This is a genomic window from Paenibacillus sp. FSL K6-1330, assembly GCF_037976825.1.
GTDB lineage: Bacteria > Bacillota > Bacilli > Paenibacillales > Paenibacillaceae > Paenibacillus_AQ.
Window position 1 is genome coordinate 3,669,975 of record NZ_CP150269.1, and the last position, 57,671, is coordinate 3,727,645.

Sequence of the window (57,671 nt, forward strand, 5' to 3'; positions counted from 1 at the left end):
CTTGGCGTAAATGTTGCTGGAGAAACCAGCAATGGCAATCCGCTCATAGATCCAAAAACAGACATCGAAGACAACGAAAAGCGTTTTGAGGAAATAAACAAGCGGAATTATAGTGATCTGTGGTTTTATTCTAATCCGATCTTTGTCAGCGTTGACGACAAGCTGGTTAAAAACTCTAACAAACAGGGGAAGCATCAGTAGGATGCGACTCGCGCTCTATTCAGAAGACTGCCGATTATTCGGCAGTCTTTTTGTTTTTTTCACACGTAGTATAATGATGCATGCATGTCATATAGCTGATCACGTGGATTGTATTTTGCTGCATATCCTATCATTTTATTGTACAAATTGAACGAGGGGTATAGTCTGTTAAGGAGAGGAGAGATGATATGTTTACGATCGGTGAGATATCCAAGCTGTTTCAGATCGATATCCGCACCCTCCGGTATTACGATGATATTGATTTATTTAAACCGGCATCCGTGGATCATCTGACAAATTACCGTTATTATTCGGTCGATCAATTCGAGCAGCTGAACACCATTCTGTATCTCAAGGCGCTTGGCATCCCTTTAAAAGACATTAAGCTTTTTCTGGATGATCGGGAGATTGAACATATACTAACCCTGCTCAAGGAGCAGCAGCGCAGAACGGAGGAGAAAATTGAGGAATATCAAAGAATCCAGGCGAAGATCAAAAGTCGAATTGATCAGATCGAAGATGCCTCAAATAAGGAAGAACTCTATAAAATTCGGGAAGTGGAGCTTCCCGAGAGAGTGATGGTTTTGCTGAAACAGAAAATACATAAAAGCGACAATCTGGATATGCCGATCCGTTTATTGGAGAATAGTACGAAGATGAAGTCCACCATTTTTCTGGGTAAAGTAGGATTATCGATCTCGATCGATCGTTTAATACAACGCAAATTTGATGAATACGACTCCATTTTTGTTATTGTGGAGCAGGAGAGTGAGCATAGCAGCTCCGAAGTCGAAGAGAAGATCTGGCGGAAAGGTACCTATACTTCGATTCGGTTTGCCGGGACACACGAAGATGCAGCGCCTTATTACAGAAAGCTCCTGGATTATATCGAGGAAAAAGGTTACACCCTGATCGAAGATGCGTTAGAGATTACGTACATTGACTATGGGCTTACCGGTGATCCTTCTCAATTCGTAACCGAAATTCAAATGCTTGCTAAATAAACGATTGACCCTCCAGCTGCTGGAGGGTTTATTCTTTGTATCAAAACATATTAGTAGGAGAGAACGACTGTGATAGGAACAATTGTAAACGTAACAACCATTGTTGTAGGCAGCACGATTGGAAATGTATTTAAGAAGGGGATGAGCGAAACCTATCAGGACATCCTGATGCAGGCGATGGGTTTGGCCGTCATGGCACTCGGTGTGAATTCGATTGTGAAGTATATGCCGGATAGCCAATATCCCGTCTTATTCATTATAAGTCTTGCCATAGGCGGTCTGATCGGGGAGAAGCTGAATCTGGAGCAGGGATTTAAAAAGGCGGTGTCGAGGTTTACCAAGGGAAATTTGGCTGAAGGACTAACTACGGCGATTCTGTTGTTCTGTATTGGAACACTTTCTATTATCGGACCGATCGAGAGTGCTTTGAACAATAATCATACCTATCTGTTCACCAATGCCATCCTGGATGGCGTGACGTCGATCGTACTGGCTTCAACCTTTGGCATTGGGATCGTTCTATCAGCCGTGGCCACATTTTGTTGGCAAGGGTTATTGTACGTTATGGCCGGTGCAGCCTCTAGCTTTATCACGACGGAGCTGTTAACCGAAATATCCATTATTGGCGCCATTTTAATTTTTGCTTCAGGCTTAAACATTTTGGGCATTCGGAACTTCAAAACCATGAATCTTACGCCAGCGCTGTTAGTCCCAGTCGTATTCATTACGGTTAAAAATCTGCTCGGTTTTTAACATGAAGCAGGGATTCATACTTATCTCGATTTCAAGGATAACCCGCCTACGGAAGGCGGGTTTTTTGCTGTTATTCTATACCTTGCACGTTGAATAATCCATTGTTTACCTTGGTGCATAAGTTTTGTGACAATTTCAATAATATAGGAGACCGACAGCATCAAGGAATTGGACTAGGTGGATAGAGAGAAGGAGGCTTCATCATTATGAATATAGCTGAACATAAACTGCTAGTCGCAGCGCTAGGCGGCGTTAATGAAATTGGAAAAAACATGTACTTCATTCAGTACGATCAAGATATCGTGGTCATTGATTGCGGCTCCAAATTTCCTGACGAAAACCTGCCCGGCATCGATTTGATTGTTCCTGACTTCACCTATTTGCTGGACAATGCGGATAAAGTCAGAGCTCTTATCGTCACCCATGGACATGAGGACCATATCGGAGGGATACCTTATTTACTGAAGCAGCTCCCGATCCCTGTGTATGGGACGAAGCTCACGATTGAGCTCATTAAAATCAAGCTGAAAGAGCATCGCATTCTGCGTGAATCCGAGCTTCACACGATCGATGCGAATTCTACCATTCAAGCGGGTGCCATCCACGCCTCTTTTTTTTCGACCAGCCACAGCATCCCGGACTGCGTGGGCATCGTTTTTCAGACCCCGGAAGGCAATGTTGTCCACACGGGGGACTTTAAATTTGACATGTCTCCTGTGAAGGGGCCTTATCCGGATCTGCATCGAATGGCTGATATCGGCAAGCAGGGGGTTAAGGTGTTATTGTCCGAAAGCACAAACGCCGAGAGACCGGGATTTACGCCTTCGGAACGTCTGGTTGGCGGACATATCCTGGAAGCATTCGCGCAGGCCAAACAGCAGGTATTCATCTCTACGTTTGCTTCCAACGTGAACCGCGTTCAGCAGATCATCGATGCCGCCGCGGAAACAGGGCGAAAACTAATTCTGCTCGGCCGCAGCATGGTCAATGTCGTTACCGTTTCCAAGGAGCATGGCTATTTAAACATCCCCGATGACTTACTGATTGATGCAGGCGACAGCGAGCGGTATCCACCGGACAAAATCGCCGTGTTATGCACGGGGAGTCAAGGCGAGCCTATGGCAGCATTATCACGCTTAGCCAACTCCAAGCATCCCCATATCGAGATTTTGCCTGGCGATACCGTCATCATTGCTGCAGGAGCCATACCGGGAAATGAACGGAACCTTGCTCATGTGATCGATAATTTGTATGTGTTGGGTGCCCAGGTTATCTATGGGTCCGGTTCAGCTTCAGGGATGCACGTATCTGGGCATGGCAGCCAAGAAGAATTGAAATTAATGCTCACCTTGATGAAACCGGACTATTTGATTCCGGTTCATGGTGAATTCCGAATGCTGTATCAGCATCGTCAGCTGGCGGATTCCGTGGGGATCCCCAATGAAAATGTGTTCATCATCCAGAATGGCGACACGATACAAATCCAGCAGGGAATGGCATCCTTGGGTCCGAAAATCCCTTCAGGTAACAGCCTGGTGGATGGATTGATGATCGGGAACGTAGGCAATATCGTTTTGCGGGACCGCAGGCAACTGTCCTCTGACGGGATGCTCATTATCGTAACCACCCTCAGTAAAACGGAGAAGCAGATGGTGGCCAAACCCGAGCTTATATCCAGAGGTTTCATCTTCGTGAAAGATTCGGAGGAATTCATGAATCAAATCCACGATATCGTTACGTCTTCCATGAAGGATTTAACGGAAACCGGGTCCACCCAATGGAATCTGATCAAGCAGACCTTGAAAGATCATGTCGGCAAATTCATATACAGCGAGACAAAGAGAAGGCCGATGATTCTGCCAATCATTATTGAAGTATAAGCCTTTCAAAATACAAAAAAAAGCACAGCCTAAAATAGGTTGTGCTTTTTTCGGTACAGTTTCAAGTCCAGGATCTTCGAAGCAAGGTTCGATCTAGGCATACACCCGGATGCGGGCAACTGCATACACTGCCGATAAGCAATCGCAGAAGATGTTGTTCTTCTATTCACGTCTGTGAAAAAAAGAATAACACATAATCCGGATTCGTCCACATAACCATTTACAGAATGGACATGAACGTCTTGTCCGATTACCGGAATGGGTCCGGTTATTAACGAAAGGAGGAGGATCGGTTTGTCATCCACCCCAGAAGGGAAATGGACTGCGGAGCATGGGAAATGGGCTAAACGAAAGTTCAGATTTACGCGTAATGACTGGATGGGTTATCTATTCAGCGCCCCTCTGATTATCGGTGTCATCGTATTCGCCATCTATCCCATGTTCGCCGCACTGTTTATGAGTTTTCATCAGACATCCGGGCTCAATTTATCCGGCACTTGGGTGGGCCTGAGCAACTACCGTTACGCATTAGAAGATTCCTTATTTTGGCAAGCGCTTACAAATACGTTTGTCATGGGGATTTGGTCTGTACTGCTTGGTATTGCACTGTCGTTTATTCTGGCGAGCCTGATTAATAATCTGAAATGGCATCTGGGACGCAATTTTTTCAAAGCGGTATATTTTCTGCCCAATGTCGTGTCCGGCGTTGCTACAAGCCTGTTGTTCTCCTTCTTGTTTTTTCCGTCCAAGGAAGGGCTGATCAACTTTGTAATTGGTTTGTTTGGTATCGATCCTGTCGGCTGGTTCACGAACCCGGAAGTCGCGCGTTACAGTATTGTGCTCATGAGCTTGTGGGGTGCGCTTGGGTATAACACGATTATTTTTCTGGCTGGTTTGCAAAGCGTCCCTCGGGATCTCTATGAAGCTGCAGAGGTGGATGGGGCTGGCACCTACCGGAAATGGTGGTACATTACAATCCCATACTTGCGTCCGATCTTTGTGTTCATGCTCATCATGGGTACCATCGGCGGAATGAAACGGTTTACGGATGTATGGTTAATCGGGGGAACCGCAGGCAATCCTGGGGGAAGCTTGATGACCGTAGTGCTGTATATTTACCGAAATGCGTTTCTCTCTTCGCAGATGGGGCTGGCTACGGCTGTATCCTATCTGTTATTCGTCATCATACTCATCCTAACCGTGTTCCTCATGCTGCTCAACCGCCGCAAAGACAGTTTGGACTAATGCCATTATCCATTTTTCGGGTCCGTAGGGGAACCTTATTCCAGAAGACAGGAGGGTAACTATGAGCAGTTCAGCCTTGCCCAAGGAGCTTGTGCGCCGTAAACGAATCACACTTCAACAGCTGATACTAACGCTGGTTCTGTTGGTAGGTTCATTCATCATGATTGTGCCATTCTTATGGATGCTGGTAACGAGCTTCGATTGGGCTGCACGATTAAATATTTCATTCCCGCCGAAAATATGGCCGGAAGAGCCTTCGATCCGAACATATGAAGCCGCCTTCACCAACATTAATATGTTTCGATACATCGGCAACTCCACGCTTGTAAGTGCAGGGGTCATTATCATCAGCTCATTGTCCGCACTATTATCCGGTTATGCCTTATCCAAGCTCCGCTTCAAAGGAGCAAACTTCGTCCTGCTGCTAGCGCTAAGCACGATGATGATTCCGTTCGAAATGACGATGATTCCGCAGTATCTTTTGTTCAGTAAACTCGGACTGGTCGATAACTACTTGGCTTTTTATTTGCCAGCCATGAACTATGCGTTCGGTACGTTTTTAGCCAAAGCCTTCTTTGATCAATTACCCAGCAGTTTAAGGGAAGCTGCCGTTCTGGATGGCGCCAAGGAAATCACCGTATTCAGCCGGGTATATCTGCCGCTGTGTACGCCCATTATCGCCACCATGGTCATTCTGCTGTTCTTAGGCGTATGGAATGATATGCTGTGGCCGCTGCTGATCTTAAAATCGGCTGCCAAGTACACGATCCAGATTGGATTGGCCATGTTTACGTATAACAACGGAATCAATCAGCAGCCATCGATCATTATGGCAGCAACGACTACGAGCCTCATTCCGGTTATCGTCGTTTATATGTTCCTGCAGCGTTATATCATCGAGAGCATTGCGCTATCCGGCATCAAGCAGTAATTCAGAATGGAAGCTAAATTTATGTGGGGGTGTTTGCGTATGAAAAAAGCTGTGCTGCTTATCCTGTCATTCGTGCTGGTATTTACATTGGCCGCTTGTTCAGGCAGTTCGGGAAAAGATGTGACAGGCGGCGTGAAGATTGAAAAAGTATCGGACATGGAAGGTACGGTTCGCGTTGCACTGGCAGGCTGGCAGCTGGATAACGGGATCGATGCACTGACAGGCAACCCGACCATCGGACTCAACGAGTATTTAAATAAAACGTTCAAAAAAATGTATCCGAACATCAAACTGGAGGTTTATCAAATCCCCTGGGAGAACGTAAAAGCCAAACAAACGGCCATGCTGCTCTCTGGCGATGCGGATATCTTGTATACCGGTGGAGCCTTTGCATCACAATGGTACCAGGAAGGGCTGCTGCGTGACCTGGACGACTTGATCGAAAAGGACACTACGTTTGACAAGGGCATCTATCTGGAAGGCATTATGAATAACTCCTATAGCACCAAGTCGCCCGACGGAAGCAAGCAATTTGGCATTCCTGCCGTTCTTGGCCGCCGGATGACGATTTATGATAAGAAGCTGTTTGAAGACTGGGGCGTTGAAACCCTCTCGGCACAGCCGGGACCGGATGAAATTCTGGAGAAAGCCAAGCAAATGACCGGCAAAAACCCGAAAACCGGTGAAGACAATTTCGGACTGTATTGGAGCGGCAACTCATTAAACGGATCTACCTTTGTTGCGTTAACTCTTGCTTATGGCGCCAAAGGAGCGGAAGGATCGTTGAAGGATATCAAAAGCATTAAATGGCACCTGAATTCACCGGAGATGGTCAAAGTGCTGGAATGGCTGAAAGAAGCCGCACAGCTGCCGCCAGCTGGTTTTGTGAATGCCCAGGGAGCCGAGAATTTCGGACTGGAGAAGAACAATATCGCTATTGCCCTCGATTCCACCGGCGGCTCAACGATGAGTGAATACCGGTCGAAGCAAAACAAAGAGCTGCTGGACCGTTATGAGCCTGTGCTGAACATGGGGCCTAAAGGCGAAGGCTGGGTTGCGGTTGACCCGTTCATCATGGCGAAGAATGCTAAAGATGTGGATGCATCATGGGAAGTATTAAAATTCTTGACCAGCTACATGACGCAAAAATATATGTATGAGAACTTCTCCAGTACCCCGACACTTAAAAACGCTGATTTTGTAACACCGGAAGATAAGTTTGTGAAAAAAGCACTCGAAATCGCAGATGTTGGCCACTCGGAGCTCATGGATGAAGCTAATCCGTTTTATATGAGCGATATCGCTCCAGCTATTAACGGATTCATTAGCCAGGCTGCATCCGGAAATGCTCCGGATATTCAGAAGTTTCTGGATGATCTGCAGGCACGTGCTGAGAAATGGTCGGCAAATCTGAAGTAAATCAGGAGGGGACTGCACTAGAGACGGGCTTAATCATGATGATTATATGAGTCAAACAACTCAATATATTCCAATATTATGTAAAACGTGCATTGTCCCGATGATACCTGGATAAAAAACAGCTTTTATGGTGGCATTATCCCCTCAAAGTAGACACTCGAAAAAACTCATGTTTTCATGAGAAGCGAGCGAACTTGGAGGGGGTATTTTTATGGCTAAAAAAGGGACAGGTTTTTCAATCGTATAAAAATCTCATTATCATTAGATAATAGCAAGGATATTGAAATCCATTGGAGCGTGATATTTTGGGAAAATATGTGAAATCAATTACATCGCCAAAGAGATTTATCGTGGGGCACTATTTACTAAAAGAATTAGCTTCCTATACCGCTACTTATGGTGATCATGCGTATGTTATTTGCGATGAATTTATTTTGGATCGTGCGCGTAGGGAAGCCGGTAAATCTTTTGAAGAGGCCGGAAATCAAAGCGAATTTGTAAAATTCAACTATCAAATCACTCAAGATGAAATCGACAGACACCGCCAAGCGGTACAAAAATCAGGTGCCAATATCATAGTCGGTATTGGCGGCGGGAAAACATTGGATACAGCTAAGGCTACCGCATATTACACACATCTGCCTGTTGCGATTTTCCCGACAATTGCTTCAACAGATGCGCCGTGTACTGCACTTTCCGTCATTTACAATGCAGACGGTTCATTTGACCGTTACCTGTTTCTGCCGACAAATCCTGACATCGTGCTGGCAGATCCCAATATTCTGGTAAGCGCACCGACACGGTTTTTTGTGGCGGGGATAGGGGATGCTCTTGCGACTTATTTTGAAGCGCGAGCATGTTATCAGAAAAATGGAGATAATTTAGTGAATTTAAAGCCATCCCTAGCCGGCTTAGGTATTGCAAAAATGTGCTATGACACCATTCTAGAATATGGCCTGCAGGCTAAAATCGCCGTGGATCAGAACGTCTCGACCCCTGCCGTTGAAAAAACAATTGAAGCCACGATTTATTTAAGCGGTGTTGGCGCTGAATCCGGCGGCTTGGCCGCTGCCCACGCAATCCATAATGGAATGACGGCCGTTCCATCGCTGCATCATGCGCAGCATGGCGAAAAAGTGGTCTTTGGTTTATTAACGCAGCTTGTTCTCGAAAGTGCTCCACGAGAGGAAATCGAAACGGTTATCCGTTTTATCAAGGAAGTAGGGCTGCCGCTAACCTTAAAAGACCTGGGTCTGGATGAATTCATAGAGGAGGAATGGCGAAAAGTAGCAGAAGATGCGTGTGCAGAAGGAGACACGATGGGCAATATGCCGCACCCGGTAACGCCTGAAGATGTGTACCAGGCCATCATTGCTGCAAATGCATTGGCAGAACATTATTATTACTAACAAGGCAGGAAATCAGAGACAGTAAGCTAAAATCATAACAGCCAGTCAGCCGGAAAGAATCGGATGACTGGCTGTTTTATATTTACAATGTAAACTATGAGTATTAGGAAATGAACCTTTTTTTTCTCTGAGTTGTTAACTTAATATAGTAGAGTACAAGAAAGGTGGAGAGCCTGCTTGACGGACAGGGAGTTTTTTGAACGGTATAACAAAGACGTATATAGAACCTGTTACTATATGCTGCGCAATGCGTCAGATGCCGAGGATGTATGTCAAGAAGTATTTATAAAGGCGTTAGCCTCCGGCTGGGAGCGGGTGGAATATCTCAAAACATGGCTGATGCGCATTACCGTCAATCATTGTTTAAACCATCTGCGGGCAAGCAAGACAAGACGCATGAAAGAGAATTTGCTTCTTATATTCCAGCGGGAAAAGGCGGCGCCGTCCTCGCTAGCTCTTGTAGAGCAACAGGAGACGAAGGATGAATGGAAACGCCGTATGGACTTGCTGCCGAATAAAATCAAAGTTGTTGTCATGCTCCGCTTCACCAATGATCTGCCCTTGGCGGATATCGCAGAGGTACTCCGTATTCCGCTCGGCACGGTGAAATCCCGCCTAAATAAAGGGCTGAAGCTGATGAAGACCATGATGGACGAGCTCGATGAGGAAGATCTTCCGCTAGGGCAGATCGCCAAAAAACAAACGATCAGAGGAAAGGATGGTGCGGAATATGAGCAAGCAGGCACCCGAGGAGAAAGTTCTTGCACAGCAACTGGGCGGTGAAGGCAACCACACCTACCCGGACTTTGACGCGATGTGGCTTAAAATTGAGGCTGACAGGCAACAGGAACAAGCGCCTGCAGTGGTTAAACGGACAAAGCGTACTGGATTTTTGCATGGGCGCCGTCTTGCTTTTTTGTCATCAATTGCTTTTGTTATTGTTGCAACCCCAGTGCTGGCATCCATGTCGGGGAAATGGGATTTTACATCGCGTCCGGGATTGAAGTCGGCGCTTAATCAAGGATTCGGACAAACGCTTAACAAAAGTGTTACCGCAAGCGGCATCACCTTTACGATTGATTCGGCGATGTCCGATGACAATGGGACCACGCTGCTGTACAGTTTTGATCCGGAAGACGAACAGGCGCGGGAGTGGGGATTTTCCGAAGTAGAACTCCGTAGGGCGGACGGAGAGACAATCGCGCAAGTTAAGGGCGGACGGGCGATGGAGATGAATTGGAAAACAGGATATTACTCGCATAGATGGGACACGGAGAATAAGCAATATAACGGTTTCTTCGAAACGGCTTGGACATTTCCCGGCGTAGAGACGGATGTGCAATTTATTGTGCGGGGGCTGCAGGAGTATCGTGACAAGCGGGTTCCGCTTAACCTGGACCCTTCACAAAATGGCATCCAGACCTTCCCGATTAAAAAGGAAGGGATCGACGCTTTGAACATCGAGGTGGTGAATCAAGGGGCGGAGGGGGTGCTGATCAAGTCATCCCTTAGATACATGAATAAGCAGGCGGCAGATACGGCCTCGCCGAGAATCCAGGTAATGAAAGACGGTAAACTGGTGAAATCGAAGAGGCTGAGTGCGGCTTGGCCGGATGCGGATGGCGTTTATGGATCGATCGATTATTATCGTTGGAAAGATATCAACCAGAAAGGCATCACATTCGATTTGGTTTACTTGGCGGAGGGGCAAAAAATAGACGGCGTGTGGGATGTCGGCACTTTAAACCTGAACAAAGAGAAATCTTTAAATGCCTCGGCTACGCGAGAACTGAATATTCCTTTTGAAACGTCGTTTGGAACTTCCACGATTCGCAAGCTGATTATTAGGCCGACAGGTATCCGGATTGAGGTCGAGACCCCAAAGGCGCATCAATACCCAATCTACCAAAATGCCTTTTTGTCCATCAACGGCCGGAAGCTCGAAGGATACATGACATTGGGGAACGGGGGCGACGAAGAAATTGAAGCTCACATGAAGACGCTCCTGTTTGATGTTCCGCCGGATCTTCACATTACGCCTGATACGCCGATGGAACTAATGCTGCAAAATGAAAATGAGTCGAAGCTAGATTACGCGCAGCCGGTTATGCTTCAGAATATATCTGGTGAAAAACAAACGATTACCACTGACGTTGAAGGTTATCCCGTGAAGTGGACGTATTACAAAGCAAACGGAAAACTCTATGTGGAAACCGGCAGTACGAATGAACGATTCGGAGGTGTTGATCAAACTTATTATCAACAGGAGGGTGAACAAATTCTCTCCAGAATTGTTTATATAGAGGGAAGCACTCCATGGGTCTCCAACGAGCGTGTTAATGTCTTCCCGGGGTTTGAAGGAACTGATCTTGAACTTTACATCAAGGTATATCATATATGGCATCCTGACCTAAATACTAAACTGAAGCTGCAATAACATGACAAGCTGGCGTCGATTCTAATTGGCGTCAGCTTGTTTGCAGTTTTAACCACATTCAAACGAAGATATAGAAGGAAGAGCTGAGGAAAAAAATGCAGGATTGCGGTTTTTTTTAAATAAATGAACCAAATTTTTCTGAGCTGTGTCTATATCATAGAAGCTGGCACGGCAGAGGTTCCTAATGATGGCGGCCAGATGTTCTTACGACCTTTTTAATAGAATACGCTCAAGGTGCAAAGGAGAGGGGAAATACATATGAAAAAAGCAATGAAAGCGGCGGTTGTCGCAGCAGGGATCACGATGTTGATGGGATCAGTGAATATGACGGAAGCTGTTGCTAGCAAGGCTACCAATAAATCGGCACAGGCGGCAAAGTTGTCGGCTGCTGATAATAAGGCTGTTGAGGCCGTCAAAGCGGAACTTTCCAAGAAATTCGCCCTGAAGAACCCAGGAGATTTATATATCCTGTACGTACGGGATAAAGCGCTGAATGGCGGCTCTGAATTTATGTATTATATGAACATGTTCCAGTTCAAATCATATGAGGATTATCTAAACCAAGCAGGTAAGCTGAAGGGTCCAACGATAAAGAAGCCGGATGACCTGCCTGAAGGATATCAATTTGTTAAAGGCAATATCCAGCCTCCTATTGTGGCAAATAAGGATAAATACGAGAAGGAAGTCAAATCGGAGGCAAAAGGAAAAGCCGCTTACTTCAAGAAGATTGAGTGGAAGGAAATAGGCGAGATCAATCTGGAATTTGCCAACGGAAAAGACAATATACAAATGCAAGTATCCCACAAGATTGACAAAGATGCAGCCAGCAATGGATACCGATACATTAAATCAGAAAAAGTGGATGCCAAGACAGCCAAGAAAATCCCTGACATGGTCAGAAACACGCTGACATGGTCGGACCAGGATTATGTTTACAACATCACAACCAATCCGGGGAATCCGCTTACGAAAGAAGAAATGATTAAACTCGCAAAAACGGCGGTAAAGAAATAAAATGGCTTAGTTATGGCTTACCGCATAGAGCAGGAAAGAAGCTTTGGAAACTAAGCGGTTATATATAGCAAGGGCACGAAGGAAAGCCAGTCGGATCCTATAAGGGTCTGGCTGGCTTTTGTATTGTTTTGTTCTCCTTATCTATCAGCCTGCTTCCTTTCTCGGATGGCAACGTCTCAGGTCCCATAGTTATCGCCGGCCGATCCGTACGCTGCAGCTCACTTATTGGAATTTCATAACCTATTGATATTTCTCCTGGAATTGTCCAAAAAGAATGAACCAAATTTTCCTGGGGTGTGTTTATATCATAGAAGCTGGCACAAAGGGGCCCCAAAAAAGATAGAGTCCAGTCTTCACACTTTATTAAACAAGATATGCAAAAAAGAGAGGAGAAATTTTCACATGAAATACGCAATGAAGGCAGCTGTAGTAGCAACAGGTATCGCGATGCTGTTTGGCACCGCAAATATGACGGAGGCAGCAACAGTCAAAAATTCCGCACAGGCGGCTACAGCGAAAGCTCCAGCTGCTGATCAGAAGGCAGTTGAAGCGGCGAAGAAAGAACTCAGCCAAAAACTGCAGCAAAAAAATACAGGAGATATGTATCTCTTGTACGTAAGCGATAAAAATCTCAATGGCGGTTCTGAATTCTTGTATTACCTGGATATGTTCCATTTCACAAACTATGAGGATTACCTGAACCAGGCAACCAAACTGCAAGGTCCTGTGCTTCAAGAGCCGGAAGGTCTGCCTGAAGGATATAATTTTGTGAAAGGAAACATCCAGCCTCCGATTGCCAAGAATCGCGCGGAGTACCAAAAAGAAGTGAAAGCTGAAGCTGAGGCCCAAGGAAAAGGCGTTTATTACAAAAAGTTCGACTGGAAGGAAATGGGCGAAATCAATCTAAATTTTGCAAACGGAAAAGACAATTTGCAAATGCAAGTATCCCACAAGATCAACAAGGATAAGTCGAGCGGCGAATACCGGTACTACACATCGGACAATTATGACGCCGAGACAGCCAAGAAGCATCCTGAATGGGTTAGAAATGTCCTGAGTTGGTCAGATGAGGATCATGTATACAACATCTCAACCAATCCGGGCAACCCGCTCACCAAAGAAGACTTGATCAAGTTTGCAGAGACGGCTGTTAAGAAGTAAGGCGGATTACGCTTTATCTGCAATGATTCAGATGTAGAAAGCTAGCGATGCAAGGATAATGCAGGCATACTTAGCAAGGGTTCTAAGGAAGCCGGTCAGATCAAATTATGGATCTGACCGGCTTTTTCGTATGGACAGATCACGAGACCGCTGGCAGTGTTTCAAATAGAAACAGAATAAAAAAGACAGTATATGCTGCTGCCGTTTCCCTGAATTCCATCTGGGAACGGTCGTTTAGTTTTTTAGTCAATGATTCTTTATTAGGATCCTGGAATACCACACAAAATAATTACGTAAAATAATAATTTGACGAATAATTATAAATAAGTTACTCTGGAAACAAGGGAGGTTGGCAATAAGTGGATAAAATTGCGAAGCTGCATTATATGAAACGCGTGGAAGCCAAGAGTGCTGAGCTCCCGTGGTATGTGACCGAATACATCGATGGCCGAAAACGCAAACTGTCGCATACGACGCTGCTGAACTACTGTCACGATTACCTCATCTTTTTTGATTGGCTTGTATCAGTTAAATCGAACATCCATGATCGCAAAAACATTGAAATGTCCGTACTCGAATCCCTGACCGTCCGTGAAGTCGAAAATTTTCTGTATTATTTGGAATATCAATTGGATAACAACAAATATACGATCAACCGGAAGTTGTCTGCATTAAAATCGCTGTTTGATTATCTTCAAAACAAGGCCGAAACTCCGGATCTCAAGCCATATATTCAGCGAAATGTCATGGCCAAAATCGACTTTAATCCAATTAAGGAAAGCCAGGAAACGATCGCTTACCGGATTGAAGGCAAAATTTTGCGGGAAGACGATCTCGAGAAGTTCCGTCAGTTTGTGGCTCATGATTTTGGGGAACTCCATAAAACCAATAAACGTTTACAGCGCTTTCATGAATTTAACCGGGAACGGGATACGGCGATCGTTTCGCTAATTCTCGGCTCCGGACTGCGTTTATCCGAAGTAGCGGGAATTAACATCGAGGATATGGATATGAACAAAGGCCAAGTGCGTGTGCTGCGTAAAGGCAATAAAGAGCAATATGTATACTTTAGCCTGCAAGCATTGTTGGACCTGGAGAGCTATTTGAAGATCCGCGAAGCTAGGTATAAACCGGAAAAATCGGAAAATTACCTGTTTATAGCAGCGCCGATCGGACGCAAAGGCCAAAGCCGGCGGTTGACGCCAAGGTCGATCGAAAAGCTGATTGAAAAATACGCTGCAGCGTTTGGTAAGCCGGCATTGACGGTGCATTCCTTGAGACACTCATTTGCAACACGTTATCATCGTGAGAACAACGACGTGCCGAAGCTGAAGAATCAGCTGGGACATTCGTCGATTCAGACAACGATGATTTACACGCATTTAACAGATGAAGAGATGAGAAAAGCCGTCAATAATATGGATAAGATGAAATTATACGATTGATGCAAAAATGGCCGTTGCACGGTCGTTTCTTTAATGCTTTTACACAAAACTCGTATTTTGTACATATGTAGATAAAGTTATTTAACTACACTCAATCGATTTATCACTACCTACCCGACAGCATTACCCCAGATACTCCCCTTTAGCTTAATGAAAACGGAAGCCGATTATCTGGTCGGCTCCTATTCAACTCTATTATTTAACTAATCTCTGGAAAACGAATCATAACGGTCGTACCACACCCTACCCCGCTGCTAATGTGGACAGAACCTTGATGTTGATCAACGATCCAACGCGCAATCGATAGCCCTAGACCCGCTCCATGATCCCCTCTATTTCTAGAGGAATCTCCTTTGTAAAAGCGATTAAAGATGAGTGGCAATTCGTGTTCCGAAATACCCACTCCGTTATCCTTGATGGTTACGAGAACTGATTTCCCCTGCCTAATACACTCAAGATCGATTTGCCCATCCGACTGTGTAAATTTAATAGCATTGTCCAACAAAATCATGAACAATTGTATGAGACGATCCTCATCTCCATTTATGAGAAATTCCGGGCCTTCGACATGAAGCTGTAACCGCAACTGCTTGTAATCCATTATCGGTTCCATATTTTTTGCAATCTCTTTAATAATCCCGTCAACTCGCACAGGGTTGTATAAGATGACTTCCTCATGAGAATCGCCTCTTGTCAGAAGAAGCAGCCCGTCTACCATGTTGCTCATTCTTTTGGTTTCTTTCAGAATGGCTGAAATTGGAGCGCTTTCTTCCTCAATCGTATGATCGGGATGGCGTAACAAGATTTGCGTTTGCCCTCGGACGACCGAAAGCGGACTCCTCAACTCGTGAGAGGCATCTGCAACGAATTGCTGCTGCTTGTCCCAAGCCTTCTGAATCGGAATGAGCGCCCGTCTAGCCAATGCGTAACCTGAGATGATAGATAATAACGCGCCGATGCCGATTCCGATACTAATACTCCATAATAACCGATTCAAATAATACATCTCGGCAGAAATTTCCGTAAATATCTGAACTGTTTTTAAAGGTGTGTTAGACAGCTCCTCGACTACTGGCAAATTGCCTTGATAGGGTCTGCTCACGAATCGATAGGTTTTCTTACCCACGCGTATCGACTCGGGTCCCATGTGGTTTTGTTTTTCCCGAAGCATTGAACTCAATAGAATATATGGCCATTTATAATATACGCTTTGAATCAAGGTACCGTTGGAATCCCAATAAAATGCCATCATAAAACGTTCCGGATCCTTCGAATCAATGCTAGTGACTTTCTCCCCGTTATTTAGAGAAGTTTGATACATGTTGTCAATATTAAACACCAGCTGACGGTCAATGTCGGAATAGATCCGATAGCGAGCCAGCCCGTATAACGCTCCCCCCAGCATGATGAGCAAGCAAAATACGACCGTGCTGTTCCATATCGTCATTCGTACTAGCGTGCGTTTAATCATACCGGGGTCTGCTCTCCTTTTATTTGGCGGATTTGATGTATTGATTCACTTGCTGCTCCAATATCGGAAATGGCATATTACCGTTTCGAAGAAGAACGGAATGAAATGCCTTGATATCGAAGCGATCCCCGAGTTCGCTTTCCGCCTTCTCTCGAAGGGATTGAAATTGCTCCGATCCGATTGCATAGTTTCCTTTTTGTCCCGGATAGGCAATGACACTGTCGATAAAAGCATCGTCCCCCATTCCGATGACACTCACCAGATACTCATTAGCTTGTTCTCTTGTCCACTTCAGCCCATGGATACCCGTATCTATCACGGTACCTATGGAAAGATTTGCCAAACGGATTAGTACCTTGTTCCGATCAAGCAAGCCCTTCTCCGCGCATAAGCTTTCCATATAGACCGCCCATCCCTCTACGTATCCATGCGTCATCGTTATTTTGCGGATTAATGGAATGGTTGGTTGATCATATTGAATCGAAAATTGAAAGTGATGTCCTGGAATACCCTCATGCAACGCAAGCATTTTAACCATTTCTTCGGAGGTCGGGTTTTCGAGCGGAATGACAAATCTCCCGCTCCTATCACCATCTATAGATAAGGGGATATACATTCCACCTGCCGACGCGAAAAGAGCCGAATACGGTCGCACATCTACTGGATGGTTCGGGATAAGCTCCTCTTCAAACCAATCGGACAAGTAGGGCGTGGCATCCGACAGACTGCTATTTAACGCTTGCAGTAATTCATCTCCGGTTAGGAATCTGGCTGCAGATGTGGTCTGTGCTTGACCCGAAGCCCCACTTCTTAGCTCCTTCACGATCTCTTCTACCTTGCGTTTAGCGATCTCGTGCATTTCCTGAGGACTGAGGTCCGTACCCGTAGTAAGTTTGAGCCTTGCAGAATAATACTCGCTGCCGCCCGGCTGACTCCAGATTCCTTGGCTCACGGGTGCTTGTTTCATAAGATCGTTCTCGATCATATCGGCAAGTTTGCCGTAAGAAGCCAGTACATGATCGGTTAGGGTTTGCGCTAACGCTTTTTTTAGCTTCTCCTCTTCGGAGAGATCGAGTTTTAACTCGGTTAATTTCTCTGCATATAAACTGTACAGAATCGTTTCTTCCGGTTCCGTATCTCGCAAATTGCTGTAACTCGTAAGCATTTCCTTAAGAAATTCAGAAGCAGGGACAATACCTTTCGCCCGTCTGTCTTGGATTCTATCTATGACATGCGCGACTTTATCCGAAAATCCGTTTAGCGCAACGATATAATTTTTTGCATCTGCTTGATTGCGAATCGGATAGTTGTTCGCGAAAAACGGCGGAAAAGTGGATAGGGAAAGGTAGTCATTCGTGTCCAAATCCCAATATTTATATACTTGCAGCTCCGCGCTCAGGTTCCATTTGAGGATATCGTAGGTGAGTTTGTCTTCCGGGGAAAGCTTGGTAGAATCATAGTCATTCAATTTTTTAAGAAAACCATTTCTCTCTTCGTTTAATTGTTCGTAATCGGCATCCGACAGGTCCGTAAGCTTAGTGGGATCCCATCGGATTCCCTCCACATTTTTCACGTCAAAATAAAGCTGTTTCTCAGGGTCATGCTTAAGCGTATCAATCGCCATCTTCTGAATCATGGTGCCGAAGTCCTCTGATTTATGTTGATCCGGCCATAACAAACCACCTACAGTCAGCAAGACAAGTAGTCCTGCTATCAATAAAATAGTCAATCTGGTGTTCTTAAACATCTGTCTTACAAGGTTCATGCATTAATCTCCCCTCTATAGAGTATAAGAAGAATATATAAGATGAACCTTTGATTTCCATTTGAAAAACTACTCGTTTATTCTAAGTATGTAGCCCAAACCTCTTACGGTTTGAATATATTGATCGGCATGCCATGAAGACAGCTTCTTCCGAAGATAATGGACATAGAGCTCAACGATGCCAATTCCCGCTTCCGAATCGAGTCCCCAAATTCGGTTATAGATTTGCTCCTTCGTCACGATCTGCTCTTTATTCATGAGCAGGTACTCAAGCAGCTCATATTCCTTTTCTGTTAAAGTCAGCTCTTCTCCTGTGACCGTTATTGCTCGATTTCTAACTTGAATAGCAATCGGCCCGTAGCTAATCTGCTCTTCTTGATTAACCTTGCCATAACGGCGCATCAGCACTTTAGCTCTGACGATCAGCTCTGGAATCTCGAATGGCTTCACCACATAATCGTCCGCTCCGATCGTTAACCCCTTTACCCTGTCGTTTAATCCGTCTTTTGCCGTCAGACAAAGAATCGGGGTATCAACTCTTTGCTGCCTCAGCTCTTGGATGAACGTAAATCCATCAACCTTAGGCAGCATAATATCCAAAATAATTAAATCGAACTCGCCGTACAATGCGTGATGCAGGCCCTCTTCTCCGTTATGACACTCCGTAACTTTATGCCCTTCATCCTGCATAACTCTTGCAACTGTATACGATATTCCAATATCATCCTCTACGATCAACAGCTTCATAAGTTCCTCCATGGATGAACAAATATGGGATAGTGTAACATATTTTAATAGGTCTGTGAGTCTGTTACTAATAATATTTCCACTTACTCTTACCGGTCTAGCAATTCCTTGCCAGTATTTTTTTAAATACAACTAGATAATACCAATAATTATTTCGAATACACCATTAAAAGCAAACAAAACATCACAAGCCCTTCAAATTATCCTACCGGTTAGCTGATTGCATTAGCTGTAAACTTCAGTTAGATACTTATCTAATCGGGAATCGGCACATGTTCTTGTCCTTGGCTCGGGACAAGAACATGTACCGATAAAATAAAAAAGCCGCTAAATTAGCGACTTTCAATGGGAGCATGTTCTTGTCCCTCGACAATAACGTTCTTTAATCAGAGGACAAGTCCCCCGACAATTCTGTTAGCTGAACAATGGCAGCCGATCACGTTGGTTAGCTGCCTCCATTGTTTTATTGAGCTATCGTTTCCCGTTAGTCCAGTTCAGTAACCAACAATCTCTTCGCTTCGAAATGTATCCTGATAAGTGTGTCCAAAGTGATTTTTTTGCCATGAATTAAGAATTCTTCGAATCAATTACCCGTCATCTTATATTTCTCCTGCTGGTCAAACCATTTGAAAAATGCTTCTCCTGTCGGCTCCAACATACGATGAAGTGTGGGAGTGACGACAAACAATCCGCCTTCAAAATCTATCAGGCTGACAAGTGAATCCTCTGTTATCGAGACATCTATCCCTGTAACGTCCACATAAACCTCGTAATAGAAATCTTCCTCCGGAGCACCTCCGTTGTTATGCGCTCGAATTCGCAGATTAGATTGATCAATACCTTGCGATAATGTCCAAGCGATCATGACGTCAAATGCTTCTTTCTTTACTTGGTGCCAGTTCCATCCCTTCGTGCCGACAGCCTTGTAATATGCTGCTCGGTAAGGTTGAAGTTCAATAATTTCTTTTGTTTCTGTTTTGACGGGTTCGATTGGGATGTAAATATCCATTTCATGCTTTTCAGGTGGTATACCGAGATGGGTAGCACAACGCATATCATAGTGTTCCATGATTGGACCGGGAGCTGTTTGAAACGACGAGCTTGGAAACCATTCCTTGAAAATATGGTCATACGTTCGTCCTATCGACTCCCCAACTGGTCCAATCGCTGTGAACCTGGCATATTTCGTTTTAGGGATGAGACGTGCTATGGTCCCTGACGGTACATGGTCTACGCTTGTCACTTCGATCCCGATAAAATAAGTGTACCCGCTTTCGTCTCGATCTACAGTCAGTGCATAATCAATTTCTTTTTCTGGCTCAACCCGCAAATGTGCGATATTGCCGAAAGTTTGTTGCCATTCATAGAAATACTGTTTCCACAGATCGGGCGAAGATACACCATCTTCAAATCGGCATTCTATCCCAATTAGTTTCATCGCTGGTTTTGTTACGATCATCGTATGTGGCTTGGTTTTTATCAAGGCTTCAGCTCCCTGTTGCTGCAGTGCGAGATTAACAGCGTGGAATGTAGGCAAAAGAAACCGTCCCCTCCGATAGTTTTCTGGTGTTATTCCATACACGCGTTTGAAAGCTCTTCCGAATACATCATGGGATTCGAAGCCGTAGTCATATGCGATCTCCGTTATTTTATCATTGCTATTCCTTAATCGTTCGGCAGCAAGATCTAATTTGCGACCGCGTACATATGACATGACGGTGAAGCCGGTGTACGCCTCAAACACACGCAAAAAATGTGACTTAGAGAAGCCGGCTAACGCTACAAGCGACTCACTCGGAATGTCTTCCTGCACATGCGATTCGATATAATTAAGTACGGATTGAATTCTTTGCTTATAGTCCATGGATGTGCACCTCCATGGCGTTCATTGTAGCATGGAGAACAATTGGTTTCTCGATGTTTTTTCTCATATCGGCGGAGAAACACGGTTAGTACGTAATCCTGCCCGTTAACTTAATGAAATTGCATGGAAACCCAGTTAGATACATATCTAATCGGTAATCGGCTCATGTCCTTGTCCATTTCGGCAATCGGTACAAGTTCTTGTCCTCGACTCGGGACAAGAACTTGTACCGATAAAACAAAAAAGCCGCTAAATTAGCGACTTTCTATGGGACTAGTTCTTGTCCCCCGACAGGATGACAAGAACTTGATACATTAATGACAAGAACTTGATAACATTCCCCACCCACCTCCGTATTACTCCAGGCGTACATAGTTCGTATTACTGTGTAGCGATGCAAGAATATGATTGTAGTTAAGTTATTCGTTATAAAAAGAAACGGCCATCCGGGGAAGGATGGCCTTAAAACTTGCCGTTGATATCGCGGTGACTCTTATCATAAATATAATGCATTGTTACACTATCCTACCTGTTCGTATAATGAGGTCACCAGAACTTACTGGTCGACCTCCTTTTTGTGTGGTCATAAGATTGAGATGGCCGGAGATCGAACGTTTCTGCCCATGGGATTTGATCCCGAGAGCGATACCCAGGTGCAGTTCACTGTTGGGTGGCTGCCTTCGGCTATCGTGTCCAGTTAGCGTAATAAGTCCCTGCAGAGACATGGTCAATACGTAGCTGTTAAGACTAATGGTATCATTACGAATCAGTGACTAATCAATTCACCCAGATCTGGCGGACGACGAAAAAGTGTTGCCTGCTCGAAACTATAGGCGATGCTTATTAACGTGGGCTCACTGAAAGCCCTCCCGGAAAAGACAACACCAAATGGACCCTGCGTCGAATCTCCATCCGCATCAATTGTTCCTTTGGCTGAATAACCGGCGGGCACCGTTATAAGGGGATACCCTAATCTGGCAGCAATGTACATACCATCAATATCACCGGGTAGCATTAATGCATCTAAGCCGTGTTGATCGAGTGCATAGTCAATTCCTTGCGATACTGTCGGATGGTTATATTCTTGACGTTTAAGTTGATAGGTTGTCTCGTTTAGTGCATTTTGTTCCGAGCGAATCAGATTATCTTGGCCAAACTTCAATGAGGAAGCAGCGTGCTTCTGATTATAAGAAATCAATTCTTGAAGAGAATGCACGGGCATATCCGAGCTCAACTTCGATAAATAGTGATTCAGGCCTGTTTTGAATTCGTAGCAGATAACATCATTGTTCCATGGATGCTGTTCCAAATAGAGGTCCACAGGATCGATAACTGTAGCACCTTGCTCACGTAGAACATTAATGGCGGATTCCATGATTGAAAGTCTTTCTTCATCCAATGAATCATAGTAATGTCGGGGAATCCCAATGCGAGCTTTACGCAGAAAGTCTCGGTCGAGATAAGTTGTATAGTCTTGAGAAGTACGTTGCGGGCTAGTCCATGTTGCCTCATCGTTTTCGTCAAAACCGACGATTGCTCCAAGTAGAATCGCTGCATCAGTGACTGTCTTGGAAATTGGTCCTGGTGTATCCTGACTTATGGAGATTGGGATTATGCCGCTGCGGCTCGTAAGCCCTATAGTAGGCTTTATTCCAACGAGAAGATGTTGGCTGGCCGGCCCAATAATCGAACCTGCGGTTTCTGTTCCTATCGCTGCTGCTGCCAGGTCCGCAGCTAGTGCTGCAGCAGATCCTGAACTTGACCCGCTGACGAAGAGCTTGCCAGGTCCATATGGATTCAACACATATCCACCCCTAGAACTGAATCCAGCAGGCATACGGCTGGACATAAAATTCGACCACTCGGTCATATTTGCCTTACCTAGAAGAACTGCGCCAGCAGCGCGGAGTTTTGCGGCAATAAACGAATCTTCAGGAGCAAACGACTCAGCCAATGCGATTGAACCAGCGCTCGTATGCATTCGGTCGTGTGTATCGATGTTATCCTTGAGCAGGATTGGTATTCCGTGAAGAGGCCCCCGACTACCTGTTGTTTTTAGCTCAAAATCGAGACTCCTTGCGATTTCAACCGCATCTGGATTAATCTCTAATACAGCATTGATCAAAGGATTATACCTATGAATTCTTTCGATATATGCTAGAACGAGGGCTTCGGAGGTACATTCACCCGTAGCCATTGCCTTTTGAATGCTGACCAAATCAGCGTCCTGAATCCAATCTTGCAAGTTGATGCTCATATATTAAGATACCCCCCAGTGATGGTAAATTATAGGACAATAATAATACGGTAACATTCTGTCTTACTACGTGTATAGGTAAAGTTTCGATATAATAAAAAAGTATCTTTGGGCATTGCAGGAGAGCTTATACATATCCGAACATCAATATTGTATCTAAAGAAAACTGCCCGTAAGCACAACGAGGCTACCGATCATGACGGCAGCCTCGTTTAAGTTAATTATTAAGTTATAGTTTCCCGTTAGCGTAATGATATTAATCTCAGTTATTCTTTGCGTTAAGGAAATCATCAATTAGTTCAATTAGATGGGGATTCTTTGTATGTCGACGATAAAAAAGAATTGATTTGGACCATATGGTCCTGTTTTCCTTTTGGATCGCTGTACGTTCTCTATCTTTTTCAAGACAAGTTATTTGTTCTGAAGACATAATATGTACTTCCATTCCGTCAACAAAGAAGTTGAATTGCCAAAACCCGCCTTTATTTATTGGACTAGGATTATATTTTTGAAATAACTTGTGGGCAATCTCAAAGTAATCCCACTGAATCATAATATCTAGATCATCCATTTCAAAATCTTCAATACCATGTACAAAAAGTGAAGTTGAAGCATCGAAGCTATACGGAACATTTCCATCATCAAGGTCTTTAACGACTCTAAAAACTAATTCCCACCACTTATTTGACAATGCATGATCCATTTCAACTCCCCTATTCGTTAAATTAAGCCAATCAATGAAGGCCTCCTCAGTTACCTGTATTCTCGAACTTTGTTGCGTAATCCTGCCCGTTAGCTGAACAAAAGCAGCCAATCCACGTTGAACGGCTGCCTTCTAGGTTTTTATTGAGCTATCGTTTCCCGTTAGTTCAATGAATGATTAACAACATGAAAACCAGTCACTTTGTATCCGTCAAAATTAGCTTTAAAAGTAATTTGAACTATACCCGAGTAAGAATTTGTAATAACTCGTCCCACTAGTATGAACTCATGTTGAGGATAAGAGTTCGATTTCCTCAAAGGTAAGATATGCTGTCTATCGATGAGAAAGTTACTAGCATACTCTTTCCTAAGTACGTCCATGATCTTTGGACGAAGTTCAAAAATAAGAACTTCTTCCAAGCTCTTATGTTGAAAGTCGACATTATTCATAGTTGGCGACTCATCGCTGTATGCATCAACACCATCCAATATTGTAAAGTTGATTACCCCTATGGCCCAAATCAAAATAATACATCTCCACCACATGAGAAATATCCTCCATTATTTTTGGCTATTTTGCCCATACAGTTTCAAACTATACTGCCCGTTAGTTGAACAAAAGCAGCCGATCCACGTTGATCGGCTGCCTTCTTATTTTTATTGAGCTATCGTTTCCCGTTAGTTTACACTAATGCGATTTTGTTTTCACTATTCGTATTACCATCTACATTGCTTTAGGCTTTCCCTTTCTGGTACATTGCTTTTTTTTCTAACTTTAATGATTTTTATTCCGTTCTCAGGTGTATCGATTAATGTGAAAGTGATTCTTTCATATGAAGGAGCGTGATGTCCTGAATAGTTTAATGCACTTGCAATAACTAAATGTCTTCGTGTATTGCGGTTAATTCGCTCAACGCTATCTATCCTTGGACACATTATAAAATCCGGAAAGTCCTTCTCGATTACAGAAAAGTATCTTGTATACAATGTTTCCTCCAGAAGTTCTTCTTTAGTTGGTCCAACAGGTTCATACTTCCAGCCTACAATGATCCAATCATAAAGCTCTTGCGAAGTTAATCGGATTTTATTTTTGTTCTTTGTAAGTACAATTTCACCATCAACGGCAGTGCATCTCTTGATAAGATGACCCTTACATTTATACGCTGGCTCTAAAGTTATTAGATCACCGTTGAATCATGTTTATTTTTAAAAGTAATGGAACTTTATCAGCTTCTAACTCAGTTGCCTGTTCGCTTGGACTTGAAGTATTGATCCAATTAATAACCCTTCGAATAATCCTTTCGTCATATCCATCTGTCATTCTGAAAATCCTTGAATTAACTGTTCCCTTTAAACGAATTACTTGTATTGACGAAACTTCACTATCAGTTAGTTTTATTAAATTTGTTCCGTCACTAGCTTCTGCTAATAAATGTGTTGAGGAAATTATTCCAATAAGCAAAAGGAACACAGTTAGTTTCGTTTTCTTCAATTTTCATCACCTATGGATAACCTCACCATTTTTTTGGAAAAGTATGTACCCATAATTCAAACGTTTCATTGAACTATCCTGCCCGTTAGCTTAATGAAATTGCATGGGAACATAGTAAGTACTTATCTAATCGGGAATCGGCTCATGTTCTTGTCCATTACGGCAATCGGTACAAGTTCTTGTCCTCGACTCGGGACAAGAACTTGTACCGATAAAACAAAAAAGCCGCTAAAATAGCGACTCTCAATGGGAACAAGATCTTGTCCCGCGACATTTTTAGAGTCTTCCCTATTGCGGATCTGCCATAATCTATTAAATTCTTCTATAACAGCTTGAGCTGAGATTCCAGATCAATAATGCAGTTGAACTATCTTTCGCATTAGTCATATCGATCCGGCACATATATCGGTGAATACCAACCGCCTGTTCAATCAACCGCAGGGTATTCCGCAGCTCGTCTATAATGACGTCGGCATCGAAAAACATTTATAAAAATTCTCTTCCTTAAAAATATTGGGCAACTATAAGACCAACAATAATAACAATGATTAATACTAAAGTGCCTTTCCAACCTAAACTACCTACTAAATCGACTAAACTACCATACTGAGCCCTATCAATTCCGTCTTTCATATGACCAAATGGATTATTTTTCAATTCTTCTTGTCTTAGTCTTTCTCTTGTTCTTTCAGGAGTTTCATTATCTTTGCTCATTATTTACCCCCTAGGTAAATAATTTTAATTAGATATCCAATACTACTATATTGATGAAGTAATATAATTATAACATTATTATGTTATTTAATAGGAATTAATTGTGAAATTGCATGGAAACATGATTAGATATTCATCTAATCGGTAATCGGCTCATGTTCTTGTCCTTTCAGCGACTTTCTATGGGACCAAAATCTACTTCGAAATAAATGTTTGGTGTTTGATTATGAACTCAGGTTTCGTTAAATACGCCATGTAATTTATCGCTCCATTAAAGTCCAAATATGCCTGATAGTGGGTGCGAATAGCGGGGTGTTCAATGAAATCAAGAACTTTATCCTTCGCCACCCAGCGACTATCGGTTGTTTCCTCAGTAACAGCTAATAACTCCCCACCAACAGGTTTACATACGAAATCAAACCCAACTTGCGTAGGAACATCAGTCACACCATCATACCATTTAAAAATCCCTGTATTTGAATAGACACCAATTAAGTAGCTAACCGTAGTGTCAATTCCACTTTCCTCTTTGATTTCGCGAATCAAACCATCTATCAGATTTTCTCCAACTTCCACTTGTCCACCAGGGTATACCCAACCACCGTCACGAGTTTTTACTAAAAGTATATTTCCTTGCCCATCTTCTACAAATCCACCTGTGGCAACGATATGCGTTGGAAATGGCATATTACGACCTCCTTATGCAGTAATGTTTGTATATTTATTCCACAGCCTTCTCGCACTACCCTGCCCGTTAGCTTAATGAAATTGCATGGAAACATAGTTAGATACTTATCTAATCGGTAATCGGCTCATGTTCTTGTCCATTACGGCAATCGGTACAAGTTCTTGTCCTTGGCTCGGGACAAGAACTTGTACCGATAAAATAAAAAAGCCGCTATTATAGCGACTTTCAATGGGACCATGTTTTTGTCCCTCGACATTTTTTGTTTTGACAAGAACTTGATAACATAAATATAAAAAGCCGTAATCAGCTGCTTCTATTGTACTATGTTTTTGTCACCTGACACTAGCTTAATGAATTAGAGGAGAGATAAGTAGTTAGATACTTATCTTATCGGTAATCGGCTCATGTTCTTGTCCTTTTGGCAATCGGTACAAGTTCTTGTCCTCGGTCTAGGAAAAGAACTTGTACCGATAAAACTAAAAAGCCGATAAATTAGCGTCTTTCAATGGGACCATGATACTTGTTCCCCGACATTGATTCAATTACCAGAACCGTTACCAGGTAAAAATCCCATGGCAAGTAACGCAATATATTCTGCCTCTTTTGAAACCTGATAGTCATTTAATAACTGTGCTCTAGCCCAAGATGAAATGCCTGCATTATTAGTGTATGGGCTTGTTCCCGTTAACAAGTCGAATAAGTAATTATAACGGTTTTCTCCCATGATGGATACAAAGTCGTACCGATCCCGTATAAAATTCTTGTATAACTGATAATTTTTATTATTTCTGTTGGACTCCGATTTTTCAATGGCTTCATCCAATAAATCTTTCAATTCTTTTTGATCCTTGGTTTCAAATGCAAAATGTCCACTTGGATCAATATACCTCAACGGATTATTATGCACATACGTATACAAATTTTGGCTCAGGGGATTCGTCAATGTCCCTTCATACGTATCCTCGCCCATAAACCGTGCCATCCCCGGATCGTACCAGCGGGCACGCAGGTACTGCAGGCCCGTCGTTTCATCCCAATACTCACCAGCGTAGCGCATCACGTTCGGGACGGTTTCTTCGGTTTCAACCGGACCACCCCAAATATCATAAGAGTAACTGTTTAGCTGCTTACCCTGCTCATCCACCAGACCAACGACATCACCGTGGCAATTTAGCTGTCGCTGTGATACGCTTCTACGCCTGTCTCTAACGTAAGTAAAAACCACCGCCATGCAATCTGGATCGGTGGTCTCTGCTTCAATTATTTAACGGCAAGCCAGATTTCATTCGTGGAATTCGGACTATTGAGATCGGGACTAATATAAGCCTCTATAGCCGGAAGTTCAGCAAGCATATATCCGTTAGAAGGGATCCATTCCAAATAGATCTGTTTCCAGGCATTTACAATTGCAGTCGGAAAATCCCCCTGCACCTCAAAAACTACCCATTTCGATGGAGGGAAATCAAAATACGCTAAACCTTCCGGCACATCTCCGACATGTTCAGCAGCAATCCAGTAATCAGTCATGCTTATCTCTTCTTTATAGATGCTCATCCCCAATAAACCTTTTATCTCACCGTTGAGCATTTGAATCAACTTGTTGGCCGTTCCGTTTGTGTTCACTTCAGCCCAAAATTCTGGAATACCCGGACCTTCCGCCTTCTCGCCGCAAGGAAATATCCGTTTTAAGCCTACTACCTGGAAAGTCTCTCTTTCAACAATGCGGTAGTTCATGGGTTCTGCTCCTTTCAAACTCACCTGAATCGTCAGGCGGTTATAAGATTGCAGCTTTCCGATCCCTTTTCGAGCTTCACTTGGAGTAATGCCATGCTGTTTACGGAAAGCTTTTGAAAAAGCTTCGGGAGTTTCATAGCCGTACTTATAGGCAAGGTCAATAATTTTACATACCGTGCTGGTTAACTCTTGTGCCGCTAACGTTAAACGGCGTCGCCGGAGGTAATCACCGACAGTTAAATCTGTCAATATCATAAAGGTACGTTGAAAATGAAAAGGAGATAAATTCGCCTGTTTGGAAATCACTTCAATCGTCAGTTGCTCAAGCAGATTATCTTCCATGTAATCGATTGCCTTCTGCAATGATTCGACCAATGCCATAAGGTTCAACTCCCAATTTAAATGATACTGACTCAAGGAACCCAAATCCTGTCTTCTCATGCTCTGTGATGACAGTACTTTTTTGCACAAAATGTTAGTTTCCGACTGTTGACCTGTCAATAGTTATCTCCGCTTTCCACTTTACCACTATTTGTGATACGGTTCTCCGCGCTGTCTGTAGCGGCAAGTTTTAAGGCCACCGCAAGGATGGCCTTCTCTATGAACCAAAATGCAAATAACGCTCAACTATCGTACCCGTTAACATTCCTGTAGGTGCTAAGAGATTCAATTTGCATAAAAATAGTCGCCTCGCTAGGATGAGTATGTACTGGGTTGCAGCCCTCAGAACTCACCTTAGAAGGCGTTATCATGAAGTCTAGACTAATTAAGGCACAAAATCAACGTGTAGAGCGAATCACCACTTCCACTCTTGTCATTGGCATTGACTATGGTGCTATAAAATGTCAAGACAGTTTTTTTGGATATAGTTAAGGTGTGAAATTGTTCACAAGATATACTGAGATCTGCGGTTTAAGGCCGTTGATCTTCTGAATCGGTTTGGAATATTATATATATTACCAGTTTCGAAGTACACCGGTTGTGAGCGTAGCCCAAGCGTAGGCGCGGGAGTTTTTTTTCTCTTTTATTTACTTGTGGGTGAAAGCAGGACCTCTTGGTTATACACAACAGCCGGCGTATGATTCTGTAAAGATTGGTGAGGCAAGTAATGATTATGTAGATGGATGTAACGTTCTACACCCTGTCTGGTCTCTCGCGGATTGGCACAATCGTTAATATAGACTTCATTGTATGCCCGTTAGCGAAATAAAAAATGAAGCAGTTGCCGTCGGCAAGATTGCTCACTTTATTTGTTGAACTAAAGTGGTCCGTTAATTTAGTGATTACTTTATTAAGAATGGGATAATTGAATCAATCTGTACACCTCTTGATGCTTTTATCAAAATCACATCATTTTTCTTAATTGCTGCATTTACCGAATCCGGACTAGCATTCCAAGCATCGTTAATTATGGTAAATCCCGATGGTGAAGTAATCTTCTCTAATCTCATATCAGGCAATTTCAAATGAAGAAATCCTTCATTAATTTCTGCAGGGTTTAAACCCAACCTTAGAGCAATGGCTATTGTAGCAAGTGCGTTATTAATATTATGGGCACCGAGAAGTGGAAGGTTGTAAATATCGTTTGCAACAGAGAATTGGGAACCATCGGAGTTTGATAATGCATACTCGACGCTCACATCATTAAAATCCCCCTGACCAAAACTAATGGTTTCTAATGAGCTATTTTTTTTAATTTTTAAGAGTTCTTTAGTTAATAATGGCTCGTCACCGTTGAACACGAAACATCCACCACTCTTTAGACCTGTAACGATTTCTAATTTTGCTGCTGCTATTGCTTCTCTAGAGCCGAGGCTTGATAGATGGGAAACCCCTATCATTGTAATTACAGCTATGTCAGGATTGGTAATACGAGAAAGTTGCTCAATTTGCCCTCTTTCACTCATTCCCATCTCAATTATTGCAATTTCAGCATCTTTTTTTATCCCTAATACCGTTAATGGAACACCTACTTGACTGTTTAAATTTCCTTCTGTTTTATAAACTCGAAATTTTGTCTGTAAAACAGAATTTAGCATCTCTTTTGTAGTTGTTTTACCATTACTACCCGTAACACCAATAACTTTGACTGGTAATTCTCGTCTATATTGTGCTGCTAATTTTTGTAAAGCTTCTAAGCAATCATCTACATAAATTAACGGTAGATGATCTGGTGGGTTAGGGTGATCCTTTTGCCAAAAAGAAGCAATCGCTCCTTTGGTTATTGCTTCATTAACATAATTATGCCCATCTAACTCCCTTATAATTGGGATGAATAAAGGTTCTGGAGTCAATAGACACTCCTTGAATCAAAAGTCCCTCAAGCTCCAAAGATAACCCAACGCCTTCAGACATTCGTTCAATAACTTTGAGTTCATGTGTAATCATCATTGCACCACCAAATAATTTAAATTTTTATACCCAGTGCTTTCAATACTAATACTACCTATTCTAGATAATGCCATGTGTGAGAAGAGATCAAAAGATCCATCACTAAGGCTTTTTCTTTAAAGGGTGGTTCTTAATCAACTATCCTCCCTTTAGTTGAGAAAAGTCTGCCGGTCATCATAATCAGCTGATGCTTAAAATTAGCGGTGCAACTTGTTTTTATGTCTTACAATTAACAAGGAAACAGTAAGCATGAAAAATTCTCAACCCTACCGCTGCAATTCACATGGTAATCTCCATTCCATGCATCAATTTGTTGCACGGAATAAACAACATAAGCTAACCAACAAACCATCATTGTATAACCAATTCTAAGAGTCATCTATACTATGACGTCCCAAAAAAGATCACCGCCTCCCTCCATAAATAGAAGTCAGCGGTGACATTTTTAAATTCCTGATGTTGCCTTATACGTAAAATTTACTTCGAAATAAATGTTTGGTGTTTGATTATGAACTCAGGTTTCGTTAAATACGCCATGTAATTTACCGCTCCATTAAAGCCCAAATATGCCTGATAGCGGGTGCGAATAGCGGGGTGTTCAATGAAATCAAGAACTTTATCCTTCGCCACCCAGCGACTATCGGTTGTTTCCTCAGTAACAGCTAATAACTCCCCACCAACAGGTTTACATACGAAATCAAACCCAACTTGCGTAGGAACATCAGTCACACCATCATACCATTTAAAAATCCCTGTATTTGAATAGACACCAATTAAGTAGCTAACCGTAGTGTCAATTCCACTTTCCTCTTTGATTTCGCGAATCAAACCATCTATCAGATTTTCTCCAACTTCCACTTGTCCACCAGGGTATACCCAACCACCGTCACGAGTTTTTACTAAAAGTATATTTCCTTGCCCATCTTCTACAAATCCACCTGTGGCAATGATATGCGTTGGAAATGGCATATTACGACCTCCTTATGCAGTAATGTTTGTATATTTATTCCACAGCCTTCTCGCACTACCCTGCCCGTTAGCTTAATGAAATTGCATGGAAACATAGTTAGATACTTATCTAATCGGTAATCGGCTCATGTTCTTGTCCATTACGGCAATCGGTACAAGTTCTTGTCCTTGGCTCGGGACAAGAACTTGTACCGATAAAATAAAAAAGCCGCTATTATAGCGACTTTCAATGGGACCATGTTTTTGTCCCTCGACAGTTTGTGTTGTGGCATATAGCTTTTACATTCCGACAACATCGGTCGCCCATTCCATCGCATAATGCTGAGACCTTGATTAGGGTAACAATTGTCAACTGCTGCTGCTCCTGCCTCGTGAGCAAAAACTGCTATTCCGACTTACCACTTTAGCCTCTGCTACTTGTGATTGAGCCAATGTCTCAACGTGAAACATATCATTGTCGATCTTCATGGGACCTCCCTTTTCAGCAATTATGTTAGAAACCGGCTCGCAAATAGCCTCACAACTTAATGTCACCCATTTTGGCAATCGCCGTTCCCCCACATATGACTTCTTCATAAATTATGATTAATTTTATTTCTGAGGAGATGTGAAGATGAAAAAAGGAAAGCACTCACTCAAGAAAGCACACCTTTCACAAACCACCGATCGTTTTCAGCATCGGATGTCTGGCAACACTTCCATTAATGTTGGACATCGACATCGCTTTCGCAATTTAACCGATCGCTTTATTCCTGGTATTGGCACACATCGACATTCGTTTAATGGGATTACTCAAGTAGCTGACGGACATCGACATCGCTATTCGGGTATAACTGGAGCAGCAATCAATGGTCAAGGACCTCGTCACTTCCATCGGTTCCGTCAAATGACTCAATTCGCGGATGGTCATAGACATCTTCTTTCTGGCAGAACGAGTGTGCCGATTCGAGTAAGCGGTTCTACACTTCATCGTCACGGGATTATTATTGAAAACATTAAGCGCATGTAAATATCCTGCCCTTTAGCTATTGAGATTGCATGGAAACATAGTTAGATACTTATCTAATCGGTAATCGGACTATGTTCTTGTCCATTACGGCAATGGGTACACGTTCTTGTCCCGAGCCAAGGACAAGAACGTGTACCGATAAAATAAAAAAGCCGCATTTTTAGCGACATTCAATGGGACTATGTTTTTATCCACCGACATCTATATATCCTCTGACGGATGACAAGAACTTGATAACATTCCCCACCCTTCTTGACTTTCATAGGATACTGTTGGTACAAGCCTGAGTAATTGAGTTAATCTATCCTACCGGTTAGCTTAAAAAGGGAACTGATCACTCTGATCAGCTGCCTACTTTACTTTATTTAACTATCGTTCCCCGTTAGTTGATCCAGTACCTTATCTGGCATCGATAAAAATATAGCTTGTTCACCATGAACATTCAATATCATGATATACACTCGAAGATATTTCAATATAAATTACGAGACAAAGAACAAAATTCAAACCATAAAAAATCCGCGTAAAACGCGGACTTAAATGGATATGTATGATCTTTCCTCTAACAAAAATACTATGCAAGTGGCAATAAACTTTCCTATCTATTATTGAGCCCGCTATCGTCCTTAGTCGTGCGATTGTAGACGACGGTTTCTTTGGTGCCGTCCGCGTATTCCAGGTCAACTTCGTCGATACGTATTGAATCCAAAGCACCTTGATACGTGAAGAGCTCAAACACACCGAGTTCTAACCCCGGTATGACCGGACCGACATATTGAAGATTGAATGAGTTCTTTCCGGAGTGCTCATCATACGAAGGGTCTCCTACGGGATTAAATGTGCTGACCTTCACGGTATAGTAGTTGATCGTTTTGCCGGTCAAATTATCGACGAGCCACGTCAGCGTGATACCGTTCGCTGAATTGACACTGTATCTGAACTCTCTTGGGTCGCTGAAACGATTCTCCGCTGTCACTCGGGTAGCTTCGGGTTCGTCGTTGGCCGTTTCGTTACCTCCTTGATTCTGAGCCGTGGAAATCGTTGCGCCTTTTTCGCCATCTCCGTTGGAAGGTTCGTTTTCGGCATCCACTGTTTGCCCAGCTTTAACTATAGTTGGTTCACTCCGACTATAACCCAAGTCTTCCGCGAAATACACACCGCAGCTGAACGCGATGATAATAGATATTAGAAAAGATAAAAAGATATTCAATTTTTTAGCCATGCTGATGTCCTCGCCTTTTCCGTTATTTGTTTTATAATAACAGATCTAGGTCCAATAGGACAGACAGAAAGTAGTAATATCGAACTATGATTATATAGTAAGACCTAACTCGCAACTCCTTGTTCCTTCTTCTTACATGGAATTCCTGCGAATCGTGAATTGTCCTCTTCCATATCTCCATAATGCCCATGTGTATAAAGAAGCATGGCATTTGCAGGGCTCTCTACTTGTAGGGTTGGTTTATCCTGCTATTTTCCGCCTACACTTCGAATTTCCAGCACTCTAGTGATTTGATTAAAGTTCAAAACAAACCTCCTGCCGGATGTGAAGCCAAAAAATGCGGCAGTTCTACGACTCGTTTCAAATCCATCACTAAATTCCGCTTCACCCTCTGTGAAAAGTCGAGCCTTCATTTTCTTTTCTAGGCCGGCCCTTCTTACCGTTAGTACAGTATTGTCTGCAGGCAAATTGAGTGCGTTGCTAATGAGCCCAGCAGCCAAAAATACATTGTCTCTATTAACATCGACTTGTTCAATGCTGAACGGCGCGGTGGTCTGAGTTCTTCTAAGACTTATGGTTAAAACATTCGTATTTGGGTCAAATTCCAATGTATACAAAAATCAGCGATTAACCAGTCCAAACATTCTTGCGGTTGACGGACTGACATCCAAAAAATTGTTAAACTGTTCTCCTGGACAATTTTGTCCGGCTTCGGCATTTATGGTGACACGTTTTCTTACTGATCTTCTTTGGAATATCGCAGAGATTCCATTAGGAATTTGAAGTAGTGAACTACCGCCTTGAGCACATCCGTCTACAAAAACTACGTTATTCGGAACCGATCTGTTAATCCTTACGATAACTGTTCCCCTGACCAATATAATCATCCTTTCCCGTTGATCCTTTTGAATGAAAATTGGTTGGATAACCACCATGGCATATTATGCAAATCAAACAGCGTGTGTTCTAGTTGACAAGAGCTTGATATCATAAATGACAAGAACTTGAAATCCATTCCCTCCATCCCTCGAATCCGGGATTAAGTAATTGTCATCGGCGCTGACGTCAGCAACTCCCGAGAACCGGAATGTTTGTAACACAAAACTACCTTAACTGCCCGTTAGCGCAACGCGGCTGCCGAACTAAGCTTGGCAGCCGCGTTTTAGTTATTTATTAAACTATAGTTTCCCGTTAGTTCAATGGAAAAAGGTCACCCTACCCCACTGTAGACAGTATCTGTAGCAAAGTTCCGTAGTCTTGTTCGATTCGTGGCATCTACTTGTAAATCGTATATGGTTCACTACGGACGGACTCCCCAGTGTAAATTAATTGTTAATCACTCATCAAATGTCTGGAATAATAACGGCTCTCCGTTTATGTATGCTCTCAATATGGACTGAGCATACGACTGCTCTTCGATCAGACCTTCCGTCTCCAACTCGTTCTCCGCATGGAAACTGTAGGCTTCGATGATTGCCATGATGAAGAAGCACTCCAGCATCGAAATCGTATTTTCGCTCAATTGTCTGACCTTCACATAGCCTTCGATAAAAAGTTTTCTTTGATGTGGCCGAAGTCCCATGACCGCTTGCGCTATATCATAAATATGGTAGCCAAAGCCGCATCTACCGAAATCAATAGCAAACGGTCGATCGTCACAAAACACGATATTCCCATTATGCAGGTCTGCATGAATAATCCCGTAATTTTGTGCATGAGGTGTGAAGGTGTGGATTTGATCTGCAACTTTAGCAGAAGCTTCTGTATACAACTGGAAAGCTTCTTCTGTTATGAAATGATTATGATGCTGCTGTAAATGCACCCAATCCCGGTTAAAGCTCTCTCTTCCCCAAGTTGTACGAGTAAAAGTGTTACTGGGAACAAAATCAACGCTCGCTCCGTGAAGGTCCGCCATCAATTTCCCCATCGCTCGAATATTATCCTCGGTAAGTACTTTTTTATCTAAACGATCCCCTTCGATCCATCTCATCAAGGTCGCATAATACTCCGCATTCCCATCCGTTGTAGCAACGGTAATAAACTCACCATTTCGATTTAGTACACCATCAGGTACAATAAGCCCCTTACTTCTTAAATGGGCTAACCACTCCAGTTCTGAAATCACTTCAGCATAAGATTTATTCCATGTATGAATTCGCAGTAAATAGGATTCTCCCTCACTACTCTGAATACGAAAAGTCACATGTTCAGAAACTTGGATGAAATGGATTAAACTCCAGTCAACATCATAGTTTTGCAAAGCATATAGCGCTGCTTGTTTCGTTTGATTAAGCGTAAGTCGGCGATTGATATCTGTATCCATCTGAAAACCGCTGTTCATGTCGTTTCCCCTTAATAGTTAAATGAGTTTTAGTTATTACATCGATATGGCATTGTTCTTTCTTGTTCTGGTGAATAAATTTCGTAAGTACCTTTATTCATTTCGTCCTTCGTCCAGTCTGTAGTGATTTTTGATAAGCTTTATATCACAGCGCTCTTTTTCAAGGCTTAGTTATCCAAAGAGATTTCATTTTTTTATAACTATCCACATGTTACCACATATTGGAACTATCCTGCCCGTTAGCTTAATGAACTTGAGCAGTCAAATATAGTTAAATGCTTATCTAATCGGTAATCGGAACATGTTCTTGTTCACCGACAATTGAAGATCAAAGCTTGCAATACCCCTTCTCCTGAATTCAGGAAAAACGCTTAAATCATTAATCTCGGGGATGTTCTTATCTCTGAAGAATGGATAACTAGAATTAAGCAGTAGATGACAACAACCCGCTAATACCCATCAAAGAAAACCATCAAGGTTATTCGGTCTCCTGCTTTATTCTCTGCCAATCAGTTAAAAAAATAATCGCTGGAGGTATACCATGGATAATTACGCGCAAATTCTGTATCTAATAATATAGCTTTTTTATCATCTGAGAGTTGTTTTATGGTAATCTGATTAGTCATCTTGATACCTCTTTCGTGTGATTTCAGCTAACGACTTACAGGTTTTAAACTTGAATTACGCTTTACAACTAAGCCTTAGCAATGAAATATTCGTGAAACAGATGAAAATTCCTTTTTTATCCTGCCGTAAGCGCAACGCTTATAGCCAGTCTACAACTTTATTTTCACGGTGCGTCCCCCTAAACCGGTTAAGATATCATTTTTAACCTGCTCTATAAATTCACGGCCACATAAATTTTCAATTGTGCTTGAAGCCACTTCTAGAAGGAGAGTTAGACTAGCATCGTCTATTGGACTTTGAAAAAACGATCTAGCTGTTTGCAGATTGGTCAACATCTGAATCGCCACACTCTTTTTCATCATCTTTTTGCTCAAGCGAAGCTAAGTATTCTTGGTAAGCTTTCTCAGCATTCTTTTTTCCCTGAACATGTTCGCCGTTAGGGAGCCGATATACGCTTTTTGATACAAGTTCGATACCTTCGATAATTTCCGCATTCTCATTTTCTGCGTGGATAGGCGCGGCTATCCCGGACGATGCATCGCTTTCCGTTCCATTCGTTAATAAGATGATTGGGTCAGATGGCAGCGTGATGGACGCCAATACCTTGTAATCGCTGCAGATTCTGGTCCGGGCGCTGACGCAGGCCATTCCGGAGAAATACTGAGCCTTGTCGATCTCAACATTGTTCAATCGACGGTTGAATTAGTATTGGCAGATGCATATATATTATGGTAATATCTAGTAAATACGAGATTGGGGGGGAAATGATTGAGATTAGGGCGCCAGCTTTTTATCTTATTTACCATTCTCATTTTATGCGGATGCAGCAGCGGACAGGATTTGGTGAAAATAGCGAAGGAGGATCTTGGAATTGTAAGCATCGCTGACGGTCGGAAGGTTTACTACGGAATGAAACGCGCCGACGTGGAAAGCGTACTAGGGCAAGGGAAAGAAGCTGAAAGAGGCGTGATCAAATACGATTCCGGTGTGGAACTGTTTTATCGGGATGACGAGGTAGCGGCCATCATCATGGAGGAAGAAGCGAAAGGAATTTATAAAACGGCCCAAAATGCAGAGATCGGGATGTCGAAAGACGAAATCGAGCAAATCTATGGAACCATTCATATGCCGTCAAAGAAGGAACTACCTCTGACTTATGTCTATAATATGAAAAAGGGCGTTTTTCTGGAAGAGATCTCCCACAGCACCGAAGAAGAGGCGAAAAATTTGCTACTGATCATTGCATCCGTCGATAAAAACAGCTTACGCACTGATATGTTCTTCATATACGACAGTTATTATCTGGGATATGCTAAGTGAGGAAATAGTGAAATACGAGGGGACATTCCTCATGATCAATGATAATGATTTTGACCAAGGACGATACACCACATAGTTAAGCAGGCTGCAAAGGCCTGCTTACTTTTATTACATGAATTGATGACGCAGCTGAAGGAGCAGCCACCAGTAGGGAAATGTGGCGCCCGCGCGCCGAACGTCTGCTGTCCAGTGAAAATAAAGTATTTTCTTAGTGTTTAGGTTAAAGTAAGTCCCCTGGTTAAGAACTACATGCTACCCGCGTAGGTTCTTTAATTAGTAATTGGAAATGGAATATAATGAGGAGGACGTAGCCCAAGCGAAGGCGCGGGAGCGTCCTTTTTATTGAACTAACGGGCAGTTTTCTTGAGCAAGTTGTTGACTAAGGTGACGGGAAAGAGTAATATTTAACCAATATCCGTGAATCAATGATGGAACAAAAGTAAATCATTAAACTCTTCACAGGAAAGGGTTTCATGACTGAGAAAACCCTAGAGTACTGATTGAAAATGCCAGTTCCAGAGTATGACTAATACCCATCGTTTTGACCCGTTATAGTCAATTAAGGTGGCTGTGTGAAAATACAGCAACCTGGGTGGTACCGCGATTAATATCGTCCCAGAGCATTTTGCTTTGGGGCGTTTTTTATTTTGGGAGGAGTCTATATGATATTAGAAAAAGTTATAAATAGAATTGTAATACAAAGTGAATATAAGGATTTTGTTGATAAGTATATAGATAATATACTTACCGAATTTAAAGGTAAGATTCATAGCATTTATATGTGTGGCTCGATTCCAAAAGGAACTGCTAAACCTTTTAAGTCAGATGCAGACTTTACTATTGTATGTGTAAATCCCAAAGATATTGATTACGAAAGATTGTCAAATATTAAAGACAGGCTTTTGGAAGAATATCCAGTAGTAACTAAGATTGATACCACAATTTGCTCGATTGACGATGTATTAAGTAAACCAAATGATTGGGGTTTTTGGGTAAAGATCATTTGTGTTTGTATATATGGTGATGACGTTGGTGAAAAAGTACCACCGATAATTATTTCTCCAGAGTTCATTTTAGACTTAAATGCAGAGACCAAGAAGGAAGTAGATCGTAGACATCGTTTACTTTCTAATGCTAGTGATAACACAATGAAAACTAGATTAATTAAAGGTTACTCTAAGAGATTAATTCGTGCATTATACTCTTTGGTTTTAGAAGATACAGGTGTATGGCAAGATGACATTATTAAGATGAAGAATGACATATTAAACTATTGTGAGATTGACACCGCTTTAGTTGATTATCTGTATGCTTGTTACTTGGATAGTAATGTACTTGTTGAAGAGTTTCTGGGAATTGCAGATGAAGTATATAGCTATTTTGAGAACTCCTTAAATGCAATGGCTGTCCGGGTCACTCAGAGAAGCGAGTGACCACATCCAGCCCCCTAAGCCCGTCGGGACGTCACTGGTAGCATGTTTTGAAACAAGAGACAGCTTCGAGGTTTCGTCAAGTATTTTTATTAGTACACTATGTCGCATTAACTCAACTGCTTGTAATCCCATATTAATCGCCTTGCTTTCAATGCTTAAAACTTCTGCTTTAGGATCTATAAATTTCTTCACAGTCTCTTGTACCAATTTTAGGACATTATTATTTATTAACGTCAAGTTACTCACCCACTCATTTAATACTTTACCGAATTATACCGCAGTTCTAAGCTTTAGTGTGAATAAGAGTTCTATACACTTGTTCCACTAACCTGCCCGTTAGCTTAATGAATTGCATGGAAACATAGTTAGATACTTATCTAATCGGTAATCGGCTCATGTTCTTGTCCATTACGGTAATCGGTACAAGTTCTTGTCCTCGACTCGGGACATGAACTTGTACCGATAAAACAAAAAAGCCGTTAAATTAGCGACTTTCAATGGGATTATGTTCTTGTCCCCCGACATTTCGATATCACTAAATAAACACCATTTTTTATCGGAAAAAATATAAGTTAAAAAAACACACAGCCGGCTTGTAGATGCCTTTTACGAGGGTCAAGGTGGTGGTCAATTCGTTGATTTCCTTAAAATGCTGATAGCAAACCGCCCTAACGTGGAGATTCAAGATGAAATTCAAGGTATTGTTGAAACCTTGGATGAACTCGTTCAGTCTCTTCCAGTTAATAAACAAGAATTCCTTACCGGTAAGGAAGCTTAGCAACAATACGGACTAAAGGCTGATCTGCCGTAAAATAAAAGAATGCTCTTGGATCGTTAAGCTAACTGGCAGTTTTGCGACAAAACACAGCATGTACAACTTAAAGCAAACACTAGCCCTCAACAGCGCGGTCCTCTTAGGCCGCGTCTTTTGCATTTATTTCCTCCATAATGAACGACAAAATAAATTATACCCGGGTAATATTGATTTTTTATTTTTACCCGGGTATAATTGGTGATGCAATCAGAGAGGAGGTCAGCATGAGTAATGCCCTAACGCACTTTTACTGCACGGCATTTTTGGGTGTGGGAGTCGTCACCAGTGGTTCATTACAGCACGTTGTTACTACAGTGAAGGAAGCTCTGGATGACAGAGACCTCACACAGCTGCTTATATTTGACGATTCCACAGGGAAGCCAATAGATGTTGATTTTCGTGGGAAGACAGAAGATGTGCTCAAACGATTAGGAGAACAGTTTGGTGACCTACCCGGTACGGAAGTGAATCACCAGCCTATACGGCGGGTCGGTCGACCCAAGCTGGGGGTTGTATCCGGTGAGGTTACGTTATTGCCACGGCATTGGGAATGGCTCAAGAGTCAACCTGGAGGGGCGTCGGTAACATTACGAAAACTCATTGATGAGGCTCGCCGTGCTGGAGAAAAACAGAACAATATCCGAGAGTCACAAGAAGCCACATATAACTTCATGACAGCTATGGCCGGGAACTTCCATCAATACGAAGAAGCTCTACGGGCACTGTATGCTGGTGATTTGGATCGTTTTTACCACTTCATCGATGACTGGGCACCTGATATCAGAAACCATGTCAAAAAATTAGCCGCTAATGCATTCCCTGAAGGGAACTTATAAATGAGAGCATGTGAGGCGTAAATAATTAAAAAAGGAACTACGAAAGGAGCCGCTATGACAGAGTTTGATTCTATTCGTTACATCGAACCATCGCAACGCGCTGGCATGAGATTTATGCAACGAGGCATTGAGGGCAGCATCGTCATGTTGAACCTGCTGCGTTTTCGTGATGTTGCCGATTACACAGCCAATCCTGAACTAACACCGGAGGTCCCAATCAGCGGTGCCGAAGCTTTCAACCGCTACATTGAGCGCACCCTCCCATTTCTCCGTGAAAGCGGAGGTGAAGTGCTGTTTCTTGGCGATGGCGGAGAGTTTCTTATCGGACCCGAAGACGAAAGATGGGATCTTGTTATGCTGATCCGCCAGAGCAGTGCGCAGTCGTTTCTTGCTTTTTCAAGTCATCAAGACTACCTGGCCGGTATCGGGCATCGGACTGCAGCGATCGAAGATTCACGCCTTCTGCCTATGACAGAATTTCCGATATCGAATTAATTGGAGGAGAAGATGATCATGAACATCCTGAAAGTAAACGACGTCGATTTGGCCTATGACAGTTTCGGTAACGAAAATGACGAGGCTATTATCCTAATCGCCGGGCTTGGAACCCAGATGATCCGATGGACGGTTTCGTTTTGTCGGATATTAGCAGCGCGGGGCTTTCGCGTGATTCGCTTTGACAATCGCGACGTAGGTTGCTCGACGCACTTTAGCCATTATCAGACGCTGGATTTTGACGCACTGGCGACTGCTCTCATGTCGGGACAGCGCCCGGACATCCCTTACACTCTCGATGACATGTCCAACGACGCTATCGGACTGCTCGACGCCCTTTCAATTGACCGGGCACATTTCGTTGGCAGGTCGATGGGCGGAATGATCGCCCAGATTGCAGCCAGTGAGTACCCTGAACGGGTTTTATCACTTACTTCCATTATGTCCAGTTCCGGCAATCCCGCCCTTCCGCAATCTTCCCCGGAAGTCATGGCGATGATGACTACACCGGCGCCGAACCCATTTGAGGATGAAGCAGGATTTTTGGCGCACAGTCTCGCTTTTGCCAAACGCATCGCAGGCACCGGCTATCCGTTTGAAGAGGACGCTTATCGGGCGCTCATTCTGGAGGAAGTCCAGCGAGCCTACGATCCAGGCAGTGTCGGACGACAAATTGCTGCGATCGCTGTCTCCGGTGACCGGCGTCCGCGGCTGGCGACCATAAAAGTACCAGCACTTGTCATTCATGGGGTGGACGATCCCCTGTTCGTCCCAGCGTGTGGCGAGGACACGGCTTCTGCCATCCCGGGCGCCGAGCTAATGTTGGTTGACGGCATGGGACACGACCTGCCGCACCAACTGTACAAAGTAACCGCTGATGGCATAGAGCGAACGGCTCGTCGCAATTGACACGCGCTTCCTGAATAGCAACCAGCCGGAGTCCCGCTATGTCCAATGGGGCTGAGTAGGCCCAGGGGAGCAGCGCTAATCAATTTGCACCCTTGGCGCGTACGACCCGGGTGGAAGCGGCGGTGCTCTTGGAACGGTTGTTAAAACAGCTCCATTTCATCAATTAACGGGGCTTCCTAACAGAGGCTCCATTTGTGGAAACGATCGAATAAGCGTCGGTTTCATGATAACATCGTGAGTCGGCGCTTTTTCTGTGGGGATTTTTCCAAACAGACGATGGTCAGATTCAGAGACGAATTATTCAAGTAACGGAGAACGATACTTGAATGACAGAAAAAAGCAGGCCAAGACTGAATTGTTCCAGTTATGGCCTGCTTTTTATGATGTTCCCACAAGAATACATTGAATACATGTAAACAATGTGCAGAGCCTTATATTTCAAGGGGTTTTCACGTTCGAGTATAGATAACGTTAAAATGTTGGCGGAACCCCTTTAAGCGGATCATGGTCTTATAAAACCCTTTAATGGCGGACAGAAACAGTTGCACCGTTTTGAAACTTTTAATCGTCAAATACACGCCTTCATGGCCCTCTCTGCCGCGGATCTTACAGCGCATCAGTTCTATCAAATACTGCCTTACGGCTTCCTTACCAGCTTCTGATTCGTCATCCCACCAGACCTTTCTGGCCTTGTAGTGACTTTTGTACTTTAACCAATAAAAGAACGGTTCCAGGACGTTTAAATAAGCGATCACGGAGCTCTCACTGATCCTGTTGACCTGATCGTGATAAAACTCAGTCAGAGGAATGAACGCCTCCTTCGAATCGTCAAATACTATGAGGCGATATTTGCTGCTCACTTCTTCCGGACAGTTTACATGGAAAAACGAAGCCATTTCCTTCCCTCCTCCCCACCTTCATCTTCACTGTCGGTCAATATAAATGAAAAAAATCCACCTGCGGAGAGCAGAAGGATTTATTGAGGTTACGGTTCAATGTCCTCAATCTCAATCGGCGAGTGCAGATCTGTCTTGTCGCTATCCTTTATCGTGACAGGTCCGTCAATCATCGTATGGTTGCTCGGTGTTCTTTCTACCATCTCTTGCATATTATCCCAATGTTCAACAATCAATCCATTCTCAAAACGGAAAATATCAATGATGATTTTGGGGCCAAAGAACTCATATACGGAATGAAGTGCCACATAATCTCCATCCACCAAAGCACGCTTAATACTTACCTTCGTACCAATTTCCTTTAAATGGTCAAGCGCACCAAGCATGGCCGCACGACCATCAGATAAGCCTTGATTATGCTGAATATATTGATCTGGATGAACGTAAGCCGTAATTGCTTCAGGGTTGCCGCTCTCAAAACTTTCCAGCACAGCGATTGCCTTAAGGACAAGCCCATTTTGGTTTTTTGATGTCATTTGTATATCCTCCTTGGTGTTTATAGTCATTTGATAAATAATGAACGATTTGTTGTTTATTTATCTATCGCTCATTACAATGGAGGTTAATATCACGCTCAATATTCAATATTTATAGGTTTGAAGGATAACAGACAACTCATCAAACATTGTCGCTTAACTGCTCTAAATAAATTTAGGGGACTGAAAATAATGAACAAGAGAACCGACCTAAGAATACTTCGCACGAAGCAATCGATTCGAAAGGCATTTTATGAGCTTATTCAGGAAAAAGGATATGAAGCCATAACAATCCAGGATATTGCCGATCGGGCTATGATCAATCGAAATACTTTTTATCTGCACTACCAAAATAAACCTGATTTATTGGATAGGTGTATGAATGAATTGTTGAGCGAACTAAAGGATGCCGTTGTTCTTTGTCCCATCAGCATGAATCCCTTCAGTACTTCTATACTTGAGACCGTCATGCAAACTGTACTGGAACATATTTCTCTCAACACTACCTTTTACTACGCCATGTTAATTGAAGAGAATAGAATCTATCAGTTTCGAGCAAAAATGGAGAATATCATTAAAGACAAATTAAATGAGGGGTGGAATCCTACTCAGGGACAATCCCATTTAGCGATATCCAAGGAATTGCTGCTCGAATATCTCGTTTCGGCTTTCATGGGGATTGTTATTTGGTGGATTAAAAACGATCGGCCTCTTCCTGCGGATGAAATTTCATCTCAGTTAAGTAGAATTGTTACCTATGGGCATTTGAAAGCTGCGGGCATCCCCGTCGAGGAATAAAATTAGCGAGGGGCGCTATCGTGCCCATTAGCTTAATGAAATTGCATGGAAACATAGTTAATACTTATCTAATCAGTAATCTGCTCATGTTCTTGTCCTTTTCGGCAATCGGTGCAAGTTCTTGTCCTCGACTCGGGACAAGAACTTGCACCGATAAAACAAAAAAAGCCGCTTAGAGCGACTTTCAATGGGACCATGTTCTTGTCCCTCGACATCCTGATACGTTAACTGATTGTGTAATGTTCTTCTTGTCGTTTTTATCTTGAAACATCAAAAATTTAACTCATTGACACAAAAATTATGTCGGCACGCTTTCGTATGTCCCGTTAGTTTAACCACGACCATTTTTCTAAACTAAACTTAATAACTCTTCACGGAGCTCGAAATAAGAATAATTCCATCCCATCTTTGCATAAAAGCGTAATCCAATCAATCCATTATAATATTTAGCCCCAATTAATCTTTCTTTAAAATATGGTATGGTATTACCCATTTCTTGCTGATAATTTAGGTATCTTTGGACCACATCGAGTTTCAAGTGTGTCTTTATGTGCCAGTCTAAAGTTGCGAGGTCGATAAGAAAATCTCCGTATTTACCATTACTATCAATGACTCCAGTTATTCGTTGTCCATTAGATAATATATTATACTGGTGAAATCACCGTGAATAAAATAACGATATGGTTCATTGTAGGTAGAGTAAGCTAACAATCTGTTATAACATTCGTCAAACACATCGTTCTCTAAACAGGATGACTTGAATAAGCTGTGCCAACCTTCCCAGAAGCTACCCGCTTGGTCTTCAGCATAAGTAGCAATAATATGTTCCATCCAAGAATTATAAGTACCGCAGCATATCGCGGACTTTTCCTCTAATATGAATATGAAACAGCATTATAAACGGACTGGAAGGCTCACCAAAGATCGCAGCGTGCTGTAATGATATGTCAAGTCTTCCGGTTTAACGTCAAGACGCAGGTTGGGAAAACGCCGCAATAGAGAGCTGAACGCGATTTGCCCCTCCATGCGGGCAAGAGGCGCCCCTAGGCAAAGATGGATTCCTCTACCAAAGGCCAAATGATCGATCTCTTGTCTTGTGATGTTCAGCCGCTCAGGCCCGTCAAATCGGCCTGCATCCATATTTGCTCCGGCCAGCGAAACCACGACCATCTCGCCTTTTCGAATTTGTGTGCCATGTATTTCGATATCTTCAACCGCGACCCGGCTCGTTATCATGATCGGACCCGCATACCGCAACAGTTCTTCAACCGCAGCCGGCATAAGGGCCGGTTCCTCCTGAAGGATCCGTATTTGTTCGGGGTGTTGAAGCAGCGCCAGGGTTCCGTTACCGATCAGATTCACGGTCGTTTCATGTCCTGCCGTAATGAGCAGCCATATGGTGGAGAGCAGCTCGTTCTCGTTGAGCTTATCTCCCTCATCGTAAGCCTGGAGTAACCCACTGATGACATCGCTCCCGGGGTGCTCTCTCTTTTCGGAAATCAAAGATTGAATGTAGTCAATAAACTCCTGAAGGGCTCCTTGAACTAAACTTTCTTGGCCGGGGTTTAACGCAGCCCGGGCCAGCTTGTGGGTCCACTCGCGAAAACGTGCCTGATGATGGCCGGGGATCCCCAGCATCTCCGATATCACGATGATAGGCAGCGGATAAGCAAAATCCGAAATGAGTTCCATCTTGCCCCGGGTGGCTACCTTATCCAGCAGCTCGTCGGCAATTTGTTGGATTCGCGGACGAAGCTCTTCAATCATACGGGGCGTAAATGCTTTGGAGACCAAACGCCGCAGCCGGGTATGATCGGGAGGATCCACCGTGAGCATATTGGGCATATTCTTGAACCATTCAAGCAATTCATTGACGGAGCTGTTCTGGGGTGAGGCTTTTTGCTGTGAAGAGTACTTTCGCCGATCCGAGAGGAACCGGGTGTCCTTTAAAATTGCCGAGACATCCTCATACCGAAAGGCTACCCAAGCTTCGCCCATGCCAAAAAAGTCATCAAGCCGATAAAGTCCTTCCTGATGTTGGGTCAGCTTTTGGTAAAACGCATTAAAATCACGCATTGTGTCCGGCGATACAAAATCGTTGCTTGTTATGCCTTTCACGGCTGATCACCTCTTTACTTTAGTTTTCCATACCGAATCGGATCATGTCACAAAAAGCGTCCAGTTCCTTCATGAGGCTGCGGGTATAGGTTTCATCAATATAGTTCATACTGTTCGTCTCCTCCAGAAACTTCGTTTCGAAATGTCTGGTAACGGCCATGACGAGCTCGAATGCATGCTTGCGGTTTATGCCTTCGCGAAGCGGCACCTTGTCGAAAAGCCTTACTAGCATCGCTTGACGGGTTACGCTGACCTGACCGTACTTATCCTCGACTTCCTCCTTCAAGCCATCGGGTGTGGCATAAAATGCTTCAAATACTAACTTCCATTCATCAGAATGCTCTCGAAAATAGTCGAGCTTCGCATGGCTTAACTGAGAAATGGCTGTAAAAAAATCAGTGTCTTCCGTCCACTCATCGTAATGGATGCCGGTTCGGACTTTCTCAAAGCAGTGGTCAACTAAGCTAAGATACAGTTTCTTCTTACTCGTGAAATGATGAAAGATCAAAGCTTTGGAGATACCAGCAGCTTCCGCCAACATTTCCGTTGATGTATTCTTGTAACCGTTGCGGGCAAACACGGATAAGCAGGCTTGCAAAATCTTCTCCCGTTCGTAGAGCTGTATCGGCAGATTCATCACCTCTTTTTGAATTTGCTGACCAATTGGTTAGTAAGATCATACAGGATGCTGACCTGCCGGTCAATATAAATGAAAAAAAATCCACCTGCCGAGAGCAGAAGGATTTATTGAGGTTATGGTTCAATGTCCTCAATCTCAATCGGCTAGTGCAGATGTTGTTCCACATCATCGATGGATTGGCGAAGCAGCTTAAGCATCTCCAGGATCTCGCATCTCCTTTCTCCTTCAGTGTAAAAGAATCACTGAATAACTTCTTGTTTAGAAATGCTCCATTTTGTCTAGACATTCAAGGACCACAACGAGAGATCTAGTAACGCTTCAATTCCTCTTCAGACATGTATCATTCCTGACCGATAGAAGGATTTCGCTATCCTTCTTTTTTTTGTCTTTCACTTCACTTTTTTTAAGTAGAATTACGTATAATCAGCGAAGTCTTGTAGGTTTTCGCGATAGGAGCAGATCGCATCCCCTTCAATCTCTGGGTAAGACATTCTGTAACATCCCTGACCATATCGGGAATACAATTGGTTAATGTGGTCAGTTCCGGATTCGTCATCAATCCCACAGGATGGTTATCAAATCCGATGACGGACATTTCTTGAGGCACGGATATCCCCTTTTGCTCTGCAGCTTTCAATAAACCTGTAGCTACAAAGTCACTACCCGTTATCATTCCATCCGGCAATTGTTCAGAAGTAAATAATTGTTCTCCCAAGGCATAACCATCTTCCATCGTCACCAGACCCGTATAACATTGTGATTTCGTACACTCTAGGCCGAATTGTTGGTGAGCCAGTTGAAACCCGTTCCATCTTTTCTCTTGCAATAGTGTCAGGTGATCCATACAGAAAAACAGATGACGGCGCCCCTTGGACAGCAAATATGCTGTCGCTTGAAAGACCGCATCTTCTTCATCCAATCGAAAGACATCGAGAAACTCTCCGTCCATCGCTTCGTTGCATATGATTCCAATGTAAGAACCTATATATTCTTTAATTTCTCTCTCCGAGAAATGGGAATGAGCAATAACCACTGCATCCATTTCTCGACGTAACAATCGGGCATACACATCAAGTTCATGCTCGCGGGATAATTCGGTCTGATAGATGACAAGTTGATACCCCATTGAGCCTAAAGATCGACTTAATGCACTAACAAGCTGACTGAAATAGGGATGCTCCACATCCGGGACAAGCACACCGATATGATTGCTTGCCTGTAGACGCAACTGAACCCCCTGCGTATTGCGGACATATCCCAGCTCCGTAATGGCTTTCTGTACTTTTTGTCTGCTTTCAACTGATACATGTGGATGGTCGTTTAATACACGTGATACCGTCGACTTGGAGAGACCGCTTACACGTGAAATATCAATTATGGTGGGCAAAATTAACACCTCATCTAAAGTATTGACCTGGGAACGTTCCCTGCAACTATGATATCGTTAACAAACTGTAGGAGGAGTCACACTGATGGAAGTCATCTATACCCCCGCTGTAACCGAATATCTGATATTGTTTGATTTTGACGAAACGTATTATCCGCATGAATGTTTGCCTGAACAACTCAACATGGTGTACGAACTGGAACAATACCTCCAGCAGCTTGCCAGAAATCATCAAGTAAAGATAGCTTGGGTCACCGGAAGCAGTGTTCAGCAAATACAAGCAAAAATGAAAATAGCCGGTATGACGCAGCTCCCCCATTTTATAGCGAGCAATCTGGGCACAGAGATGTGGGAAATCGAGCCTGACGGACAACTGGTCACTGTTCCTTCATGGGCAAAAATTATAAGGGCATCCGGATTCTCTCGAAGAGATGTAGAAGATTTAATTAGCGAATTAAAATCAACATTCAACATCGTCCTTCACGAACAGACTCAATTTGGTCAATCCGGATATAAAATGAACTACTATTATTATCCGGTATCAGCAGCCAGAACCCAATATGATATAAGTATCATCAGGCACCTGGCTGCAAATCACGGGATCGGAATTAATATCAATATCTGCAATCCCAAGGCGGGTGATCCGGAGCACGCATATGATGTCGATTTTATCCCCGCAGGAACTGGAAAGAAAGCGGCTGTGCAATTCCTAATGGATTATAGTCAGGTACTCCTGTCCAAAACATTGGCCTTCGGTGACAGTGGAAACGACATCGAGATGCTTCGGATGGTTGCCCATGGATATCTTCTCCAGAACGCTACGGCAGAGGCAAAGTCATGCCACAACAACGTTGCCCCTTATCCTTACGCCGAGGGAATTTTGCATGTATGCAGAAATTTTTTTGGGGAGTAATTCATATTATGGCGTTTGCTCAGCTATTGTACAATACAAATACCGCCGCTTTCCTCTACGGAGAAGGGCGGTATTGACATATTGACGGCTTAACAAGCCTATCAACAGACCACCCATGGTCCCTTTTAAAGCTCCATGCCCCATATTCAATTGCATGTCTTCCTCCAGACCTCTGTATGCATTGGAGGGGTGCAGTCCGCGCAGGGCGGTAGTGAGAGCGGTGAGATCATCTATAGTTCGCATCTGCCTGTCTAAACGCAAGCTGTCCATAATTCATATGTTCCCCTCCGCTTACGTCATACTATACAATTACAAGATGAACTATAGTACTGTCTCATCCAACAAATCACAGATTAAAATTCGTTGAAGCACTACACTCTTGTACCAGATACGTTATCTGTAGTAAAACAGTGATGATTAACTATCTCAATAAGTTAAGGTCCATATAAGCCGGGGCTTTTACTTAAACGATCCTAATGAATATAGTTATGATGTCGTCCACAGCCAACGATTTCGCATCGGCTCCGACAACGATCTTAGGCCATCCTTTGCAGGATGGCCTTTTCTTTGATCTAACTTTATTCAACTAATCTGCCCGTTAGCTTAATGAAATTGCATGGGAACATAGTTAGGTACTTATCTACCGGGAATCGGCTCATGTTCTTGTCCTTTACGGCTATCGGTACAAGTTCTTGTCCTTGACTCGGGACAAGAACTTGTACCGATAAAACAAAAAAGCCGCTAAATTAGCGACTTTCTATGGGACCATGTTCTTGTCCCCCGACATTTGGCATGGGCAATGCTATTTCTCTCTCAAGAATAAATTTCATTCTGTTTGAAAGAAATCATTATTTTTTAACTGTTCAGAGAAAACAAAAAGAATCCCACCTCCAAGAACAATGTCTTAGGGACGAGATTCGTCATGGTGCCACCCCAGTTCACTAATCCGTCTTCAGATTCTGTAACAGGAGCTCCTGTCACACCACCCCCTGAGCAAGTTCAGGTTCCGATGTGATGCTCAGTGACTTGGTTCAACAAGGTATCCTGTACTCCTTTTCAGCAACCGGAGCTCTCTGTAAAAGTACGCCTTGTTTACTCTTCACATCATTGCATTTGTTTAATATTACCAGTTGGATGTTGTGTTTTGTAAATGTGAAAGCGCTGAAGTATCCTGCCCGTTAGCGTAAAGAAACTGCAGTCGATCAACTGGTCGGCTGCAGTTTTATCATTAGTGAGCTATCGTTTCCCGTTAGCTTAATGAGTTAGAGTTTTTTTGCATTTTTAAATCTATGTATCCCGTATCCTTTGAAGTCGGAAGCAAATATTGCTTCCCTAAGCGGATATAAATTTGGTGTGAATCTTAATTCAATTACTTTTAGGAGTAATCTCTCCAATAAAATCTCATATTTTCCAACTGATTTGGGTTTCACTACTTAGCGAGAGTTGTAGTAGCCAGCTGTTTTATCAAGGCTCTGTTCGTAAAGATTGTTGCTAATGGTAAAAAAGAGACAGCTTTTATGCTGTCTCCGATATTCAACTAACGGACCTGATAGTTTAAGTACATTTCTTCACAAAAATGAAATGCTTCTCTCTAAAACCGTTGTCATAACTCACTAAATTACACCAAAAAACCTCACAACAAGAAAGATACTAGTTATCCCCCAAACTGTGGTCCCCACTATAAACCAAATTATAGCTTTGGAGGATGTAATTTTTTTACTTTTCACATTTCTTCTTATAAAAGCAAGAATAACAAATCCGATGATGATGAAAGCAATAGTAATCCAAAATAATAAATTCACTTTCCACCTCCCCTATATTATTTGTAACACATAATTCCAATCATTGTTATTTTTTTCGGGCAAAGCCAATATAAATATGGGCTACCCGGACGATTTTGCTTTTCTTGCAGCAATTGCATATAACAGTGTATTTACGAACTTCACGAAAATTATCAATTTTGAAGTATTCGCGAAATTATTGAACAATCCTGCCCGTTAGCTTAATGAATTAGAGCAGTGTAAAGTAGTTAACTATTTATATATAACCGGTAATCGGACTATGTTCTTGTCCTTTACGGCAATCGGTACAAGTTCTTGTCCTTGACTCGGGACAAGAACTTGTACCGATAAAACAAAAAAAGCCGCTAATAGCGACTTTCAAAGCGTCCATGTTCTTGTCCCCCGACAACTGACACAAAAAAAAGCCCCGAGAATCAGGCTTTTGTACTTTTCGTAATGGGGTCACAATTGTGTCATTAGACATGAAGCACAGGACAAGAACTTCTACCGGAAAGACAGGCCGTAAGGACGGCCCTGTAAGTGCTTCAACACTTCCCGAAATCACTCTTCACGATATATCACACGGCTTGCAGCAGTGACTATGATTGAATAAGCCAATCTGTTTCTAACGCATTCCAGTTTGGCGTAGGCACATCCGACCTTGCCCTCCATTCGGCAAAGTCCTCATTCAAGGCTCTGAGCTCAACAGCTGTCCCATCAATCAACCCGCTAACCGGAATCATGAAGAAAATCTTCAACGCCCAGCGGATTAAATTTGGATAGCCGGTAATCCAAGACGCTTGCTTCACAGGGGTTAACGGGTACCCCAATGATTCAAGTACACGGAAGCCCTCTCCCATCGCCGCCACTAACTGACGCATTCGCCTGTCGTCACGGACAACCTGTTTCATCTGGAAGCTATGGAACAGAATGACCATGTTCATGGGCACGACCAGCACCATGTGGTTTTTCAGCCAGGCATCGATCTGATCATGGTAACTGAGCTTGTACTTGGTTGGCATGAATGCCTGCTCCAGCAAGGAGCGAAACGGAACGGGACCGTTCAGACCCCCGATGACCATCTCCCCATGGCCGCCACGTATGCAAATGACTCGCCCGTCGGTACGTGTACCTGCGGTAGCTTGGAAGCCAAAAGCAACCTGTTTAGGCGACTTTCCATGTTTACTCAAATGGTCCTGCATGGCGTAGGTATTCATATTGTTGCCGACCAATACGATATGACGGCTAACGTTTTCTGCGAGGATTGGTAGCACAGCCTCGAAATCCGAATATTTCATCATGACGAAGATCAAGTCATACGCGTCACCTGAATCTAGTCTGCGAATTACACGAACCCGATCAACTGTTGTCTTGCGCTGAAGGTAATGCCGAATGACCAGTCCCTCCTTTTCCAGTTCCTCCGCTCGCTTTCCTCTTGCCAACACAGTCACGTCATGACCGCCCTTTACTAGGACATGTGCCAGATAGCTTCCCTGCACACCTGCACCGTACACAAGTATATTCAATATTGTCCCTCCTTTTATAATTAACAGTTGTTGAATATATAACATCTGTGTATTACAATCAAGATATCATTGGAACGGATGCAGGTGCAATGGCTAATTGCTTTCATTTCTGTTGAGAAATGAACAACGAATGCTGGATGTGTTCAGGAAAGAGGGGAAAACCATGGATCGGCGCATCGTGCGATCAAGACAAATGATTATGCAAGCGTTTATTGGGCTGTTGGGAGAGCAGGAATTTGAGAGGGTCACCATTCAAGGGATTGCGGATCGGGCCAATGTCAACCGCGGAACGATCTATTTGCATTTTACAGACAAATATGACCTGCTGGAACAGAGCGTGGAAACGTATCTGATGATGCTTGCTGAGAGTTGTGTTCCGGAGGATGGGCCAACCAATGAACTGTCCCGGGACCTGCTGATTCGTGCGTTCACGTATCTGAAAGAGCATGCAGAAATCTATGGCGTTTTGATTACCAATAAAGGTATTCCGACATTCAGACACCGTATGACACAGATGATTGAAGCGAATATAACCTTGGTGGTGAACCAAATGAAGCTAGAAACCGGTATCCACAAGGATGTATTGGCGCAATTCTTATCCGTTTCCATTACGGGGTTGATTGAGTGGTGGGTCGTCCAATCTATGCCATATACGCCAGAAGAGATGGTTGAACAGATGGCTAGAATTTTGGAAGCAAGGCTGCAGCTATGGTAAACGTATTAAATTTGAAGTGTGATACCTGCATAAAAGTTTTGAAATTAAATTAATATTTACATTTTCAAACGGGTTTACAGCCAGTTGAAATACTTCCGAGGACTGAAGTTTTATTGATCCTAATCCAGTCTAGTTTATCACTCAAAAGAGCCCCACCTTTCCTAGGTAGATATTTATCAAATCGGCAATAGTACCATGTTCTAGTTCTTGTCCATATTTGGCAATCGGTACAAGTTCTTGTCCTTGACTCGGGACAAGAACTTGTACCGATAAAACAAAAAAGACGCTAAAATAGCGACTATCAATGGGACCATGATCTTGTCCCTCGACAATTAGCTGCGGTTTGTTGTCATGGGACAAGAACATAGTCCCTTCTAGGTCAAGAACTTGGTCCCTTAGTTGAGGTCATTTCTGCGCATGGCCACTTCACACTAGCCCCATCGATTCACCCCGTCCTAGCAACATACAGTCGACAGGCAGTTATACAGGACTGATCTCACAAACACACCAAAAAACACCCGCAGAAATCCCTCTACGGATGCTCCATGCACAGCTTGTGTATACGATAATCCGCCTATTTCACATCGTGAAATAAGCAGCCTACCTCCATCAAAAGACTGCAGTCCGCTCGGGAGACTCTATGTTATCAGCAACAAATACGACGAAACCAATCCACTCAGCAAATATCTGTTTACTCATATACAATCGCCTCCTTCAGCGCCAAACGCCGTCAATGGACAGAATAACTATAATGATCTTTTGGATCGGGAGCTAGCTTTTCAGCATATATTCAAGCAAGGAGCCGTGAAGACTTAACCAAGTCAATGATTTTATCATATTTTCTTATCTAAGCATTATTCAATGAGCCAACGTTATGCCTGAGATAACATCCCTTTTACAAACAATGAGACACTGTGCTTGTAGAACTCTTCCTCGGTGACGAGTTGGGACTGATAATCCCGGTGAATCAGCTCGCTCATCTGAAATCCATAGCACATCGAGAGAAAAGACATAGCGGAAAGACGCTCATCTTGTATGGCTATGACTTTTTTCTTCTGCAGTCGTTCAAAATATTCAACCAGCAAGGAGTGCAGCTTTACCGGCGGATCGGCCAGCACTCTGTCCAATTCGGGAAGCATTCCTTTGTCGCGGATCCCAATTAAAATGATGTCCGCATTTTTATGGAAAAACAAACGGTACTGCTGGCTTACATTTAGAAGATCGATTTCCGGATTATCGGTCGCATCCTCTCTTAACAGCTTCTCAAATTGCGGGATATCGGAATGTCTTTCAATGATGGCTTCCAATATGCCTTGTTTGCTTCCAAATTGCCGGAAAATCGTAGATTCATTGACTTTAGCTTCCGTTGCAATGGTTTTGGTACTAACGCCCCGATAGCCCTTCGTTTTGATGAGCCGTGTCGCGGCTTCAATGATTCTGTCTGAAGTTTGCATTGTACTTCTCCTTTTGCATATGTTAAACCTATTCTACTACAAGTTTTGCAATATGCAGCAGGATCGGGGTTCATCATTTTCATAAACGTTTATTTAAAGAAAATCGCTTCTTTGTTCCCAGCGGCTTGGTTCCGTAATCTTGACATAATCAGGCACCAATTGCGTGAGCGTGCCTAATTTATCAAATGTAATCTGGATTCGGTCAGAAGGCAATAGCCATTGTTCAGTCTCGATTGCGCAGCAATCCGGTATCGTCCCCATTCCTATAATCGTGCCTGGGAGCGGTGTGAAAACTTTGAGAACTTCCTCCATCACTTTTGCAGGGTGTGCAGAATACTCGGATGTGCTTCCCTTCCAATACAGTCTCTCCCCGATGCGTACATCCACATCCAATGCCAGCGGGTTGTCGATTTCATCCGGCGTAACCAGATAGGGTCCTATTCCTTTGCTACGATCAAAATCTTTGCAGCGCGTCGGTCCGGTCATCGCCTGGAAATCCAGCCACTGCACATCACGGATAGTACTGTCGTTAAAAATAACATAACCTGCAATACAGTTCCCCTTCCCTGTAACAAAGGCCAGCTCCGGCTCGATATCCAGATAGGAAGAGTACGAAGGCCAATGAATCGTATCCCCATCGCCAATTAATGCATTATGGTTACACTTATAATAACTGAAAGTTACTTTATTCGGATCTTGCTGGAATTTTTCGGAGATTTGACTTATAAGCTCTTCTCGTTCCGGCCCTGTATATTCTCTTTGCAGCAGATTTACGCCAGCATTTCTCAGATGTCTTGGCGTCAGCCCGAAATCGATAAGCGCAGCCGGATTCGGAACCGGCGGCAGCAGGTTTACCGCTGCAATCGGGCTGATTTCATTTTCATTGAATTGATGAAACTGTTCGATAGCATATTGCATCATTTCCTTAGCGGCATCATAACTTGCCGGTAAATAATGAAGATAGCTGTCCATACTTTCGAGACTGTCAACGAATGTTCCCTGCTTTTTCATGATTGCGACAAAAGACACGACAAATTTCTCGTTAATTACAAGCCCAAACAAAGGTTCCTGGGATGTATTGGTCTGAAAAGTTACTAGTTTCATGGTTAAGCGCCTCGATCCTTGTAGTGTGATGTTGTTCTGTTACTATCATATAGTATAGAATAAATGCATGCAAGTACATGCTTGCATTTTTCTTTCCATTCTCTATAATAAGACTTAGTCAGTAGGCCTTATCCTAAAAACATATACTCAAAGGAGAATTTTTATGAAGTATGGACGTATTATCCAAAAACCTCGCGTTAAATTTTTTGAAGTTGCAGATGGCGTCTTTGCCGGTATTTCGCCATATCGCGGCATCAGTTGGGCCAATGCCGGGTTCATCAACAAGGGTGAAGGGCTGGTGTATGACACGTTCTTCGATTTGTTCCATGCGAGGGAAATGCGGGAGGCTTTTATGGAAGTAAGCAACGGCGGCTCTCCCGCATATGTGGTGAATTCGCACTATAACAGCGACCATGCCTGGGGCAACAAAGTGTTTGAAGATGCTTGCATTATTATGCACAAGGAAGCCTCCAGAGAGCGTCTCACCGAAAATATCGCCTGGATGGACAGCGTCATCAGAAGAGGAAAGGATTCTCCGGAATCGACTTCGGGCGAGCGGTTCTTTGCAGCGGAATTTGAAGGATTCGACCTGGAAGGCGTAGAATGGGTACTCCCGAATATTGAGATAAAGGACGATATCAACATCCGTCTTGGCGATACGGAAGTTATGATTTACAACGTAGCTCCGGCCCACTCTGACAGTGACTTGCTACTGTGGATGCCAAAAGAAAAAGTACTATTCGCTGGCGATGTCGTGTTTAACGGTTGTACAGCGTACAGTGAAGAGGGAACCCTCAATTGGGTTAAAGTACTTGATCGCATTATTGATGAATTTAAACCCGAAATCGTTGTTCCAGGACATGGCGCCATCTGCGGCCTGGACTTCGTGGAGGAGCAAAGAGAATACCTATTGAACCTGATCAGCGAGTTCAACAAGCATTACAATGACGAAATTGATTCCTTGTCCCTGACTAAGCAAATTGATATTTCCCGCTTCCTTCATTGGATTCAGCCAGAACGCTTGTATGTAACAGTGGATATCCTATTGAAAAGCAAACGAGGATTACCACCCCTTCCAAGTTGGAACGAGGTGCCTGCTAAGCT

49 protein-coding genes and 1 other annotated feature (2 of these 50 cut by a window edge) are annotated in these 57,671 nt (G+C 43.2%); of the genes, 23 read left to right on the forward strand and 26 right to left on the reverse strand.

What is annotated here, in order from left to right; translation table 11 throughout:
• The 13 genes from NYE54_RS16580 to xerS form a co-directional block, all read left to right on the forward strand.
• Positions 1–201: the end of an S-layer protein gene (locus tag NYE54_RS16580; RefSeq protein WP_339273288.1), read on the forward strand. 1,401 nt of this gene lie to the left of the window's left edge; the window shows 201 of its 1,602 coding nt (coding positions 1,402–1,602); its start codon lies off the left edge, out of view; its stop codon occupies positions 199–201.
• Between the two features lie 188 nt (positions 202–389).
• The gene (locus NYE54_RS16585) at positions 390–1,205 is read left to right on the forward strand and encodes a MerR family transcriptional regulator (RefSeq protein WP_339273290.1); all 816 of its coding nucleotides are present in this window, start codon (positions 390–392) and stop codon (positions 1,203–1,205) included.
• Positions 1,206–1,274: 69 nt separating this feature from the next.
• Positions 1,275–1,958 (forward strand): DUF554 domain-containing protein, encoded by a 684-nt coding sequence (locus tag NYE54_RS16590; protein WP_339273291.1) that lies wholly within the window; start codon positions 1,275–1,277, stop codon positions 1,956–1,958.
• 206 nt (positions 1,959–2,164) lie between these two features.
• Positions 2,165–3,838, forward strand: coding sequence for a ribonuclease J (locus NYE54_RS16595; protein ID WP_339273292.1), 1,674 nt, complete (start codon positions 2,165–2,167; stop codon positions 3,836–3,838).
• A gap of 294 nt (positions 3,839–4,132) precedes the next feature.
• Positions 4,133–5,083 carry a sugar ABC transporter permease gene (locus NYE54_RS16600; RefSeq protein ID WP_098744590.1) on the forward strand — a complete coding sequence of 317 codons (951 nt, stop codon included), beginning with the start codon at positions 4,133–4,135 and terminating at the stop codon, positions 5,081–5,083.
• Positions 5,084–5,144: 61 nt separating this feature from the next.
• Positions 5,145–6,014 (forward strand): carbohydrate ABC transporter permease, encoded by an 870-nt coding sequence (locus tag NYE54_RS16605; RefSeq protein ID WP_339273293.1) that lies wholly within the window; start codon positions 5,145–5,147, stop codon positions 6,012–6,014.
• A 39-nt stretch (positions 6,015–6,053) separates the two neighbouring features.
• Positions 6,054–7,433, forward strand: a complete 1,380-nt coding sequence (locus NYE54_RS16610) for an extracellular solute-binding protein (RefSeq protein ID WP_339273295.1) — start codon at positions 6,054–6,056, stop codon at positions 7,431–7,433.
• 305 nt (positions 7,434–7,738) lie between these two features.
• Positions 7,739–8,842 (forward strand): glycerol dehydrogenase, encoded by a 1,104-nt coding sequence (locus NYE54_RS16615; protein WP_339273520.1) that lies wholly within the window; start codon positions 7,739–7,741, stop codon positions 8,840–8,842.
• Positions 8,843–9,019: 177 nt separating this feature from the next.
• Positions 9,020–9,625: an RNA polymerase sigma factor gene (locus NYE54_RS16620; RefSeq protein WP_339273297.1), complete on the forward strand. Its 606-nt coding sequence runs from the start codon at positions 9,020–9,022 to the stop codon at positions 9,623–9,625.
• Entirely contained in the window at positions 9,573–11,279 is a 1,707-nt protein-coding gene (locus NYE54_RS16625) for a DUF4179 domain-containing protein (protein WP_339273299.1), read from the forward strand. Before NYE54_RS16620 ends, NYE54_RS16625 begins: the two co-directional genes overlap by 53 nt.
• A gap of 258 nt (positions 11,280–11,537) precedes the next feature.
• A complete protein-coding gene (locus NYE54_RS16630; protein WP_339273300.1) occupies positions 11,538–12,293 on the forward strand; it encodes a DUF4367 domain-containing protein in 756 nt (251 codons plus the stop codon).
• 402 nt (positions 12,294–12,695) lie between these two features.
• The gene (locus NYE54_RS16635) at positions 12,696–13,454 is read left to right on the forward strand and encodes a DUF4367 domain-containing protein (protein WP_339273302.1); all 759 of its coding nucleotides are present in this window, start codon (positions 12,696–12,698) and stop codon (positions 13,452–13,454) included.
• 359 nt (positions 13,455–13,813) lie between these two features.
• A complete protein-coding gene (gene xerS, locus NYE54_RS16640; protein WP_339273303.1) occupies positions 13,814–14,899 on the forward strand; it encodes a tyrosine recombinase XerS in 1,086 nt (361 codons plus the stop codon).
• A gap of 199 nt (positions 14,900–15,098) precedes the next feature.
• Here the strand turns inward: xerS and NYE54_RS16645 are convergent, their stop codons facing one another.
• The 13 genes from NYE54_RS16645 to NYE54_RS16705 all read right to left on the reverse strand — a co-directional run bounded on the left by NYE54_RS16645 (position 15,099) and on the right by NYE54_RS16705 (position 31,693).
• Complete coding sequence (locus NYE54_RS16645; RefSeq protein ID WP_339273305.1) at positions 15,099–16,370, reverse strand: HAMP domain-containing sensor histidine kinase; 1,272 nt, start codon at positions 16,368–16,370, stop codon at positions 15,099–15,101.
• A gap of 19 nt (positions 16,371–16,389) precedes the next feature.
• A complete protein-coding gene (locus NYE54_RS16650) occupies positions 16,390–18,135 on the reverse strand; it encodes a DUF885 domain-containing protein (protein ID WP_339273306.1) in 1,746 nt (581 codons plus the stop codon).
• Between the two features lie 69 nt (positions 18,136–18,204).
• Positions 18,205–18,882: a response regulator transcription factor gene (locus NYE54_RS16655; protein WP_339273308.1), complete on the reverse strand. Its 678-nt coding sequence runs from the start codon at positions 18,880–18,882 to the stop codon at positions 18,205–18,207.
• A gap of 583 nt (positions 18,883–19,465) precedes the next feature.
• Positions 19,466–20,746 carry an AraC family transcriptional regulator gene (locus NYE54_RS16660; RefSeq protein ID WP_339273309.1) on the reverse strand — a complete coding sequence of 427 codons (1,281 nt, stop codon included), beginning with the start codon at positions 20,744–20,746 and terminating at the stop codon, positions 19,466–19,468.
• A 766-nt stretch (positions 20,747–21,512) separates the two neighbouring features.
• The gene (locus tag NYE54_RS16665; RefSeq protein WP_339273311.1) at positions 21,513–23,003 is read right to left on the reverse strand and encodes an amidase family protein; all 1,491 of its coding nucleotides are present in this window, start codon (positions 23,001–23,003) and stop codon (positions 21,513–21,515) included.
• Between the two features lie 262 nt (positions 23,004–23,265).
• Complete coding sequence (locus tag NYE54_RS16670) at positions 23,266–23,706, reverse strand: hypothetical protein (RefSeq protein ID WP_339273312.1); 441 nt, start codon at positions 23,704–23,706, stop codon at positions 23,266–23,268.
• Between the two features lie 1,182 nt (positions 23,707–24,888).
• On the reverse strand, positions 24,889–25,197 hold the full coding sequence (locus NYE54_RS16675) for a hypothetical protein (RefSeq protein ID WP_339270570.1): 309 nt from the start codon (positions 25,195–25,197) through the stop codon (positions 24,889–24,891).
• Positions 25,198–25,701: 504 nt separating this feature from the next.
• Positions 25,702–25,911, reverse strand: a complete 210-nt coding sequence (locus NYE54_RS16680) for a DUF6366 family protein (protein ID WP_339273314.1) — start codon at positions 25,909–25,911, stop codon at positions 25,702–25,704.
• Between the two features lie 195 nt (positions 25,912–26,106).
• Positions 26,107–26,598 (reverse strand): NUDIX domain-containing protein, encoded by a 492-nt coding sequence (locus tag NYE54_RS16685; protein WP_339273316.1) that lies wholly within the window; start codon positions 26,596–26,598, stop codon positions 26,107–26,109.
• A 539-nt stretch (positions 26,599–27,137) separates the two neighbouring features.
• Positions 27,138–27,743 carry an RHS repeat-associated core domain-containing protein gene (locus tag NYE54_RS16690; protein ID WP_339273318.1) on the reverse strand — a complete coding sequence of 202 codons (606 nt, stop codon included), beginning with the start codon at positions 27,741–27,743 and terminating at the stop codon, positions 27,138–27,140.
• Between the two features lie 116 nt (positions 27,744–27,859).
• Positions 27,860–28,714, reverse strand: coding sequence for an AraC family transcriptional regulator (locus tag NYE54_RS16695; RefSeq protein ID WP_339273320.1), 855 nt, complete (start codon positions 28,712–28,714; stop codon positions 27,860–27,862).
• Between the two features lie 902 nt (positions 28,715–29,616).
• Entirely contained in the window at positions 29,617–30,627 is a 1,011-nt protein-coding gene (gene murF / locus NYE54_RS16700) for a UDP-N-acetylmuramoyl-tripeptide--D-alanyl-D-alanine ligase (RefSeq protein ID WP_339273322.1), read from the reverse strand.
• Positions 30,628–31,201: 574 nt separating this feature from the next.
• Entirely contained in the window at positions 31,202–31,693 is a 492-nt protein-coding gene (locus NYE54_RS16705) for an NUDIX domain-containing protein (RefSeq protein ID WP_339273323.1), read from the reverse strand.
• Positions 31,694–32,306: 613 nt separating this feature from the next.
• Here NYE54_RS16705 and NYE54_RS16710 point away from each other — a divergent pair.
• Complete coding sequence (locus NYE54_RS16710) at positions 32,307–32,702, forward strand: YmaF family protein (RefSeq protein WP_076323484.1); 396 nt, start codon at positions 32,307–32,309, stop codon at positions 32,700–32,702.
• A 598-nt stretch (positions 32,703–33,300) separates the two neighbouring features.
• On the opposite strand, the gene NYE54_RS16715 is transcribed toward NYE54_RS16710, so the two are convergent.
• From NYE54_RS16715 to NYE54_RS16725, 3 genes are all read right to left on the reverse strand, one after another.
• Positions 33,301–33,924, reverse strand: a complete 624-nt coding sequence (locus NYE54_RS16715; RefSeq protein ID WP_339273326.1) for a hypothetical protein — start codon at positions 33,922–33,924, stop codon at positions 33,301–33,303.
• A gap of 1,336 nt (positions 33,925–35,260) precedes the next feature.
• Complete coding sequence (locus NYE54_RS16720) at positions 35,261–36,265, reverse strand: phosphotransferase (RefSeq protein ID WP_339273327.1); 1,005 nt, start codon at positions 36,263–36,265, stop codon at positions 35,261–35,263.
• Positions 36,266–37,201: 936 nt separating this feature from the next.
• Positions 37,202–37,582, reverse strand: coding sequence for a hypothetical protein (locus NYE54_RS16725; RefSeq protein WP_339273329.1), 381 nt, complete (start codon positions 37,580–37,582; stop codon positions 37,202–37,204).
• 78 nt (positions 37,583–37,660) lie between these two features.
• On the opposite strand from NYE54_RS16725, the gene NYE54_RS16730 reads away from it, so the two are divergent.
• The 5 genes from NYE54_RS16730 (at position 37,661) to NYE54_RS16750 (ending at position 42,699) form a co-directional block, all read left to right on the forward strand.
• A complete protein-coding gene (locus tag NYE54_RS16730; RefSeq protein ID WP_339273330.1) occupies positions 37,661–38,212 on the forward strand; it encodes a hypothetical protein in 552 nt (183 codons plus the stop codon).
• A 662-nt stretch (positions 38,213–38,874) separates the two neighbouring features.
• Positions 38,875–39,645: a nucleotidyltransferase domain-containing protein gene (locus NYE54_RS16735; RefSeq protein WP_339273332.1), complete on the forward strand. Its 771-nt coding sequence runs from the start codon at positions 38,875–38,877 to the stop codon at positions 39,643–39,645.
• A 1,038-nt stretch (positions 39,646–40,683) separates the two neighbouring features.
• Entirely contained in the window at positions 40,684–41,295 is a 612-nt protein-coding gene (locus NYE54_RS16740; protein WP_339273334.1) for a DUF2239 family protein, read from the forward strand.
• A gap of 54 nt (positions 41,296–41,349) precedes the next feature.
• Positions 41,350–41,790 (forward strand): DUF1330 domain-containing protein, encoded by a 441-nt coding sequence (locus NYE54_RS16745; RefSeq protein ID WP_339273336.1) that lies wholly within the window; start codon positions 41,350–41,352, stop codon positions 41,788–41,790.
• An 18-nt stretch (positions 41,791–41,808) separates the two neighbouring features.
• The gene (locus NYE54_RS16750; protein WP_339273338.1) at positions 41,809–42,699 is read left to right on the forward strand and encodes an alpha/beta hydrolase; all 891 of its coding nucleotides are present in this window, start codon (positions 41,809–41,811) and stop codon (positions 42,697–42,699) included.
• A 449-nt stretch (positions 42,700–43,148) separates the two neighbouring features.
• Here the strand turns inward: NYE54_RS16750 and NYE54_RS16755 are convergent, their stop codons facing one another.
• Both NYE54_RS16755 and NYE54_RS16760 read right to left on the reverse strand, forming a co-directional pair.
• A complete protein-coding gene (locus tag NYE54_RS16755) occupies positions 43,149–43,595 on the reverse strand; it encodes a hypothetical protein (protein WP_339273339.1) in 447 nt (148 codons plus the stop codon).
• Positions 43,596–43,684: 89 nt separating this feature from the next.
• Complete coding sequence (locus NYE54_RS16760; protein ID WP_339273341.1) at positions 43,685–44,131, reverse strand: nuclear transport factor 2 family protein; 447 nt, start codon at positions 44,129–44,131, stop codon at positions 43,685–43,687.
• Positions 44,132–44,323: 192 nt separating this feature from the next.
• Between NYE54_RS16760 and NYE54_RS16765 the strand changes: the two genes are divergently transcribed.
• The gene (locus tag NYE54_RS16765) at positions 44,324–44,929 is read left to right on the forward strand and encodes a TetR/AcrR family transcriptional regulator (protein WP_339264671.1); all 606 of its coding nucleotides are present in this window, start codon (positions 44,324–44,326) and stop codon (positions 44,927–44,929) included.
• An 894-nt stretch (positions 44,930–45,823) separates the two neighbouring features.
• Here NYE54_RS16765 and NYE54_RS16770 read toward each other — a convergent pair.
• From NYE54_RS16770 to NYE54_RS16780, 3 genes are all read right to left on the reverse strand, one after another.
• Positions 45,824–47,047, reverse strand: a complete 1,224-nt coding sequence (locus NYE54_RS16770) for a cytochrome P450 (RefSeq protein WP_339264672.1) — start codon at positions 47,045–47,047, stop codon at positions 45,824–45,826.
• 19 nt (positions 47,048–47,066) lie between these two features.
• Complete coding sequence (locus tag NYE54_RS16775; RefSeq protein WP_339264673.1) at positions 47,067–47,684, reverse strand: TetR/AcrR family transcriptional regulator; 618 nt, start codon at positions 47,682–47,684, stop codon at positions 47,067–47,069.
• Between the two features lie 406 nt (positions 47,685–48,090).
• Entirely contained in the window at positions 48,091–49,074 is a 984-nt protein-coding gene (locus NYE54_RS16780; protein WP_339264674.1) for a LacI family DNA-binding transcriptional regulator, read from the reverse strand.
• Positions 49,075–49,159: 85 nt separating this feature from the next.
• Between NYE54_RS16780 and NYE54_RS16785 the strand changes: the two genes are divergently transcribed.
• A complete protein-coding gene (locus tag NYE54_RS16785; RefSeq protein ID WP_339264675.1) occupies positions 49,160–49,987 on the forward strand; it encodes an HAD-IIB family hydrolase in 828 nt (275 codons plus the stop codon).
• Between the two features lie 6 nt (positions 49,988–49,993).
• Here NYE54_RS16785 and NYE54_RS16790 read toward each other — a convergent pair whose 3' ends face one another.
• From NYE54_RS16790 to NYE54_RS16800, 3 genes are all read right to left on the reverse strand, one after another.
• Complete coding sequence (locus NYE54_RS16790; RefSeq protein ID WP_339264676.1) at positions 49,994–50,257, reverse strand: hypothetical protein; 264 nt, start codon at positions 50,255–50,257, stop codon at positions 49,994–49,996.
• A 633-nt stretch (positions 50,258–50,890) separates the two neighbouring features.
• Positions 50,891–51,104: a binding site (T-box leader), on the reverse strand.
• Positions 51,105–51,249: 145 nt separating this feature from the next.
• Positions 51,250–51,417, reverse strand: a complete 168-nt coding sequence (locus tag NYE54_RS16795; RefSeq protein WP_339264677.1) for a DUF6886 family protein — start codon at positions 51,415–51,417, stop codon at positions 51,250–51,252.
• Between the two features lie 950 nt (positions 51,418–52,367).
• Complete coding sequence (locus NYE54_RS16800; RefSeq protein ID WP_339264678.1) at positions 52,368–53,294, reverse strand: 2-dehydropantoate 2-reductase N-terminal domain-containing protein; 927 nt, start codon at positions 53,292–53,294, stop codon at positions 52,368–52,370.
• 163 nt (positions 53,295–53,457) lie between these two features.
• Between NYE54_RS16800 and NYE54_RS16805 the strand changes: the two genes are divergently transcribed.
• The gene (locus NYE54_RS16805) at positions 53,458–54,009 is read left to right on the forward strand and encodes a TetR/AcrR family transcriptional regulator (protein WP_339264679.1); all 552 of its coding nucleotides are present in this window, start codon (positions 53,458–53,460) and stop codon (positions 54,007–54,009) included.
• Between the two features lie 872 nt (positions 54,010–54,881).
• Here NYE54_RS16805 and NYE54_RS16810 read toward each other — a convergent pair.
• Together NYE54_RS16810 and NYE54_RS16815 are read right to left on the reverse strand one after the other, a co-directional pair.
• Positions 54,882–55,463 carry a TetR/AcrR family transcriptional regulator gene (locus NYE54_RS16810; RefSeq protein WP_076323511.1) on the reverse strand — a complete coding sequence of 194 codons (582 nt, stop codon included), beginning with the start codon at positions 55,461–55,463 and terminating at the stop codon, positions 54,882–54,884.
• A gap of 93 nt (positions 55,464–55,556) precedes the next feature.
• Positions 55,557–56,567, reverse strand: coding sequence for a fumarylacetoacetate hydrolase family protein (locus NYE54_RS16815; RefSeq protein ID WP_339264680.1), 1,011 nt, complete (start codon positions 56,565–56,567; stop codon positions 55,557–55,559).
• A 163-nt stretch (positions 56,568–56,730) separates the two neighbouring features.
• On the opposite strand from NYE54_RS16815, the gene NYE54_RS16820 reads away from it, so the two are divergent.
• Positions 56,731–57,671: the 5' portion of an MBL fold metallo-hydrolase gene (locus tag NYE54_RS16820; protein WP_339264681.1), read on the forward strand. 82 nt of this gene lie beyond the right edge of the window; the window shows 941 of its 1,023 coding nt (coding positions 1–941); it begins with the start codon at positions 56,731–56,733; its stop codon lies beyond the right edge, outside the window.

Excerpts from the sequence above, each read along its gene's own strand:
- NYE54_RS16585 (WP_339273290.1), top strand. The coding sequence starts at position 390 with ATGTTTACGATCGGTGAGATATCCAAGCTGTTTCAGATCGATATCCGC.
- NYE54_RS16595 (WP_339273292.1), top strand. The coding sequence starts at position 2,165 with ATGAATATAGCTGAACATAAACTGCTAGTCGCAGCGCTAGGCGGCGTT.
- NYE54_RS16605 (WP_339273293.1), top strand. The coding sequence starts at position 5,145 with ATGAGCAGTTCAGCCTTGCCCAAGGAGCTTGTGCGCCGTAAACGAATC.
- NYE54_RS16610 (WP_339273295.1), top strand. The coding sequence starts at position 6,054 with ATGAAAAAAGCTGTGCTGCTTATCCTGTCATTCGTGCTGGTATTTACA.
- NYE54_RS16625 (WP_339273299.1), top strand. The coding sequence starts at position 9,573 with ATGAGCAAGCAGGCACCCGAGGAGAAAGTTCTTGCACAGCAACTGGGC.
- NYE54_RS16630 (WP_339273300.1), top strand. The coding sequence starts at position 11,538 with ATGAAAAAAGCAATGAAAGCGGCGGTTGTCGCAGCAGGGATCACGATG.
- NYE54_RS16635 (WP_339273302.1), top strand. The coding sequence starts at position 12,696 with ATGAAATACGCAATGAAGGCAGCTGTAGTAGCAACAGGTATCGCGATG.
- NYE54_RS16645 (WP_339273305.1), bottom strand. The coding sequence starts at position 16,370 with ATGATTAAACGCACGCTAGTACGAATGACGATATGGAACAGCACGGTC.
- NYE54_RS16650 (WP_339273306.1), bottom strand. The coding sequence starts at position 18,135 with ATGAACCTTGTAAGACAGATGTTTAAGAACACCAGATTGACTATTTTA.
- NYE54_RS16655 (WP_339273308.1), bottom strand. The coding sequence starts at position 18,882 with ATGAAGCTGTTGATCGTAGAGGATGATATTGGAATATCGTATACAGTT.
- NYE54_RS16660 (WP_339273309.1), bottom strand. The coding sequence starts at position 20,746 with ATGGACTATAAGCAAAGAATTCAATCCGTACTTAATTATATCGAATCG.
- NYE54_RS16665 (WP_339273311.1), bottom strand. The coding sequence starts at position 23,003 with ATGAGCATCAACTTGCAAGATTGGATTCAGGACGCTGATTTGGTCAGC.
- NYE54_RS16670 (WP_339273312.1), bottom strand. The coding sequence starts at position 23,706 with ATGGATCATGCATTGTCAAATAAGTGGTGGGAATTAGTTTTTAGAGTC.
- NYE54_RS16680 (WP_339273314.1), bottom strand. The coding sequence starts at position 25,911 with ATGAGCAAAGATAATGAAACTCCTGAAAGAACAAGAGAAAGACTAAGA.
- NYE54_RS16685 (WP_339273316.1), bottom strand. The coding sequence starts at position 26,598 with ATGCCATTTCCAACGCATATCGTTGCCACAGGTGGATTTGTAGAAGAT.
- NYE54_RS16695 (WP_339273320.1), bottom strand. The coding sequence starts at position 28,714 with ATGGCATTGGTCGAATCATTGCAGAAGGCAATCGATTACATGGAAGAT.
- NYE54_RS16705 (WP_339273323.1), bottom strand. The coding sequence starts at position 31,693 with ATGCCATTTCCAACGCATATCATTGCCACAGGTGGATTTGTAGAAGAT.
- NYE54_RS16710 (WP_076323484.1), top strand. The coding sequence starts at position 32,307 with ATGAAAAAAGGAAAGCACTCACTCAAGAAAGCACACCTTTCACAAACC.
- NYE54_RS16715 (WP_339273326.1), bottom strand. The coding sequence starts at position 33,924 with ATGGCTAAAAAATTGAATATCTTTTTATCTTTTCTAATATCTATTATC.
- NYE54_RS16720 (WP_339273327.1), bottom strand. The coding sequence starts at position 36,265 with ATGAACAGCGGTTTTCAGATGGATACAGATATCAATCGCCGACTTACG.
- NYE54_RS16735 (WP_339273332.1), top strand. The coding sequence starts at position 38,875 with ATGATATTAGAAAAAGTTATAAATAGAATTGTAATACAAAGTGAATAT.
- NYE54_RS16740 (WP_339273334.1), top strand. The coding sequence starts at position 40,684 with ATGAGTAATGCCCTAACGCACTTTTACTGCACGGCATTTTTGGGTGTG.
- NYE54_RS16745 (WP_339273336.1), top strand. The coding sequence starts at position 41,350 with ATGACAGAGTTTGATTCTATTCGTTACATCGAACCATCGCAACGCGCT.
- NYE54_RS16750 (WP_339273338.1), top strand. The coding sequence starts at position 41,809 with ATGAACATCCTGAAAGTAAACGACGTCGATTTGGCCTATGACAGTTTC.
- NYE54_RS16755 (WP_339273339.1), bottom strand. The coding sequence starts at position 43,595 with ATGGCTTCGTTTTTCCATGTAAACTGTCCGGAAGAAGTGAGCAGCAAA.
- NYE54_RS16760 (WP_339273341.1), bottom strand. The coding sequence starts at position 44,131 with ATGACATCAAAAAACCAAAATGGGCTTGTCCTTAAGGCAATCGCTGTG.
- NYE54_RS16765 (WP_339264671.1), top strand. The coding sequence starts at position 44,324 with ATGAACAAGAGAACCGACCTAAGAATACTTCGCACGAAGCAATCGATT.
- NYE54_RS16775 (WP_339264673.1), bottom strand. The coding sequence starts at position 47,684 with ATGAATCTGCCGATACAGCTCTACGAACGGGAGAAGATTTTGCAAGCC.
- NYE54_RS16785 (WP_339264675.1), top strand. The coding sequence starts at position 49,160 with ATGGAAGTCATCTATACCCCCGCTGTAACCGAATATCTGATATTGTTT.
- NYE54_RS16790 (WP_339264676.1), bottom strand. The coding sequence starts at position 50,257 with ATGGACAGCTTGCGTTTAGACAGGCAGATGCGAACTATAGATGATCTC.
- NYE54_RS16805 (WP_339264679.1), top strand. The coding sequence starts at position 53,458 with ATGGATCGGCGCATCGTGCGATCAAGACAAATGATTATGCAAGCGTTT.
- NYE54_RS16810 (WP_076323511.1), bottom strand. The coding sequence starts at position 55,463 with ATGCAAACTTCAGACAGAATCATTGAAGCCGCGACACGGCTCATCAAA.
- NYE54_RS16815 (WP_339264680.1), bottom strand. The coding sequence starts at position 56,567 with ATGAAACTAGTAACTTTTCAGACCAATACATCCCAGGAACCTTTGTTT.